This is a genomic window from Lysinibacillus sp. BSL11 (assembly GCF_052928325.1).
This window is the reverse complement of record NZ_JAVGCX010000025.1, coordinates 1-57187: the sequence shown is the minus strand read 5'-3', so window position 1 is coordinate 57187 and position 57187 is coordinate 1. Positions and strand designations below refer to the sequence as shown.

Here is a 57187-nt window from a genome sequence, read left to right as displayed (position 1 = left end):
GTCGCTGTAGCAGTTTGATTGCCACTTACTCCACTATTTGTGTTTGTTACTACTACATAGTAATACATCGTGCCTACTGTAGAGGTGGGGGCTGCATAGCTCGCATTTGTTGCTCCGCTAATTGGAGTCCCTCCACTCGGGCTATTCGTCGTGTTGCTGTACCATTGGTAGCTTAATATGCCTCCATCATTTACACTTGCCCCTACACTTAATGTTGGACTGGTAGCTCCTTGGTTCACAGCTGTTCCTACTGGCTGCGTCCCGATTGCTGGCGTCTCGGCATCTACTATTTCACCAACTGGAGACCCCCATAATTCAAACTCATAAATCATGGCTGTTAATTTATCGCCAAAAGTCGAAGAAGAATCTGTAACCTTAACTCGAAAATATTGATATGTTACCGGAGAAGAAAGTGATTTATCAATAGTTGTTGTACTCTCACTAGAATCAACTTCTATATTATTGTCAGAGAAATCGATTGGAGTAAAATCAACACCATCATCACTACCTTCTAGCTCTATATTTTTTATACTATAATATCCAATGTTTGTAATAGGGTCATAGGATGCAGATCCTATCACGACCCAACGGTTTATCGTATGCGGTGTACCTAGATCCACCATCAACCAAGCGGGATTACTCTCAGTAATTTCACCCTTACTTATATCAGAACCCCAATAAGTAATCTTATCTTCGTCAAAAGCCATATCGGCTGTTGCCCATTCTCCCTCTAAACTTGAAGCAGAATATTGCTTGCCTGACACCACATTTATATCCGTACTTGCACTTACTTCTATATCTGCAAATCCACCAAAAGATAATAAATTAAAAAACAATAACCCAACTACAAATACGGTAATAATTTTCAACCACTTTTTATTTTCCATCCAATCCTCTCCTCAAAATAAATTTATCTCCCCGATTGTAAGGATTGTTTATACAAATCAAGTATTGAAGACTTTACAGTTAAAGACTCCTCTTCGGAGATGTTCTATACTACACATCCCTCTGAAAATATAAAATTATTAAATAATGCATTTACGTTTAGAAAAAAATTAGCATTATAAAATTCTTAGTTTTCTTCCTAATTATGGTCTCATCGGATAAATTCCCTCATAACATATAATATAGTTTATAACTAGATAAGGTTGCATATTCGCAACAGGAATGCCAGAGCCTGTTACGCCAGTATTCGATGTTCCTGTTATCGTTCCATTTACGGTTCCTGTTACCGTTCCTGTTACCGTTCCTGTTGCCTGCACCGAATTAGTCTGTAGTGTTATATCAGGTGCATTTGTGCTGTATATGTTTATAGGTTGGTTAGCAGTCGTTCTTGCTACACCTAAACATGTATTTGAACCTGGCACTGATGTCGTATTCCCTGCTACCGTGGTTGCATTATTTGGTAAATTCACAGTAACCTCACAAGCTCCATTACTAATACTTCCACCACTAATTCCTGCACTAAATGTATTATTTAATGTAACAGTATGATTATGTGGTGGTATCTGACTTGTTTGCAAGGTCACATTTTCACTACCTGCCATTTGTCCAATTTGCCTATTTGTTAATCCTACACCTTTCCCCATTCCTACTGGCACCCTACCTCGTAAATCGGGTAATTTAAACGTAGTTGTAGCATTCCCTCCATATTGTGCACCTATTAATGAATAAATTGCCTGGTATTGGTTTATTGGCAATTCCTGACCTTGGCATAATAACCACCCTTTAGGAGCCCAATCTAAAGACCAAGGTAATATAGTTCCAACAAAAGCTTCCATTATTAAATTCTCCCTTCTCACTTATAAATTATTTTTCAAAATTACTATCAAATAATCTCACTAAATTCAAACACCCTTATTATCGAATATCCACTTATCTATCAACCTCCCAAATCATTAGTAAATACGGGGACGTTTCATCCATAACAACAAACCCACATCTCTCATACAACCTCTGTGCAGGATTCCCCATCAAAACATTTAATTCTATTGGCAATCTCAATTCAAGAGCTATACGTTGAAGTTCCCTCAATAGCACTGTACAGATTCCTCTCCCTCTATATTCAGGAAGTATGAAAATATCAATCAGACGTGTTACTTCTTGCTGTACCTCGGTTATTAATCTACCAATACCTACACCTTCATACATTATGATTTCATAGTTGGCATTAGGAAATTGTTGCTGATAAGAAGCTTTTTGAGCATCGTATTGCATACGTAATAAACCTTCTATTTGTTGCTCATCCAATTCTAATATGGCAAATTCATTTTTTCTTGTAGATACAAATAATGAATAAAGGGTATCTTCCTCTTCAGGTAATGCCACTCGCAATTTCACTTTATCTTTCATTTTTGCTTTGCCACTCACCTCTTTCCTGAAATTTCAAACAATATCAAGCAACACTCGCTAAAATATCCTTATTTTCTTCTTGTATAGATTCGACTTCTTGGATTTCCATTTCCAAAACTCTTGCTATCTCGGAAGGTGTATGCTTCGTAAACAACATGTACATAGCTTTTATTTTCTTTGCTTGATCCCCAGAAACTTTTAGAGTATTTGAGATTTCGGCTAAATCCGTATGGTTCTCTATCAAATACGATCCTAATAAAGTATTAGTGATTTTTTGTAACTCATTTTGATCCATAGCATTTTTGCATAATGCTTCTGCAGCTATACTCGCTGCCACTGATAAATCCATCCCTTTTTCATGCATACGTTTCATCGCATTAAATTGATCAGACCATTTGCGTAATGTATAATTTTGTTCCTTTACTAAGAAAACTAGCTCTCGATGATTTACAACAGTATCTTGTAAAAGTTCTGTCTCTTTAAATGTCATTGCAAGATCTTTAAAGAAAGCATTAACTTGACTTTGTCCACGATAAATCTCTTGTTTAGTCTTCGTTAAATCCTCTTTTGCCTTATTCGTTTCTGCTTGAATATTTTCAAAATACTCTTTCCGCAATTCTCCTTGAATAATTCCTGTAATAAGGTAGAGGACAGCGGCTATTGCACCAAGCGTACCTAGTTTCGCAACTAAGCTATCCAGCACTTTTATTTTTCCAATCCATTGATTAACTACAAATAATGTAAGCGCCACATACTTATCTAAAGCGATTTTTTTATAAGAAGGCACAACGATTGATAAAGAAATCAGTGGCAACGTATTTTTAAAGCATTTTCTCCATTCGAGGAATTCCATTAGCAAACTATTTAAATCATCTTGGATATCATGCTTTAAAATATTTAAGTCAATTGATGTTTCACTTAACTCACTTTTCAGCTCTTTTAAAAGCTTAATTGCTTGTGCCTTTCGCTCTGGGTTATCTGTACGAAATAGATTATCACCCAGCCATGCACTAATTTCTAAATCCTCGTCCAATAGCTTAGAAATGATGCTATCAATTCCCTCTTTACATTCAGCAAGCTTATCTTCTACTTCATAAATATTTTTTAGTGCGGGCTGTAATTCTTCGACATAGGTTGTTAATGTTGCTTCTGTAATCGCCATATTATCCATCCATTCTAAGATTATTTTTTAGCTAACAATTGCTATTAAATCGCTATTTGTCTCTTGAATTGTCATAACCTCGTTTACATCCATTTCCAAGACTTGTGCAATTTCATCTGGTGTATGCATTTTAAATAACATGTAGGTTGCTTTTACTTTTTTAATTCTTTCTAGGGACATATCAAGCTTTTGGGAAACTACACTATTGGGCTCTCCCATTTCAATAAGGTAGGCACCCATTAACAGTTTGCTGTAATTGTCTAATTCATTTTCATCATCTTGTTTATTTACTAGATTTGCAGCAACCACTTCTGCTGAAAATTCAATATCTAAGCCTTTATTAATCATTCGCTTCATCGAATCATATTGATCCGACCAACGTCTTAATGTGCCAGCCTGTTGTTTAACGAACGATACTAGCTCCTGATGGTTTGTATATGACTTTGTTAACAAGCCTGTTTCTTGAAAGCTCTTTGCCACATCTTCAAAAAAGGTATTTACTTGCACCTGCACATCATTGATATCCTGCCTTAGCTTTTTAACATCCTCCATTGCAGCCTTTGTTTCTTTTTGGATATTTTCAAATAACTCCATTCTTTTTTCGCCTTGAATTATTCCATCTATTAACACCACCACAACAATAAGACCTACAACACCTAACCCTAATACCTCAAATATTGGTAGTAATATGTCTTTCAATACGATAGTTAATACAAACCCTAGCATTAATCGATGAAAGGGATTAAAAGCCTGGAATTTAGGTACAGCTATGGAAAACGCAATAAATGGTAACCTATTATCAAAGTAAGTTTTCCAGTCCCCATACTCTTTTAATAAAGTATTTAATTCATCTTGAATATCATGCTTTAAAATATTTAAATCAATTTTTGCATTACTTAATTCATTGTTTAAGTCATTTAACAGTTGAATAGCTGTTTCTTTCCTTTTCGGGTTATCTGTCCGAAATAGATTGTCACCAAGCCATGCACCTAGATCAAATCCTTCATCGTTTAATTTGGATAAAATACTGTCTATATCTCCACCGGCTTTTCCAAGCTTGTCTTCTAGTTCAATTATATTTTTAATACTGGGTTGAAGTTCCTTCACATAATTGTCTAATTGGTATTCCGAAATTGGCATAGCATTTTCTCCTTTCTGTTTAGGAAATAATTAAAGAAAAAAATTCTTTATTTTCTTTATAAAAAGCTTCAATCTCCATCAATTCCAAATTCACTTGTTCAGCAACTACTACTATGCTCTCTTGGTTTAGCAATAAGTATGCTGCTACTAATAGCTTTGCATGTTGTTCAGAAAGCTTTAAATCTTGTGCTAATGTCACATAGGTCGCGCCTGTTTCAAGTAGATAAGCTCCTTGTAAAACTCTCTGGTTTTGATAGATTTGCGCTGATTCCTCTAAACTTTCGCTTAATACTTTTGCCGTTAGTTGTACAGCCTCTTGGAATTCCATATCTTTTTCAAGCATTGTATGAAGCATTTGATAATGATCGGCCCATATTTTCAACTGCTCACCCTTGCTTTTAATCTCAGCAATGAAATCAAGTTGCGTATAGGACGATTCTGACAATCTATCACTTTGATTTAAATTTGAGACGACATCGCCAAATTGTCTGTCCAATTCAATTTTAGTATCCATAATGATTGACATTAATTTAGCAGCACTGCTTTTTGCTTCATTTATTTGCTCTTTTATGTTCACATCAAAATTGTCTAGGGTTACTATTATTTCATTTACTTGACTCGATTCAATTGTTGCAGTTAGAAGGGGTAATTTTGTTACTATCTCTTTTTCAATTAAGAGGAACAGCACTATGTTGAATTGAACATTTGAAGAAAGACTTGTCTCAAAAGGGATGCTTGATACTGCAAATGGAAGTAGGGGAAGCATATCCTTTAAAGTTTGCTGTAACTCTCTGTTATTTTTTTGCAAAGTGTTTATTTCATTGACAAGTAGCTGTTTAATATGTGCCATACCAATTAAAGATTTTTGTAAATCCGATTGTAGTATTCTTACTTCTTCGAGATGTTTTTCTTTCTTTTTACTTGCTAATAAAAATCTCCTTTCTTTTTTTTGAATATAGTTTTTGATACTGCTGTCAATGTGTACAATGACACTTTCGACCTGTCCCTCTAAATTAAAAAAGTACTGAATCGTTTGCTGTAACTTTTCTTCATATGTCTGTAAAGCCGTATTTGATATTGGCACTTCACATTCACCTCTCTTTAGTTTTTAATAATGGACGGGAATCAGCTTCAAAAGACTTGATACGTTTATTGCCACCTCATTTTTAAATAGAGTTCATCAGTTGACACTACATGAAATCCTAGTCTCTCATATAGATTTCTTGCAGGATTTGTATGAAGAACTTGTAATATCACTGGTTTATTTTCTTCTCTTGCCTTTTGCTGAAGATTGCTAATGAGATAAGATCCTACTCCATTACCTTGAAAACTTGGCAAAATAGAAATATCAATTATATGTAGTCGCTCAGGTAAATCTTCTGTTAACAACCTTCCAACATATTGCTCATCTGAAGTAATAATACAATGGCTTGCATATGGGAATTGTTGTCTATATGAGGTTTGCTGTGCGCACCACTACATTTCTAAAAAGCGCTGTATTTGTTCAGCAGACCATCCCCATGAATCTATTTCTTTCCTACGAGAAGAAGCATAGACTTCGTAAAGGAATGGCTCGTCTTCTTTCGTAATAGACTTAAGCTCTACTTTCATCCTCTCGCCCCCTTCTTTTCTTGAATAGCTTAATGATTATAGAGTCATAACACATGTCTGTTATATCTCCTCCGCTTTATTTATCAAAAAATTCAGATTTTTAAAGCCCTGGTAATAACTAATACTTAATGCCCAAATAAAAAGTCTATTATTGCATTTATTTTGTGTCTTTTAGCCTTTTTTTCATTATATTATAGGTCAATAGATTTCACTATGAATTTATTCCATTTTTTAGGTTAATTTTTCTTAACCTTTTATTATGATTAGTGATACTAGTTGCTAAAGTATAGTTAATGGCTTCTTTAACTATCACTGATGTAACTTAATAGCTTCCAATCACAAACCTACTGATTGAATGTTAGTAAACAATAAGAATCTACTAGAAAGCTACCAGATTCTTATTAGTGTTGAAAAACAAAACAGTCGATCGAAAGGTAGAAATGGATTTTAATTCCAGTCTACTTGTTTTCCTGTAGGCGAGCGCCGAGCCGCTTTCACTCCATGCAGGGTTTGCCTGTCTCGCTATCCCACTGGAGTCAAGTAGCCTTCCAAGCCGACCCACAAAAGTGTTACCTTTTTAGCAAAGGTTTTCAAATAAGGTGGAGGTCTTCACTACTCTTTATGAAGAGTGTTGTCACCCATCACTTCTCTACAATGAAAAAAAGCCTATCCTTTCTCTAGTAATACAAATAATGGGCTATTTTGTTCACTACAGCTATTATGAAAGATAAGGTAAAGACACTTTTGCAGCATGGTTGATTGGAGTGGAGCAAGCGTACTCCTAAGGGATTTAGCGTCACAGTGGAGACCCTAGAGCGAACGCTAGTGAGTGAAGCATCTCATCGGACTCCTCCTGGAAAGGACGCTGGCGGAACGGAAATCAACCGCTCACCTTGCAAAGTCGCTTTTTATGCCGTTGACATCATCTTTTTTCAACAACACGAAGAATCTGCTAGAGAGCTAGCAGATTCGTTAGTTCAACTTATTAATCTAATTGGAAGCGGGAAAAAATTTTCCATACTAGCTCATTTCGATTTGAGACATTTACTTTTTGAAAAATTACCTTTAAATGATCTTGTACCGTGTAGGTTGAAATATTAAGATTATAAGCAATCTCTTTTGTAGGAATCCCTTTAATAACTTCAAATACTACTTCCTTTTCTCTGGGGGTAAGATTATAGGCCGTTATTAAGAAATTGAGCATTTCTCTTGATGATGCTTCATTTATTAATAAAGCGATTTGCTGTTCTTGTTGGCTTGTCAGCAAAAGTGATGCCCGAATAGCAATATAGCCTGTATCTTTGATAGGTACTATTAAAGAAGTATTTGAATTGTACTTGTCAGCAAGTAGTTTTGCACAGAGAGCTTGAATTGGCTTAGGAACTTGAATTTCTGCTAAACTTTCATACTTTCTTAAAATGGATAGCAATTCACAAGCTTTGGTATTACTTGAAAGAATTTTTAACCCTTTATCAAAAATAACAATGCCTTGTTCTCCTTCTACAGTTAGGATCCTCTCCTCAATAATATAATGATGGAACTTCTTTAATGATTCACCCATGATTGGCATCAGTCTTTTTATAAGCACTAGATCTTGATCTTTAAATAAAGGCTGTTCATTTTCAGCTCTTTTGAATAGTGTTAAAAAACCATAGCATTGTCCTTGATAAATTAATGCAGCTCTTACTTCATCACTAAAACCATTGGGCATTAAAACTTCTCTATAGCGAAAGCTTCGACTAGAGGAATCGCTTAACCTGCCTATGTTTTGCCCACTGTGCACTAAGAATCCATATTTATTTACATCTTCTGTCATATATTCCAAATCCATAATTTCCTGATGAATCGCCTCTATTGATTGTTCAGTGACTGCTCCTACAGAAAAAAGTGTATGTGTATCCGTTAATGTACAGCAATACGCATCAAAATTTATATGTGTCCGTAGAGCTTCGATCATCAATTGGCGATATTCAAATGAATTATTGCTGTGCTTTAAGCAATGGTCAGATTTTCGTTGCCAATATTGTGCTTCCTTCATAAACACCTACCTCCCCCCAGAAATATGGGATAGTTCTTTTTTTTCGAAAGTTTATAATTGAGAATAATTCTTAATTGAATTGTACAGAAGTTCAACAAGTAGGAATACTATTTTGAAGAAAATTTTTACTTTTTATTTTCTTGCTAGCTACTTCCGTTATTAGTGGCTGCTCAGAGAAATCGTCTCAAGCAATTGTGGGTGGTGAGAATTCAGAAGAACAGCAAGCTCTTAAAGCTACTATTCGTGCACCTAAATCGCCTGCTATTTTTCCAAGCATTCTATTGGCAGAACAACAGAAGGATACTGAATTTATTATCTGGGAAACAGTAGATACCCTTTTAGCTCAAATACAAAAAAACAAGCACAATTTAGGGTACTTCCTCTTAATATGGGAGCTAATCTATATGCAAAAAGAGTGCCATTACAACTTATAGGAGGTTTAGCACATCAAACTATTTTCATACCTATTTAAGGTGGTCCACCAGATATTTTTAGGGAATAGCCCTACACAGATACTAGGGAATTGCTCTCGAAACTTTAACGCATAAAAATAATTTTTTTGGAGGTATTTTAATGAATAGATCTATACATAGCTGGGACAGTCCTTCTGTCAACACTTATCAACAGTCCATTCGACAAAAAATCATAGGCTATAACCTTATTTATGACATGATGGTCAATATACTTCAGGATCTTACTACTGTAAATAAATTTTTAGTGGTAGGCGCTGGAGGCGGACAGGAATTACTCACATTAGGCAAATCATTTCCTTCTGCCCATTTCACAGCAGTCGATTCATCAAAGGTAATGCTGGAGCTGGCTGCTAAACAAATTGACTCGCTACCACATCGCCCTACTATTATGTGGGTTGAGAAGGATCTACTATCCTTAAGAGTAAATGAGGTCTTCGATGTAGCTAGTTGTCATTTGGTTTTACATTTCATAGAAAGCCTTGACCAAAAGAGAACAATGCTTCAAAAGATTGCGGATAGCTTAAATGAAAATGGTGTGTTATTTATTTCATCGATTAATGCTGATTTAACTTCCCCAACATTCAAACACGAGCTTCGTTATTGGCGAAGCTCCATGCTTCATAACGGAATAAGTGAGGATCATTGGCAACGCTTTGAGCAATCCTTTAGCGTCACAACCCATCCGATTACTCTTGAATTGCTTATTAATTTACTAGGAGAGGCTGGTTTTACGACAATCCTTCCCTATTTTAAAACACATATGATTGACGCTTTAGTCGCTATTAAGGGAGAAACTACTTTATGAAAAATGGGAATATCTTAATCATCGGAGGCTATGGTGAAGTAGGAGGGAAAATTGCAAAATTATTGTTGCAAAGCTCTCCTAACAGAATATGGATTGCCGGAAGAAATATAGAAAAGGCTAAGGATTTCTGCGCCCAGCACAATAACTTAGTAAGACCTCTACAATTGGATGTGTCGAAAAAAATGCACCCAGAGCAATTAGAAAATGTAGCACTGGTCATTATGTGTTTAGAGCAAAAAGATACTGCATTTGCACAGCTTTGCTTAAATAAAGGGATTATGTATATCGATATTACTGCAAGCTATACCTTCCTTAAAAAGTTAGAGGCACTACACTTACTAGCTGAACAGAATCATTCAACAGCCGTATTTAGTGTTGGTATGGCTCCAGGATTGACCAATTTAATGGCCATGCATGCTGCAAAGCAATTATCCTCCGTAGAGAAGCTGCATATTTCTATCTTACTCGGGGCAGGCGATACGCATGGCACTGCAGCAATTCTTTGGATATTGCATCAATTAAATAAACCTTTTAGTAGCTACAGCAATCAGAGAGTTGCTAATTTCACTAATAAGAGAACCGTGAAATTTAAGAAGATTGGAAAACGTAGTGTGTATCAATTTAATTTCTCTGACCAGCACACATTAACAAAGCACTTCCCTTCTATTCCTATCGTCACAAGATTAGGCTTTGATGTTGAGCCACTCAATAAATTCGTATCCTTTTTACAAAAGAGTAGAATTGCTTACTTATTAAAATTTGACCGTATCCAAATCTTGCTCGCTTCACTTATTCAAAAAATAAAAATTGGTTCTGATGTGTGTGGCATACAAATAGAAGCCATTGGGAAAAAACATCACAAAGAAGCAAGCTTTACATTAGACTTTCTTGATCGCGATGAATCACTTGTAACAGCGAAAGTTGCAACATTTATAGCTAACGAGCTCCTTAACAATAAACATCCAGAAGGAGCCTATCATATTGAGGAATTATTTACATTAGTAACCTTACAGACTCATTTTGATAGGTCCTTTCAATAAAAATGGCATTTAGCTCTCATCTAAGGGAGAAGCTAAATGCCTTTTGTTTTATTATAAAACCTTCTCTAAAAAATCCTTAGCACGCTGTGTTGATGGCGCTGAAAAAAACTGTTCTGGAGGAGCATCCTCAATGAGCTTGCCGCCATCAAGGAAAAGAATACGATCAGCAACCTCACGAGCAAAGCCCATCTCATGTGTCACAATCAACATAGTCATCCCAGAATCTGCGAGGTTTTTCATAACGGCCAATACCTCTTTAACCATTTCAGGGTCAAGTGCCGATGTAGGCTCATCAAATAATATAACTTTAGGGTCCATGGCAAGTGCTCGCGCAATGGCAACACGTTGCTTTTGTCCCCCCGATAAGCGATTTGGATATTCTTGACGCTTCTCAAACAGACCCACTTTCTTTAGTAACTCTTCTGCTTTGTTGATAGCAGTAGTCTTATCTATACCCTTCACATTGATTGGCGCATATGTTAAATTTTCAAGCACGGTTTTATGAGGGAAAAGATGAAAATGCTGAAATACCATACCTACTTCTTCACGTATTTTCATTATATTTGTCCCTTTATCTGTCAGGACATCCCCTGCAATCGTTACCTTCCCACTTGTCGGAGCTTCTAATAAATTTAAGCAACGAAGAAATGTCGATTTACCTGATCCCGAAGGTCCAATAATAGCAATTACTTCTTTTTCTTTAACTTCAGTTGATATACCCTTTAATACTTCATTCTGCCCATAAGATTTGTGTAAATCTTCAATTTTAATCACTTTTTCTCATTCCTTTCTCGATTCGTTTACCAAGGAACGTTAAAACAAGCGTCATGATGTAATAGATTACCCCTGCAAAAAGTAATGGCTCAAGATAACGGTATGTCGAACCGCCTACAATGTAGGCACGACGCATAATATCTAATGCACTGATTACTGTCACAACTGCCGTTTCTTTATTTAATGTAATAAATTCATTTACTAAGGAAGGTAAAATATTTTTTACTGCTTGCGGAATAATAATATCCTTCATCATTTTTGCATATGGAATACCCAGTGCTTGTGCAGCTTCCATTTGTCCTTTATCAACTGCATTGATACCAGCACGGATAATCTCTGAAATATATGCTCCTGAGTTTAAACCAAAAGCAATAATAGCTGTTGGAATAGGCTCAATTTGGATATCTAGTAATTGTGGTACTGCATAATAAATAATTAGTAATTGTAATACAAGAGGTGTACCGCGGAAAATCGACGTATAGAAATCAGCAAACCAACGTAAAAAATTCACTTTACCAATTTTACATAATGCTAAAAGTATACCTACGATAAAACCAATGATGGATGCACCGATTGCAATTTGAAGTGTAACACCTATCCCTTTTAAAATATAAGGAATAGAGGGTACGATAGCTGTAAAATCTAAATTCACAGCGCTCCCTCCTTTCTTTTTCATCATGATGTGGCTTTGTTTTTTGTACCGAACATAAATTTAGAAGAGGCTTAAAGCATAATAATGAAAAGCACAAGCGATAGCCCAAAAGTAGAGCTATCGCACGCAATTATTATTCAACTTTTTCTAACCATTTTTCTTCTAGCTCTTGGATTTTGCCTTCTTCAGCTAGCTCTTTTAAAGCTTTATTAATTTTATCTTTTAAATCGCTTCCTTTTGGAACAGCGATTGCTTTGAAATCTTCAGGCTGTTCTTCCACTGGAAAAGCTTCTAATTGATCATTCGTTTTTAAATAGCCTTTCGCAACGCCGCCCTCTAAAATACCTGCGTCTAAACGTTTAGACATCATATCTTGCACAATCTCAGGGATTCGCGTACGTCCTTCTACTGTTACATCAATCTTTTTCGCAATTTCATTACCTAAGTTTTCCTGGATAGATGCAGTTTGTACACCTATTTTTTTACCAGCTAAGTCAGCTTCTTTATTAATACCGCTATCCTTTTTAACAAGGATTACTTGCTCTGTTTCATTATATTTATCTGAGAAATCTACCACTTTTTCACGCTCTGGATTCGGTGTCATACCAGAAATAACGACATCAATTTTCCCTGCTTGTAGTGCTGGCACTAAACTGTTAAAGTCCATATCTTGCACTTGCATATCAACGCCTATTTTTTCTCCAACTAATTTGATTAGATCAATATCAAATCCAATAATTTCTTCGCCTTTTGCTGCATCCACATATTCAAATGGCGCATAGTCTGCTGAAGTACCAACTTTTAATACTTGCTTACCCTCTGTATCCGTAGTAGATCCTGTATCGCTTGCATTATTGTCTTTAGTCCCACATGCTGCAAGTACACCTATTACTAGTACCAGCACCATGATGAATAACTTGTTCTTCATAAACCGTAACTCCTTTTATTTATAATTTATTGTGTATGAGAATACATTTCTCGAAAATAGCTGATTGGATATTTATTCATATTGAAGAATAAAAAATCTATCTGCTAATTAAGATATACTCTTTTGAAATAATAATCAAGATAAACTAAAAAAATTTTAGCTAGATATTATATACATAATTTTCTGATAAGTCAATTTATTTTTGTTTTCATTCATTTTACAAAGTAACTTTACTATTTTCCGTTTTAGCATTATTTATTCCTCCATCGTAAAAACAACTTAACTTCAACAGTGTTCAGAGATAGTGATTATCGCCATTATTTAAGCTCGCAATATTTTGATTTCATCGCTAGTAGGAATTTTGTATTAATGCCGTAAGTTATCTTGTATAATCCAAATAAATCATTTGAAAGGGATTTTTACGATGAAAAAATTATCGTTGTTGTTCGCAATTATTATTGGCTCAGTGCTGATAGCAGGCATTACCTTTTTCTTAACTCAACCTAAGTCGCATGGGCCGCAAGCGATTGAAGGTGTGATGGATTTACGTCATCATTCATTTCACGATAATACGCCTATCAAATTAGATGGGGAGTGGGCATTTATCCCGAATCATTTAGTGGACGGTGAAGCCTTTGATTCTTATCAAAGCTATCTTGTTAATGTCCCTTCAGCTTGGACAAAATATACAATTGATGGGCAACAAATACCTGTATTTGAAAGTGGAACTTATCGTCTCAAGGTTTTAATCGATGATACTGAAGATATTCTAGGAATTAAAACGAGTAACATTCGAATGTCGAACGCATTGTATATTAACGGAAAGCGAATTGGACATAGTGGAGAGCCAGCTGAGGATAGCAGCTATATACCCCACAATACCCCATATACCGCTTATTTTTCGCCTGATAAAAAAGAACTTGAAGTGATTGTCCATGTAGCCAATTTTGATTATGCACCAGGAGGAGGAATTATTAGCTCCATTTTTTTAGGGGATCAATCTAGTATTGCAAAGCTTCGAGAGGGTGCCATATTCTACGATTTAATTACCCTAGCAGGTTTTTTAACAATGTTTATCTACTTTTTTGGCTCATATCTTTATTCAAAATTTGGTATAGAACAGCTTTACTTCTCTATATTTTGTTTTGCAAGTGGGGTCTACACCCTTACTCATGGGGAAAAGTTATTACTAGACTTTATAAATGTTCCATATGCTCCATTTCAGAAAATGCAAATGATCTCTAGTATAGCTGTAGGCCTTTTTATATTGTTGTATTTTTACCGTGCTCTAATAAACCATATGAACCGTTTAGTTGTGAAAGTGTTTTGCGCAATAGGTACCCTTCTAATGCTTGTTGCATTTTTTCCAACATCCATTAATTCACTATTTCAGAACATCAACTCATTGTATGTATTCGCAAATATTGTTTATATTTTCTATGTGCAAATTATAGCAATTTACAAACGCGCGACAGGAGTAATGTATTTAACATTAAGCTCCCTAGCCATTTTACTTTATTTTATCGTTGCAACGTTAAATACAAATATTAATCTTGAACTAAGTGCTCTACCACCATTGTTACCATTTATTTGCCTGACAATGCTTTCCCTATATATTTCTCATCGTTTTGCAGATTCTTATTTAGAAAAAGGCAAGCTAACGGAGGCACTTATACGTGTAGATAAATTAAAGGATGAGTTTCTCGCTAAAACCTCTCATGAATTCCAAACGCCCTTACATGGCATTATAGGCATTTCGCAGTCTATGCTGAAGGATGATAGTTTACCTATCTCAGCGGATGAACAAAAAGAAAAAGTATCACTTATTTTCAATATTGCAGAACGTCTATCCTATTTAGTCAATGATTTACTAGATTTTTCAAAGCTTAAGGAGAATGAATTAACATTGCGGATGACATCTGTTGATTTATATGCCATTGCACATATGACTGTAGAAGTGCTTTCCTACACGATTAGCAAGAATGTCAAAATTTATAATCATATAGAACGGGGAACCTTTGTCCAAGCTGATGAAAACCGTCTTCGCCAAATTTTATATAATTTAATTCATAACGCAGTGAAGTATACAAATGAAGGAAAAATTGATATAACTTGTTATGAGAAACAGTCATTCCTAGTGATTGAAGTTAAGGATACGGGGTGTGGGATAGCACCAGAAAATTTAAAAACCATTTTTAACCCATTCCAACAATTCAATTATTCAATCGGTGGCAGTGGATTAGGTTTACATATTACAAAGGAGCTTGTCGAGCGGCAGGGTGGAAAAATATTTGTTGATTCTATTGTCGGACAAGGTGCTACCTTTTCATTCAAATTACGAAAAGGTCAGCCGACAAATGAGGAATTACCATCAATCCCAATCCAAACATACCAGCATCCTTTCCTAACATTCCCACATATTGTTGAAAAAATAGGAAAGAAAAAAATTCTTATTGTGGATGACGATGCTGTTAATTTAAAGGTACTAATAGATATTTTGACACAAGAAAACTATTCCATTATAGCAATTGATAATGGACACCATGTATTTGAGTACCTTACACAACAACCTAGTATTGATTTATTAATTTTAGATATTATGATGCCCACTATTTCTGGCTATGAGATTTGTCAACAGGTTAGACAAAATTACACGTCTACAGAGCTACCTATTCTAATGTTGACTGCGGCTGTTCGCCCAGAGGATATGATTGCAGCCTTTCAAACTGGTGCAAATGATTTTTTACATAAACCTTTAGATGCTACCGAGCTAAAGACAAGGGTACGCAATCTTCTTTTATTGAAGGAGTCTGCAGAAACAGCAGTGAAGATGGAAACCGCGTTTTTACAGGCACAAATTAAACCGCATTTTATTTATAATGTCTTAAATTCCATTCTGTCACTAAGCTATTTAGACTTAGATAAATCACGGGCAATGATTACAGATTTTGCTACATTTTTACGTAATAGTTTTGCCTTTGAAAATGCCAACAGTCTTGTCCCTTTGGAAAAGGAGCTTAGTCTTATTGAGGCCTATGTAAATATTCATCGCACTAGATATCCTGAGCAATTAGAATTTAATATTTGCATGGATGAGCCTATCCAATGCCTTATTCCTCCTTTACTGCTTCAGCCTTTAGTAGAGAATGCCCTTCTTCATGGTTTGAAAATCAGAAAAGAGCTTAGCGAGCTACTATTAGTTATAAGGCAGGAAGAGCATATGGTGATTTTCCAACTGATAGACAACGGCATTGGTATATCTTCAGAGCTTTTAAGGCAAATTCAAAATGGTGAGAAAACAGCTAGTCAAGGCATTGGTATTTTAAACATTTCCAAAAGATTAAAAAAATTCAACAACGCTACTATCTATTTTGATAGCCACGAAAACAAAGGAACGACTGTTGAAATAAGATTTCCAATAATTACTTTATAGAGGATGTGAGCAGCTTGTTAAAAGCAGTTATTATAGATGATGAAATTTTAGCCATTCGTTTATTAGAATCCATGCTAAATGCAAGTGGCTCTATTGAGATTATTGGAACCTTCCAGAATCCAAAAGATGGTTTAGTAAATATTGATATGTTAAAACCTGATATTTTGTTTTTAGACATTGAAATGACTGAAATGACTGGTCTTGAATTCGCTTCTAAAATAGAAAATGTTTCAAGCTATATAGATATTGTCTTTGTTACAGCTTATGAAAATTATGCTTTAGAGGCCTTTAATGTACAGGCTATAGATTATATTTTAAAGCCCATTGACCACAACCGACTCTTAAAAACAATTGAGCGGCTACTTGAACGAAGGCAGCAAAAAAAGTTAATACAACCAATTGAACATACTTCTGTAAATGAAGGAACCAAAATTATTCATACATTACACTTCCATATACACTCAGGAAAAGTTTCAATTGGTGATACTGTATTAACTTTATCAACAAAGGAATTCCAAATTTTATTCTTTTTAGCACAGCATTGCAATCAAGCTTTTCCAGCTGCCGAGCTGTACCGACTTATTTGGGACGAGGATAGCTTTGGACAAACACAAGCCTTACGAGTTCATATCAGCAATTTAAGAAAAAAACTTGAAACGATTCCAGGTCATACAGCTAAAATTGTTATGGTAAGAGGCTCTGGGTATCAATTAGTTTTTCAAGAATAATTTGAAAGGGAAGTTGATTAAACCAATCAACTTCCCTTTCACTTGAATGTTATGAAATGTCCAATGTTTACTACCTTCTAGCCACTGCTCTCTCATCTCTTATGCAGGGATTTCCCCACTCTCTGTGAACAATCTATTCATCAATTTTGCAATTCTATTTTTAAAAAAGACTGTTTGCTTTAGGGCAAACAGTTCTCCTTCTATTTTATAGTATGTTCTTCAGGGAACAATTTTGACTTTAATTCATCTTCACCAGAGCCCTTGGCTAATGGAACGCGAGAACGATAGGCTGCACGACAAATTAAATGCCCTGCAACGGGTGCTGTCACAAAGACGAAAAGAATACCTAAAATGAGCCGTACACTAACAAAACCGTCATGCACCCAGAAATAGATAAACGCTCCTAACAAACAGGTTAAGACTGATAATGTAGAGCTTTTTGTAGCAGCATGTGAACGTGTATAAACATCTGGTAGGCGAATCATTCCAAATGCGCTAATAACACTCACAATGGAACCTATAAGAATAAGGATAACTGCTGCCCATTCAATCATTTGATTTACGTTCAACAATCACACCTCTTTCTATATATTTTGTAAATGCAATCGTTCCGATAAACGCTAAAATGCCTAAAATAAGTATAGCTTCTAAATATGCTTTAGTCTTCAATATAATAGAGACAATCGCAATAGCCGATAATAAATTAACCCCAATTGTATCGAGAGCTATCGCTCGATCAGGCATTGATGGACCACGGATAACACGATATAACGACAGCGCAATGGAAATACTGAAGAAAGCAAGTGCAAGAAGTAATATATTGTTAATCACTAGCGTGTCACCTCCATTATTGCTTGTTCAAATTTTCCAATTGATCGTATAACTGCATCCTTTGACTCTTCTATGTCCATAGCATGGATATAAAAGACATCTCCCTCTTCTGATACCTCCATGACGACAGAGCCAGGAGTTAATGTTAATAGTAAGGCAAGGGCTGTAATCTCCCAATCCCCCTTTAATACAGTTTTATATGTGAAAATACCAGGTGTAATATTTAACTTAGGTGTTGTGATTTGTCTTAATACACTATAGCTTGATAAAAATAGCTCCCAGTTAAACAACCATAATAACTTGATAATGGAAAAAACTCTCCGCATATAAAATTGAGTACCATAAAAGCGATGCATCGCATATAGAATGCCCATACCTACAACAAAGCCCATTAAAAATGTCGAAAATTGTGGTGTCACTTCATCTTGTAGGAGTAACCAAAGTGTTGCGATAAATAAGTTTAAAATAAACTGCATCGCCATTATTTATTCACCTCACCTTGCCATTGTTCGCCATCTAAAACTGCATCGATATAGATAGATGGTGTATAAAGAGTTTCAGCTGCATCTGTGACAAATGGTGCCATTTTTTCTGCCCCAATCCCTAATCCAAATGTGCAAACAGCCAATAATGTTAAAGGCAACAGTATACGTTTAGGTAAAGGTTTTTCATCCTCTAGGCTAATAATGGTTTCGCCAAAAAAGGAAGAAAGAAATATCCTTAACAATGAATATAAAACAATTAAACTAGAGAAAAACCCTAGACCTAATAGAACGAAATGGCCGCCTTCTATCGCACCTTGTCCAATTAAAACCTTTCCTAAAAAACCACTTAGTGGGGGTATACCAGCTAGTGAACACATTGCTATAAAGAACAACCACCCAAAAAAGGGATAGTTACGAATAAGTCCACTCATCTTATCAATTACTGTTTCCCCAGTGAGATAGATCATCATGCCAACAGCTAAAAACAACATAGCCTTAGCTATCATATCGTGCATTAAATAGTAGATAACACCTTGTAAGGCTGACTCTGTACCTACTGCTAGCCCAATTATTATAAAACCAACGCCAATTAATACATTGTAGGAGGCTATTGTTCTAACATCACGACCTGAAAGTGCACCGATACAGCCTGCTATAATTGTAATTCCAGCCATGATGCCGAGAGCTGTGTGTGTGACTTCAGGATTATTAGGGAACAGCAATGTAAAGGAACGAACAAGTGCATACATCCCTACCTTTGTTAATAAAGCAGCAAATAAAGCAGCAATGGCAGTTGGTGGTACGCTATACGAGCCTGGCAACCAGAAGAATAATAAAAGTCCAGCCTTCAAGCTAAAGACGATTAAGAAAATAAGCGCTACTGTTGTAATAAGAGGATTAGCTCCTGCCTCCATTACACGAACTGAAATATGGGCCATATTTAATGTGCCAACTGTTCCATACAGAAAAGCTAGTGCTACTAAGAAAATCCAAGAGGCTACAATATTGATAAGCACATATTTCAATGCTTCACGTAGCTGAATTTTTTCGCCACCTAAGCTGATCAGTGCGTAGGAAGCAAGCAACATCACTTCAAAACACACAAATAAGTTAAAAATATCGCCCGTCAAAAATGAGCCATTGACACCTGCTATCATCAGCAAGGTAAATGGATAAAAATACATTTTTTCATATCTTAGCTCCATTGTAAAAATTGCATATAGCGTACAAATGAGGGCTACAATATTTGCAACTAACACTAATAGTGTCGCAAATGAATCGGCTACAAATGAGATTCCAAATGGTGGTGCCCATCCACTAAAGTCAATGCGCATCACACCCTGTTCTTGAATCTCTACTAATAAAATGACGCTGATGATAATAATAAAGCTCAATGTTAATAAGCTGATGATGCGTTGTAGCGTCACATGCTCTTTTAAAAACACCAGTAAAATAGCCGTAATTACCGGTACAATTAATGGTAAAACAATCATATTACTCATCAGGCGTACCTCTCAATTCATCAAAATTCCCTGAACCATTTGTTTTGTACGCACGATACCCTAAAACGAGAACAAAAGCAGTGACAGCAAAGCTAATCACAATCGCTGTTAATATTAATGCTTGAGGTAATGCATCTGTATATGGTCCCTCTGATTCTCCTAATAATGGTACATCCCCTTTTTTTAAACCTCCCATAGTCAGAATCAGTAAGTGGGCAGCATGAGATAAAACAGCGGTGCCTAAAATAACACGTAATAACTGCTTTGAGAGGATTAAGTACGTCGCAACAGCTACTAATATACCTACTAAAACAAGTATTAAAGACTCCATTGGCTACTCATCCTCACTTATACTTAAAATAATTGTTACAACAACCCCCACCACTGTTAAAGCTACACCCGCTTCAAATATAGTGACAGTTGAAAAGCCCAATTTCCCAAAAATAGGAACATCTATATACGTATGTGCTTGTGTTAAAAATGGTACATCGAAAAACAACGAACCTATTGCAGTTCCTGTTGCAAGCAATACACCAAGAGCTGCAACCTTTTTAAAGTCGAAAGGCATCCCTTTATGAACAGTTTCAATATCATAGGCTAGATACAACAAAACAATGCCTGAGGCTAACACAAGACCACCTATAAAGCCACCACCAGGAGCATGATGCCCAGCAAAGAATAAATACACGCCGAGTGTTAAAATAATGAACACGACAGCTTTGGTGATGGTCCTTAAAATCACATCATTAATTTTCATGATCTGCTTCCTCCTTTCGTGGCTTAAGCTTTGTTAGAGCATAGACCCCTAAGCCAGCAATTAGAAGAACAACAACCTCTAGCATCGTATCAAAAGCACGGAAATCCCCTAGTATTGTATTAACGATATTGGAACCGCCAGCCAATTCATAGGCATCATTGAAGTAAGTAGCCACTGGTTCAAAGCGATCATAGTGTACTACTGCTAAACCAACAATTGTTACGGTTGCACCAACAAAAATAGAAATCAATGCTTTTGACCATTGAACCCTTTTACGTGGTAGCTCTGGCATCAAATCTGGCAAATATTTAAAACATAAAAGGAATAAAGCTGTTGTGACCGATTCAACAACTAATTGTGTTAAAGCTAGGTCTGGTGCACGGAAGATAACAAAGAAGAAGGCAATAGAATAGCCTAGTACACCATTTAGCAACATGGCTGTCACCCGACCCTTTGCGAAAATCATCCAAACAGCTGCAAAGATCATGACAAACACAAGGATTAACTCGTAGGATTCTATAGCGGAATCTTTATCAAAATTAAAGGTCATAGCATCTGACCAAACAAAATAACCAGCGATAAGTGCAACAAAAAACACATATATATAGATAAAATAATGTGTTAAATTACCTGTCATATATTTATTGGTAAGCCTCTGTGAGCCATTTTCACTCATCTCTATCATTCGATTGTAATACGTATTAAACGTATATTTTTGTGAAAATAGACGATAAAGTGGCTTCCAGCTTTTTAATGTTTTAAATAAGATAATTCCAATAATAATGACACCTACTGTCATCAATAACTCTGCATTGATGCCATGCCATGCATGAATATGTGGTGTTAACTCACTTGTAGTTGGGAATGTAGGATAAATACTAGCCATAGCAGGCTCTAAAATATAATGCCCTAATATATTAGGGAAGAAAAAGATACCAACTACCAACAAGCATAAAATAATTGGCGATATTAACATGCCAAGTGGAGCTTCGTGTGGTTTTCTATCAATCTTCTCTGGTTGTAGTTTACCCAAAAATGTACGACTAATTAAAATCAAACTATAGATAAAGGTAAAGATACTTGCCACCCATGCTATGATGGGGAAAAATAACCCTATATCAGCAATAGAGAATGCTTCTACATCACGAATAGCCAATACTGCTGCAAAAAACATTTCCTTACTTAAAAAGCCATTAAATGGTGGCAATCCTGCCATTGAGAAGCTACCAATCACTGCGATTGTAAAAGTGATAGGCATGAAAGACATTAAGCCACCTAAACGACGTATATCACGAGTACCTACTTCATGATCGACAATTCCAACCATCATGAATAAAGCTCCTTTAAAGGTCGAATGATTCACAAGGTGAAATAGCGCTGCAAAGCTTGCTTGAGTGTAAAGAATTGAGTTTTCCTCATAGCCATAATAATGACCAACAGACCCAAGGCCAAAGAGACTCATAATTAAACCAAGCTGACTCACTGTTGAAAAGGCTAATAATGCTTTTAAATCCGTCTGACGGACTGCATTAAATGAACCCCAGAATAATGTAACTAGGCCTATAACACTAACTAGCCAGAACCACACAGCCTCTCCACCAAAAACTGGTGAAAAACGAGCTACTAAAAAAATGCCTGCCTTTACCATTGTTGCGGAATGTAAGTAAGCACTAACAGGTGTTGGGGCCTCCATAGCATCAGGCAACCAAATATGGAAAGGAAATTGTGCAGATTTTGTAAAAGCCCCAAGTAAAATTAGAATAAGTGCTGGCGTAAATAAGGCATGATCTCGTATAACCTCTACATTAGCAACAATTTCACGAATACTAAATGTATGAGAAGCTACATAGAGCATTAAGAAACCTGCAAGCATTGAGAGTCCGCCAAAGACTGTAATCATCATCGCTTTTTTGGCTCCAGCTCGAGATGCCTTTCTATGATGCCAAAATGCAATTAATAGGAATGATGAAACACTTGTCAGTTCCCAAAATGTGTATAATACCATTAGGTTATCTGAAAAAACAACGCCAAGCATAGCGCCCATGAATAGTAATAAATAGCAGTAAAAGTGATGAAGAGATTCTTTCGTTGATAAATAAAAAATAGAATATAAAATGACTAAACTACCTACACCTGTAATAAGCAGACCAAAAATCATACTGAGTCCATCTAGGTAAGTTGTGAAATTTATATTAAAAGAGGGAATCCACTCATATGTATGAATAAAGGTTTTACCCTCGGCTAATTGAGGAATATAGCGAGCGAGTAAAAGAAACAAGATGAATGGAACAGATAAAACAAACCAGCCAAGATGTGTGACACGCCTTAGTCGCCTGTAAAGCAATGGAATTAGAGCAGCACAAACAAATGGCAAAAGTATCGCAATGAGAACTGTGACCAAATGAAAACCTCCTACTATCTAAATCATCTAGCAAATTTTTGTGGTGATGGGCATGTAAAGTGCTAAGACTTTAGAAATTTGTTCAAGCTAAGTAACATATTAGATGTATTCTTGAAATTTTTTAATGGAATGTGGTGGGGTGTTAAAGTGCCTAATTGTTTATAAAAACGGTTATTTTAGTTATTTAGTCACTTCTAACCCGATGCAAGCCTAAATAACTTGTGGAAAATCAGATAATTTATACAGTTACAACTCAGTTAATATCAGCATAATGAAGACACTTGACTATCTATTTAACTCACTGCATAATAGTGTGGCATATGAAAGCAAATTAGCATAGATGCACAGAATGCATAAATTAAATAATCTCTAATTATTGATTTAAGCTTAATCCTTCAAGGGTTTTCCAATACATTTTCGTTAACTTTTATACATTTTTAAGTATACAATATAAATGAGCATAATGCACTGTAACAGCATTGATTTTAGCTGTTTTAGGATAATTTTTTCAAAATCAACAGTGAAATTAACAAAATACCAACAGATAAGAGGTGTACATTTTTTATGAAGCATGTAAAAGGGCGTTTGGATGAAAGTATATTAGTTTGTGTTTACTACGGCTTAAATGGCGAACGTTTGATTCGTCGTGGTCATAAGATGGCCACAATGCTTGATTGCCCACTTTATATTCTTTCAGTCGATTCGCAACCCCTTGATGCATTTGACGCAGAGAAATCTAGTTATATAGAGCAATGGAAAAAGTTATCAGATGAGCTTGAGGTCGAAAAATTTATTTTGCAAGATAATGAAAAACGCCCCATACAAAAGGTTATTGCAGAGGTCGCAAAGAATTATAGCATTTCGCAAATTATCGTAGGGCAAAGCGCACAAAGCCGTTGGGAGGAAATCACTAAAGGCTCGTTCCTAAACGTACTGTTAAAGGAAGTTCCCTTTGTTGATTTTCATATCGTAGCTGTTCAACGCCCAACAGACGATGATGCAAATGAAACATATGAAAAAGGAGTACGTGCTTACTTAATTAAAGAACAGGAGAACTTTAAAGTAGCATTTACATGTCCTAAGTATGTATCGATTGAAGGTATATTCTTCAAAGAAATTGGCACAGATTTTGACAACGGCATCTTTAAATTTACTTACAACGATAAAATGCATGAAGTTCATATTTCAGAGGGCTATGTAATCGATCAGGAAAAATTGCCAGCAGAATTTTTAGCTCCATTAAGACAATAAAAAAAAACGCGTAGATACGCGTTTTTTTTATGAGACAGCAGCTGAAGCAGGTTTATCCTTCGGTAAGAAGAAGGCAACTAGTAATAATAAAGGTAATAATGAAACAACAATCATTGTAAAATCAATGCCTTTATGATCCATTAAAACGCCGATAACCATTGCCCCTATTGCGCCCATACCAAAAGCAAATCCTGTTGTTAAACCAGCCATTGTGCCAATTTTTGTTGGGACTAACTCTTGTGCATAGACCACCGTTACGGAGAAGCTAATCATAATCAACGTACCAATAATAACTAAAAATATCATAGCCGCCCATAATGGTACATATGGCAATGCCAAACAAAATGGCATAGGGCCAACTACAGAAAGGATGATGACATTTTTCCTACCAATACGGTCTGATAAAGAGCCTCCGAAAAAGGTACCTACTACACCAAATGCCATGAATGTGAATATTAATATTTGCCCTAGTCGAAGGCTAACCTCATAGTGATCCATTAGATAAAACACATAAAAACTTGTTATATTTGTTGTATAAAATGATCGTGCAAAAATAATTGTAAATAATAATGTTAATGCCATTCCAACTTGTTTCTTTGTTAATGGAGGCAATGTTGAAACGAGTACACGCTTTTTCTTGGTTGTACGCTCCTGCTCCAATTGTTTTTTATACCATGTAGCAATTTTACTTAATAAAATAATACCAAACGTAGCAATGACTAATATGATCGCAGCCCCACGTTGTCCAAGAATATCAAAGATGTAAGCACTTATTAATGGTGCCAGTGCTTGCCCTGAATTTCCCCCCACTTGATAAATAGACTGCGCAAGTCCTCGTTTAGATCCAGCTGCCATAAAGGAAACCCTTGATCCCTCAGGGTGAAAGATAGCTGACCCAAAGCCTATAAATAATACTGCAATAATAATAATCCAATACTGCGTTGTGAACGCTATAATAGCAATCCCTATAAATGAACTAATCATACCGATAGGTAAAGCATAAGGCATTGGTTTTTTATCACTGATATAGCCTACCGCAGGCTGCAATGCAGAAGCAAATATGTTTAATACAAAAGAAATCATTCCAATTTGTGTAAAGGTCAATCCTAATTCACTCTTAAATATCGGAAACATCGCTGGGATAACAGCTTGCATCGTATCATTGATAAGGTGAGCAACACCGATTGCAATCATAATTGGATAGATTGGATTTGTTACATTTAATTGTTTATTCATGTTGCCACCTCACTCTTATTTTGTTTAAACAGGATTGTCGCATACTATCGACCATTTTGCACAAGCTATAGTTCGACAGCTGTAAAAGGAGTTGATATATGCATGGAAAGCTTTATTCATGCTCACTTTTGGGAAATGATTCTACGCACAACACTTTCGTTTTTTGCCTTACTAATTTTGGCACGTATACTTGGGAAAAAACAACTAGGCCAGTTAACATTCTTCCACTATATTACAGGTATTACATTTGGTTCGATCGCTTCAGAAATTGCCTCTCAGGAAGAAACACCATTTTTAGATGGTTTGATTTCGCTCGTTTGGTGGAGTGCTTTAACGTATTTGATGACCGTTATTACGATTAAATCTAAAAAAGCTCGCGTTCTCGTTGATGATAAACCAACGATTGTTATTCAAAAGGGTCTTATATTAGAATCTGCATTGCAAAAAAACCGTCTTCATCTAGATGAGCTTACAATGATGCTACGTGAACAAGCCATTTTCTCCGTACAAGATGTTGAGTATGCCTTACTAGAAACGAATGGAAAGCTCAGTGTGCTACAAAAAACCTCTGAACAAGTGGCTACAAAGCAGGATGTTAAAGCAGATGTATCACCACCTACCTACCTTCCTACTGAAGTTATTTCTGATGGTCAACTTATTACTGAGAATATTGTTGAACTTGAGCTGACAGAAGACTGGGTATTAAAGAAATTGAAAAAGCAAAATGTGCATTCTGTAGAAGAAGTTTATTTTGCTCAAGTCCAAACAAATGGTTCCTTGTACATCAGCTTAAAAGATAAAGCGAGACATTCAAGCCCTTAATTGCTTGTCTAGTCTCGTTTTTTGTTAATCAATTTTGACAATATCTAAGGGCGTAATAATACCGAGTAATCTTTGATGTGGTTGACCATGCTCCGTTATTAATAATGCCTCAAAGCGTCTCCCTCTTTCGACTCCTTGTTTAAATATTTCCTCAGCCTCATAGATGGATATCGTTCTACTGACAAATTTGTAATTCACTCTATTTTTCTCATGCAATAAGATATCATGCAGTGTTGGTATTTTTTTCGGTAAATGATCGCCACCCATCTTTGACGCAAGCCAATTTGTGATTCCAACTGTTGTGATTAGCCCCTTAAACTGCTTATTATAATAAACAGGAAATTGTGTATATTTGCGCTGACGTATCACTTTTAAAACATGTCTTAAAGAATCATTTTCTTGAAAAATCAATACTCTTTTACGGAACATTTGCCCTACAAGCGTTGGCTTAGCAAGGGTAGCATCTATGTATTCAATTCGCTCTACAACATCAGTATGGGGCTCTGCAATCACATAATGTAATGATGTACGATGATGCACAATCGCATTTCGTAAGTCTGCATATGAGCGCAGATCATCTTCATATTTCTTCACCAAGACATCCTTTTTCTTCGCTTGATCAATTAGCCGATAAAAAGGCATAAAATCCTTAGCACCTACAATATCTCTCAGTCTATGATCTATTCGATTAAACGCTGTCAGGAAACGATCGGAATTTTCAGTTCCCACTTTTCATGTCCCTTCTTTCTATAGTAGTCTATATATTTTCCGAGTTATTTGACAAATTTCGAGTTACACACCCATTATATTCCTAAGTTATAGAGATTCCAAGGAAGTAGTTTTACAATCCCTCTTGAAAGTGACGTTACGTCATTTTATATAATGGCATGAAAGGAGGAGTGATTACTTTGCTTACGATTCACAATTTATCAAAACAAACTGGCATTTCTGTTCGAACATTACGTTACTATGAGGAGATCGGCTTGTTACTTCCTATAGCAAAGACTGAGGGAGGACATAGGATTTACGGAGAGAACGAGCTCAAAACGTTACAACAGATTGTATTTTTAAAGGCATTAGGCTTCAAGTTGAAAGAAATTCAGACACTTATCCATAATTCATGGAATTGGGAAGCAAGTTTAGACCATCAGTTAGCTTTTGTAGCAGAAGAGCAAAAGAAACTACAGCAGATGAAGAACACCATCCTTGGATTAAAGAATGCTTCGTCTATCGAAGGTGGGTTAACAGAATCCCTTATCCAAAAGTACATTAAGCTTTCAAATCAAGAACGAGATAATAAGCAAGCCTTCCGCCAGCAGATTTTTGCAGCTACGGAAATAGAACTTTTCCGAAAATTACCCAATTTAAATCAAAATGATCCTAATTCTTTAGAGTGGATTGGTTTATTAGGTCAATTAAAGCAGCTTCATAAGGAAAGCCCTGAAGCCGATTCCGTGCAGTTTATTATTAAACGAATGATGGAAAAGGCCAAGGTAGAATATAACGGAAATGATGAATTTTTAGAGAAGATGTGGACGATAAGAAAATCTACTTATAAATCTGAACAAATAGGATTATATCCTTTAGAGGAAGAATTTATACATTTTATAGAGCAGGCTTTTCATGTTTATGAAACAAAAAAACAGGCGTTAGGAAAGTCACAATCATGAACATAGAAATGTTGCTACTGATTGGCACCTTAGCTTTGTTAGACATGTTTAGTCCTTCTATAATTGGCGTATCCGTCTATATATTGCTTGTGGCTAAAAAAAAGCAGACCCGCCTTTTATCAACCTATTTAATGACTGTTGGGTTGTTTTACTTTAGTACTGGGATTTTTTTAATGTTAGGTCTAGGTGTCATATTCAGCCCTATTTCTAATTTACTAGATAGTTACTCAGCTCGATTAATCATGACCATTGTAGGAGGAGTTTTATTTATTGGCAGTTGGTTAGTACCAAAAAGAACGGCAAATGGATCACCTAAACCAAAATCTTTACATGTGAGCTCTATGGTAGCTTTAGGTTTCACAACTTCTATTTTAGAAGTTGCAACCGCTCTTCCTTATTTCGCGGCAATAGGTATTTTAACGAGTAATCAAATAGTGTTTTATGAATGGTTACCTTTATTGGCAGGATACAATTTAGTAATGATTGCACCAGGGATCATCCTACTATGCTTACATCTATTATTCCGCCGATTTATGAATAAACCTTTAAGAAAAATTCAAAAACTTTTTGATCAAAGAACAAGTTCGACCCTTTCTTGGATTATGTTCTTTGTGGGATTGATTTTACTTATAAATGGTAGGATGATTTAAAATAAAAAACGGTAAAAATCCATTATAAGTTGGTTTTTACCGTTTTCTCTTCAGATTTTTGTCATAGACGCATTTCTTTTCATCATCACGATACCAATGCCGATGCAGATAATTGTCAATGCTAGCGTAATGACTAAGCTCCACCAGTAATCTGATATCTCTATTGTTCCTCGAAATTTTGCAATTCCGTAGCTTGCTAGTTTCCACGGTGATATTGTCCAAAAGATTCCTATAATCATATCGATAATTTGCCCAACAAAGATCACTGTAAATGCACACGTTGTAGCAATAACTGTTTTAAAGCTGGCACTCATCATTAACGTAACAGCTATCACAAATAGCAACCAAATATAGTACGTAGAAAAGCTTACTAACAGTGCACTCACGTCCAACGTTCCATATAGAATAGTTGTATAATAGACACTTGCAGCAAACCCAGCTAAAATACTAACCAAACAAATGGTGCTCATAACAACAAATTTACTCAAAAAATATGCGCCAAATGAAATGGGCCGAGCATATAGTAATGTTGCCATACCATTAGCACGTTCCTTACTAATAGCTCCTACAAACGAAGCCATCATCACCAATAAGCCAATCGTTTGAAATTGCCCGATAGAAGCTTGAATTAAATCCAGTGGCATTAATTCTGGCATCAACATTTCAAAGCCCTCTGGTACATTCCCAACAGCATTTAAAATATCCATCATATAATAGTTTGTTAGTGGATCACTCATTCCAAGCAGAGCAAACACTAGAGGAATCCATAGAAACTTCCAACTCCTCCATGCTTCTCTAAATTCCTTTTGCAGAAGTACATTGAATCCTCTCATGCCTTTTTCGCCACCTTCATGAAAATTTCTTCCAAAGATGCTGTCTGTCGCTCTACCTTTCTAATTGTATAAGGACATTCACTTAACCGTTGAAGCAACATTTTCATCGTCGGCTCCTCATTCACGATCTCAATATACACATTACAACCTATTACATGATTAGACGGATTTGCAAAAAGCTTAGCTTCTTCTTCACTGCCAAATTCAATGACATAATTTTGCTCATCAAAACGTTGCCGTACTTCACGTAATGTTCCCTGCTCTACTAGTTTTCCATTTTGCAAGAATAATAGTTGATCTGTCATTTCTTCAGCATCATTTAAAATATGCGTTGAGTATAAAATAGTCGTCTCTTGCTGTAGTCCTTTTAATAAATCAAGTACTTCTCTACGGCCAACTGGATCTAATGCTGAAACAGGTTCGTCTAATAGCAGTAATTTAGGCTTATGCACTATTGCTTGGGAAATACCAAGTCGCTGCTTCATCCCACCTGAAAAAGAGGCTATTTTTTTATGTTGGGCATCCCCTAACCCTACAAATTCTAAGGTTTTTTGGGCTTCTAATTTAGCCTTTTTGGCTGCTACACCATTCAACTTTGCAGCCATTTCTGTAAACTCTAACGCAGTTAGCCAAGGATGAAATTGTGGATATTGTGGTAAAAAACCTATATTCGCACGTAAATCATTACCTAGCATCTTTACATTTCCAGCAGTCGGTTTCAAAAGTCCCGTTAACATAGATAAAGTGGTTGTCTTGCCAGCTCCATTCGGACCAATTAAAGCCGTAGAAGTTTTTTCCTCTAAGTTGAAATGAATAGCATCTACAACTTTGTGCTCTGCAAATTGCTTGGTCAAACCTGTAACTTGAAGTAAAGTTGTCATGACTGCTTTCTCCCCACTATAAAGTACGCAATTGACCCTAATAGATTAGCAAATAGAATGATAAACACCCAAAGAATTTTAGGGCCGTTTGTTGCATGAATTTTTCGTAAATCAATAAGTGCTACGATCATCAAAATAATTTGAATGATGATGAGCGGTGCTATAACTGCCCATGGAACTTTTGCTAATTCCTCCATCATACAGATCACCTCATTATTTGTTATACACTAACTATAACAACTTTGTTCTAATATGTATAGAACAAAGTATCTCTTACATCATAAAAAAAGATGTACCTTAATTAGTACATCTTCTCAATTATTTATAAAGTTTTTGCAAAGCATCTTCCATTTTAGGGCGTATAGTTACTACTGGACGAGCTTTTTTGACAGCTGACTGTGCTGCTTCTAACGAATCAGCCATTCCCAACTCCATTAAGATAGCAGTAGCTGCAACACCTGCACGTCCACCCCCACTTCCACAGTGAACATATACTTTCTGCCCTGTCTCAAAGGCTATAGCAACTTCTTGCGCTACTTGTTGGATGGATGATGCTACCTCACTATCTTCATCTGCTATAGGCATATGTTTATAAGAATAAGGAACTGTTTCCTGCTCTTGAAGAGATAGCCCTTGAACACGAACATCTATCACAACATCAACGGATTCTTGTGTAAATGCAGCCTCTGCATCTTTTGCACCGCCAAAGAACAGTTGATCCTTTACTAAAACATGGTAGTTTTTCTCCATATTCTCCACGCCTCACATGTTTATTTTAGTAAATGCTTAATATCCTCATAATATGGTAGAGCCGTTAAAGCACCTGCTTTTGTTGCGGCAAAAGCGCCTAATTTGTTGCCAAAGCTAGTACAACGCACTAGTTCTGCTTTTGTTGTAGGTAAACCATTATAATGGACATCACGTAGGACACCTGCCATAAATGCATCTCCCGCACCTGTAGTATCCACAGGCACTACTTTCTCAGTCGGTACATGGATAACATCACCATTAAGGACTGCATAAGTCCCGTTCTCTCCTACGGTAATTAAAATAATAGGCACTAAATAGCTATTTAATTGCTCGATACCTTCTTCTAAGCTACTTGTCTCTGTCAGGAAGAATAACTCATCATCCGTCACCTTTAAAATATCAACATCCTCGAAAAATGATGTAATCGTATCTCGACAAATTTCTTCACTGCTCCAACGTAAAGGACGGATATTTGCATCCATTGCAATAATCGCACCCTTGTCCTTAGCCATTTCTACTGCTGCTCGTGTTGTAGCAAGAGCTGTTGGATGGAACATTGTGCCTGAACACACCGTTAAAGCAGAGGCATGCTTAAAAGCTGCTTCATTTAGCTGTGATGGTTCAACTTGTAAATCGGGTGTTTCATCAACATAATCCTTAAAAATTCGCTCACATGCTTCTGTTAGATGCACATAAACACCACTTACTCGTTTTGCTGGATCAAATACGGCATAATCCAGTTTCACACCCTCTTGGGCAAGCCCATCTCTCACAAATTGCGAGCCCTCATCATCACCCGTAATTGTAATTAATGCGGAAGGCGCACCAATGCGGCTAATACCCGCTGCAACATTGACCGTTGCGCCACCCATATATTTAGTAAATGATGAGTTTGTTACATCATCAGCAATATAGTCAATAAAAGCATCTCCATAGACTAATATAAAATCCTTCTCTTGCTTTGTCATGATAGTCCTCCTGAAAGTCTAGTCATTATAGATTAACACGAAAATTGTTATTCTATAAAGGTTTTTACTTTTGGCATTTCTTTACGAGAGGATGGATAACTTGAGTCATCCCCTATCTTTGTTATACTTGCCTATAGAAAGGTAGGGATTATCAAAATGAGTATTACAATTCGACAAGCGCAACCACAAGATGCCCATGCTGTTGTGCCTTTAATTATCGACGCCATTGGCGATATTGCTAATCGGTTAACTGGTGAGCAATCAACGGAGGCTGTAATACAAGAGCTGACTGTTCTTTTTCAACAAGAAGACAATCGACATTCTTATTTAAATACTTTTGTCGCTACTGAAAGTGAACAGATTTTGGGAATTCTCGTTTATTATCACGGTCAACAAGCCGTTCATATGGATGCTAACCTTGTTAAATGGCTTGAAGCAAAAAATGCACCATCGATTGTTATTGACCAGGAAGCCCATGAAGACGAGGCTTACATTGATACAGTTTGTGTTGCACCAGCTGCACGTGGTAAAGGAATCGGAACATTGCTATTACAATTTGCCGAAGAGCTGACAAAGCAGCGTGGTTATACAAAATTATCATTAAATGTTGAAACCCAAAAAGAAGAAGCTCGCCGTCTTTATGAACGACTAGGCTTTGTTATTACGGAGCCTTGGTCAATTATTGATGAGCCATTTCACCATATGGTTAAACAGTTTTAGGAAGTGAATAACTAATATATGAAAAACAATTTGATTTACCCTCTTTTGATTGTTATTGCATCTAGTAGTTACGGGATCTTGTCGACTATTGTCAAAGTAGCTATGCAGCATGGCTTTACATCAGCAGAGGCTGTATCAAGCCAATATATTATTGGCTTTTTACTCGTAATATCCATCTTTATTTTTACTGACAGAAAATTACCAAGACCGTCCAAGAAGGGTTTACTTATTTTAATATGTGCGGGAATTTTTACAGGGACAACAGGTATCGTGTACGGAGAATCTTTAAAGTATCTTCCTGCTTCTCTTGCAGTAGTCATGTTATTCCAATTTACATGGATTGGTCTACTGATTGATTGTGCCCTCCATAAAAGATTACCAAGTAGACCTGAAGTTATTTCAATCGTCATCTTATTTATCGGAACGATTCTAGCTGCAGGTGTATTAAATGTAGATTTAAGTGACATTCCTATTCAAGGATGGCTATTCGGTTTTACAGCAGCCGTTACTTTTGCATGTTTTATTCAATTTAATTCTCGACCTGTCGAGGGCGTGACTACCACATCAAGGGTATTAATCGTTTCCTCTATAGCCCTTATTATGATCAGTATTTTCCTAAGCCCCGAGGTTATTTGGAACGGTAAACTATTCATGCAAGGCCTGTGGAAATATGGACTAGCACTAGGTCTTTTCGGTATCATTTTACCGATTTATCTATTTTCGATTGCTATCCCTAAAGTCGGTGGTGCGCTTGCTTCTATTTTAAGCGCCATTGAATTACCAGTGGCTGTTACTGTTTCCGTTATTGTTTTGCATGAACCTTTAACTGCTGTACAAATTATCGGGATTGTACTGGTGATTGCTGGCATGATGCTGCCAACTATTGTTGCACAACGTCAACAAAAGGATAGCCTATTAGAAGCACATTTATAAAACGACAAAAAACTCCTTAAAAATGGAATGATTCCTTTTTAAGGAGTTTTTTTGAACTTTAATGAAATGCCATTGCTTACCATTATGCACTTCGCTATGATGAATGCAAATGTAATTTTTTAATAATTCTAACATTAATGTTCCCCTTCGGTATTATACTGCAATATGCAAGTAACTTACTTTAAGAAAGGGGAAGTTGATGAAAAAAGCCTATATTCTTGGTTTTTTCCTTATGTTAATGCTTGTCGTTTTAGCTGCTTGTAATGGCAAAGATCAGCAAAATTCTACAAATGATGCAGCAAATAATGACGAGGCATCGAATGGTACACAAACAGAAGTAGCAACAACATCGCCTTCAGGCAAGCTAGTAATTTACACTGGACGTGACGAAGAAATGGTACAAAATGTGATCGATCAGTTTAATGAAAAATATCCAGACATTGAATTAGAATTTCTAACAATGGGTGCTCAACAGATTTTAGAACGTCTTCGTGGAGAGAAAGCCAATCCTCAAGCAGATTTTTGGTGGGGCGGAACGCAATCCGCACTCATTGTTGGCGCCAATGAAGACTTACTACATGCTTGGCAGCCGAGCTTTATTGACGCTATTGATACCGCACACAAAGATGTAGATGGACGTTGGTTCGGCGAGATGCTGTTACCTGAAGTAATTATGATTAATAGTGATTTACTAACAAAACAAACTGGTCCACAGGACTGGGATGACTTATTAGATCCTAAATGGAAGGATCTAATTTTAATCAGAGGTGTACTGGCGTCAGGTACAATGCGTACGATTTATTCTTCCATGATTGTACGACAAGGTGCGGATTCACCTGATAAAGGATACGAGTGGTTACTACAATTAGATGCCAATACAAAGGAATACACACAAGACCCTAATGCTTTGTATTTAAAACTAACACGTCAAGAAGGCAGTGTCTCCCTATGGAATCTACAAGATATTTTGTTAAAAAAATATACGACAGATTATCCTTTTGATTATATTTATCCTAAAAGTGGTGCACCTATTTTAGTAGACGGTGTAGCAGTTGTAAACAATGCGAAGAACCTAGAAAATGCGAAAATTTTTGTAGAGTTTTTATTTGAAAAAGAGATGGTAACACAATTAGCTAATGATTATTATCAAATTCCTACACGTTCAGATATCGACAAAGGCTCCATGCCAGAATGGTATCAGGAATTAGATTTAAAAACATTTGATATTGATTGGCAGCTAATGTCTGACAAAGAAGCAGAATGGATGGAATACTGGGATAACAATATTAAAGGGCGCGGTAAATAGTAGAACGGGTAAAAATTCGGCTTATACAGCGAATTTTTACCTTCCTGTATCATCTAGATTCTTTGTTAGAGAGGAGCTAATGATTGAGAAGTGTCAGAATCGAAAATGTCTCGAAGCAATTTGGTCAAGTGTATAGCGTGAAGGACTTAAATCTTGAAATAAAAGCTGGTGAATTTTTTACCTTTCTGGGTCCTAGCGGCTGTGGCAAAACAACCACTTTAAGGATGCTTGCAGGCTTTTATTACCCTACTAAAGGCAAAATTCTTTTTGATGATCGAGATGTCACTCGACTTCAGCCCAATAAGCGCAATATCGGCATGGTATTCCAAAATTATGCCCTTTTCCCCCATATGACGGTTGATGAGAATATTGCATTTGGTTTACAAGTTCGAAAATTTTCAAAAGCTGAGATTCAGCACAAGGTGGATCGAATTAGGGGTCAAGTACATCTTGCTGCTTACGGCAACAGAAAAATAAATGAGCTATCTGGTGGGCAACAGCAGCGTGTTGCTTTAGCTAGGGCACTCGTGATAGAGCCAGATATTTTATTGCTTGATGAACCTCTATCCAATCTAGATGCAAAATTGCGTGAGGAAACACGTATTGAAATCAAACGAATCCAATCTGAGCTTGGAGTCACAACGATATACGTTACTCACGATCAAATGGAAGCCATGTCTATGTCGGATCGAATTATGGTTATGGAAAATGGCTATATCAAACAAATTGGTACTCCTCAGGAAATTTATCATCAACCCAAGGATCGTTTTGTGGCAAATTTTATTGGTGAAACTAATTTAATTGAATGCTCAATCCAAGCTATTGATGGGGAAAATGTACAAGTACGAACAGTGAATGGACATAATTTAATTGGGCGAAAGCAACAAAGCTCTCCCTCTTTAACGCATATGATTGGAGACAAAGTATTTATTTCTATTCGTCCAGAATCGATTCAACTTGGTACTGGTGAAAACACATTAACAGGAAAAATTACATTTGTTGAATTCACAGGTATTAGCGTTAATTACATTGTAGATTTTACTGCGTTCTCACTTAAAGTAATGCTTATTAATTCTTATGACCAAATCAAAAAGATCGGTGAAGATATTACAATCCATATGGCACAAGATTCACTGTACTTTTTAGGGGAATAGGAGGAAGCCAATATGGGGAAACAGTCTGAAAGTACGTGGACGCGAATTTTGCATGCCAATTGGTTTGTCTATGTTTTAATATCGCCATTATTTTTAGTGTTATTCGCCTATGTGGTTTATCCCTTCTATCAAACTTTCATCCAAAGCTTTGCTGGTGATGAAGCATTCTTTCACTATAAGAAATTTTTTGATATAGCTAGTCCAGCAAATTTAGAGGCCTTGTGGACCAGTATTTGTATTTCATTTATCAGCGTTATTTGCTGTGCACTTGTTGGGGTAACAATGGCCTTTTTACTAGAACGCTATAATTTCCCTGGGAGACGGATATTGTCTGTTTTAGTTTTGGTTCCAATGGCACTTCCTCCTCTAGTAGGTGTTTTGTCCTTTTCATTTTTATATGGCGATAGCGGGATTTTCCCACGAATTTTTCAGCATCTATTTGGGTTGGATCACGTTCCTTTTGCCTTGAAGGGAATATGGGGCGTCATCGTTGTTCATACATTCACAATGTATACGTACTTCTATTTGACTGCCTCTGCTGCTATTAAAGGGCTTGATCCTGCTCTTGAAGAGGCAGCTACTAGTCTGGGTGCAGGGCGTATTCGCGTATGGACAAAGGTTATTTTACCGATGCTCACACCTTCTATTGTCGCCTCATCCTTATTGGTGTTTATGATTTCTATGGCTTCTTATACTGCACCTTTGATGTTTGGTGTGGAGCGTACTATGACGATGCAAATTTATTTATCACGTACAAATGGGAATCTTGAGATGGCGGCAACACAGTCGATGATATTATCTTTTGTGTCTATCACTTTTTTAATCATTATGCGTTGGTATCAAAATCGCAGAAATTATCAAAATCTGAGTAAGGGAATTAGTGTTCATCGTTCAGAGGTATCCTCAAAAAAGGTAAAAATTATAGCAACCATTGCTTCTTTTGTTGGCACATTAATATTGATACTGCCTATTTTAGTGTTGATATTGATCTCTTTTTCTGTGGATGGAGCTTGGAAAACGCAAATTCTCCCGACCGATTATACAATCGATCATTATATTGCCCTTTTTACCGATGAACGCACATGGCGACCTATTTGGAACTCCATTCAAATGGGTGTCATTGCAACACTGGGCAATATCATCTTTGGAGTCGCGGCAGCTTATGCTATGGTGCGCTTAAATTTTAAAGGGAAAACTTTGCTCGATATTTTGATAATGGTACCTTGGGCTTTGCCAGGAACAGTTGTTGCTGTTAATTTAATTGCAGCCTTTAGTACAGAAAGTATCTTTAGTTTTAATCAAGTATTGATCGGGACATTTTGGATTTTGCCATTAGCCTACTTTATTCGACATTTACCACTTGTTTTTCGATCAACATCCGCCTCTCTTGTACAGCTAGATCAATCAATTGAAGAGGCATCACGTGGCTTAGGGGCCAACTGGTGGTATACATTTAGACGTATTGTCGTGCCTTTAACATTCACCGGGATTTTAGCAGGGACACTCTTAGCCCTCGTGCAAAGCTTTGGTGAATTTGTTGCATCCATTCTAATTTACAGTACATCCACTATTCCATTGTCTGTAGCGATATTCCAAAAATTATATGCATTTAAATTTGGGACCGCCTGTGCTTATGGTGTCTTACAAATTTGTTTAATTTTAGTTGTCCTTATTATTTCTGAAAAACTATCAAAAGGCAGTGCTGGTACAGCCATCTAACTGCCAATCTATTAGGGGGCCTTGACAATGTTTGAAGATTTTCGCAATAAAACACAGCTGGAAGATGGGATGATATTCCCTTCTAACATCTATCGAAAAATCGTTTTACAGCCAGCTTATGATGAGGCAAAGAAAAATTTTTTAACAATTATGCTACAAATCAATATTGCTCATTTAAAAATGTTAGAAGAACAAGGACTTGTAAAAAAAGATGAAGCAAAGCAAATTGGGATAGCTCTAAAAAAAATTGACTTAAATTATTATCGTTTAGAGGATTACAGTCCCCAATATGAGGATTTATTTTTCCGCATTGAAAATAAATTAATAGAGCTTGCTGGTGATGTTGCTGGAAATCTTCACATTGGTAGAAGCCGAAATGATATGGGTATCGCCATCTATCGAATGACATTAAGAAAAAAATTATTATTATTAATGCGCGAGTTACTAACATTACGTGATGATTTAATCGCTGCTGCAGAGGAACATATCGATACCATTATGATTGGCTACACACATACACAGCAGGCCCAGCCTACAACCTTCGCCCATTATTTAAAGGCCGTCATCGACCAGCTAGAGCGTGATTTTGAACGAATGCAGCATGTCTATAAAACGGTCAATCGTAGCAGTATGGGAGCCGCTGCCTTAACAACGACAGGCTTTAATATTAGTAGAGAACGTATGCGTGACCTACTTGCCTTTGATGATATTATCGAAAATGCATGGGATGCAGTTGCAGGAGCAGATTATATAGCCGAGGCTGCAAGTATTGTACAACTTGCTGCACTCAATCTTGGCCGTACTTCTCAAGATTTTTTATTATGGGCTACTCAGGAGTTTAATGCGTTTACACTCGCAAGTCCATATGTGCAAATAAGCTCTATTATGCCTCAAAAGCGTAATCCTGTTTCTATAGAACATACACGCTCATTACTATCTGCAGTTGTAGGAGATGCAAGTACAGTATTACAGATGGTACATAATACACCTTTTGGAGATATCGTAGACACTGAGGATGATATGCAGCCTTATTTATGGCGTGCCATTGACCGCTTAATTGGTATTTACAAGTTGTTTGGTTCGCTTGTTGTTACAATGGATGTCAATAAGAAGAAGTTAAAAAGTCGCGCTGAAAATAGCTTTGCGAATGTCACTGAGCTAGCTGATACATTAGTCCGTTCAGAGGGAATTTCCTTCCGTCAAGCACATAGTATTGTTAGTAAATGTATTAAGGTTCTACTTGCTCATGGAGAGGAATCATTAGCTAGTCTTACATGGGGACTTGCTAATACACAATCGAAATTGATCACGGGCAAGGAATTAACTATTTCAGAAGAGGATTTTTATAAGACGTTAAGGCCAGAATCCTTTGTTGGTGTGCGAACATTACTAGGTGGTCCCGCTCCAGCCACTATGAAGGCTGCTCTTGAACGTTCCAAACTGAACGCCCATGATTTTTATGAATGGATTCGCTTAAAGGAAAGTTCCATTATTGAAGCAGAAAAAGAACTAACAGCCTTTCTAGAGGAATGGAATCAATGAAGCAATGGTTATTAATTATTGATGGTGGGGCGACAAAAACAGCATGTGCAGTTGTTCATGCTGAATCTGGTGACATTGAGTATTCTACATCCGCTAAAGGCTCTAATTATCAAGCCATTGGTGTTGAATCGGCTACGGCAATATTACAAGAGCTTTTAGCAAATGTTGAAAGATTTTTGCGAAAGTATCCTAATTCTCAAATTGCTGTAGCTACCTTTGCTTTAGCTGGCATTGATTCTCCGAAGGATCATGCAGCCGTCGTGACTATTGTTCAAAATGCTCTTAAGATCACACAGCTACAAATAGACACAATGATTATTGAAAATGATGCAGAGGCCACACTATTAGGTGTGACTGCTGGACAGGCAGGTGCACTGCTCATTGCTGGAACAGGAGCTATTGCCTATGCCTTTGATGGGCAGCGGATTGTACGTGCAGGGGGCTGGGGACATCGGGCTGGCGATGAGGGAAGTGGGTATTGGTTAGGACAGGAAGTCGTAAGAGCTATATTTAAAATGGAGGATGGTCGTGGGAAACCAACAATCTTAAAGGAAGCTGTCTATCAGTCTTTAGGTATACAAGATGTTACAGAGCTTGCCGAATGGCTATTCCAACCTTCCTATACAAATGCACAACTGGCCAAGATAGGCTCTTTTGTGGCAAGAGCAGTCGAGCAAGAAGATGCTTGTGCCATCGCAATATCTCAACAAGCTGCCCATGAACTAGTCCTTCTAGCAAGCGCTGTATTGAAAAATATTGACTATCAGAATGAACCATTTACTTTTTATTGTAATGGTGGTGCCATCAAGCATAATCCACTCATTTTAAAGATCTTTACAGAGGAAATAACCTTCATGTATCCTCAAGTGGACATTACCCTTTGTCAGCACCAGCCTATTACTTATTTAATTGAACGAACAAAAAGGGCATATGACTGTTTATAAGTCATTGCCCTTTTCTTGCTTTTAAAGTGCCAGTCTCTTCAATTCTTTCGTCGTAAAATAGAGATAGCCATCCTTTATAAATAAATCCTTCGAATCCTCCCTATTTAGTACCTCTTCTCCACTACCATCTGGACGAATCTTTGTTAAATACGCCCCTCGGGAATAATTACTAAAGTAGAGCCAACCATCCGAATAAACGATATATTGCGCCCGGGAATTTGTGACACGTTTCGTCTTACCAGTTTTCATATCTAGTACATATAGCTTATTGTCATCTGCAATATTACTATAAAACAATTGGTCTCCAACCTGTGCTGGGAAGTCTATATCATGATAATAACTATACAGTGTGCTTGTTGCTTTTGGATAGTCTTCAGCAATCCACGAGTGATCCTTCGCCATTGTACGGTCATCTACTAAAAAGTATTGGTAGCGTATTGCACCCTTACGATCAGGTACTGGATCATTCCATGTCGTATCGAGATGATACCACTGTCCATCCAACTTGACTAGATTCCACGCATGTCCCTCTTGACCTACATAGCCCACAATATATTTTGTTTCAATACCCAATTTTTGAAGCATAGAGTGAGCAAGTAAAGCATAGCCCTGGCATACTCCCCCGTGCTCAGCAAGAACGGTATAAGCGCTGTGTGGGCTAGAGTTCGTTTGTTCTGTATAGGAAGTATTGGCAACAATATAGTCATTGACAGCTCGTACCTTTTCTACATCCGTCATAGATTTTTTACTAATCCTAGCAATAATTTCTTGAACATTCATCTCTACATATGCCGCCTGCTCTGGCGTCATTAAATAGCTCTGTTCTCCAAAAATAGTTGCTTTATTTCGCCCATATTCATATCGAATTGAATGTTTACTTACATGGCCGTAAATATAGTCATCGCGTTTGATAGCATTGTTATAGGCCTCTTCTACAATTTGTTCAATTCTCTGTGTATTCCCTTTATATTGAATTTCAAACTTTGGTGAAAAGCTATTATAATACGCATACATCGCATCAGCCAGTTCCTTGGCATTTGTCACGACTAACTTTGTTTCAGGTTTCTGAATAGGTGGAGCTGTAGGGGCTACCTCCACTTCATGTACATCTTCTATAGGTAGGGCTGTTTCTATTGAGGCATTATCTGAAAGTCTTGCAGTAACATCTACGATCTTCTCCTTTGTTGAAAGTAGCATCGTTTCTATTTCATCATTATTTGTCCAATCGACCACCTGCTGAATAACTGCCTTACCAGCTGTATAAATAGGATCAATAAAAATAATAATAATGGCAATTATAGCTAATTTCTTCCACAAACTCCTCACCTCCAACCGTCTTCCTTACATTATATACAAAAAAAGCACAAAGAACTCACTTAAGGGTCCATTTGTGCTTGTTAATATTTGTTTGTTGACTTAATTAATTTTAAGTTTATGTTCTTTTGTTTGGACATTATACAGTAAATAATTGTCACTAACCTTTAAATTTGTTACTGGCTGCTTCACTAACACCTCAGCTTTTAACGTTTTTAAATCTAGCTTTGTCAAATACCCACCGTTACTGTAATCACTATAATATAGGTTTTGATTAGTCCCTGTAATATACAATGACCGTTTATCTAATACCTTTGACTTACTACCACTAGTCATATCAAGCTTATACAGTTTATCGTTATCTGCAGTATTACTAAAATAAACAATATTATTTAACTGATGTGCGAAATGGACATTAAGCATATAACTGTATTTAGTGCTTGTAGCAGTAGGATAATTTCCTTTAATCCAAGTATGGTCTTTGCTAATTTGATTGTCCGACACTAAAAAATAGTCATAGGACGCCGCACCAACGCGATTTGGCAAAGGATCGTTCCACGTTGTATCCAAATGATACCATTCCCCATCAACCTTTACTAAATTCCAAGCATGTGCCTCATTCCCATTTACAAAGCCTACAACATATTTTGTCTCTATCCCAGATTGCTCTAACATAGCATGTGCTGCCAATGCATAACCTTGGCATACAGCTTGTCCTTCAAAAAACAAAGCATAAGCACTATGTGGACTTGCCTTAGTTTTAGTTCCATACATAGTATTGGATACAATATAATCGTTAATAGCTTTTACTTTTTGAAAATCTGTCATAGAAGGTTTGATAATATTTTTCAGAATTAGATTAATCTTTTTTTGTACAGCTGCTTCTTGAGTTTGACTTGTCAGGTACTTCATTTTATACGTTACATTCCCTAGAGAATCTGCGGAAACCATGGTACTTTCTATATGTCCACTTGCATAAACGGCTTGTTGCTTAGCTTTTTCAAGTGCGTCCATCATTTCTTTTTTTAGGTCGCCTATTTTGCCTGTATACTTAATTTTTATATCGGTCTCAAAGTTTTGTATTTGCTTTGCAAGTTCTTCTGTTAATTGATCCCAACTTGCTACTGTTGAGTTAGCTACCATAGGATAAATTGGGGAGGTATTTTCTGTTTGTTTTGCATAGACCGCAGTTGGACTTAACATCAATAAAGCCGCACCACATAACAATAATTTTTTCATCACTCATCACCTTCCCTTTGATTCTTTCTTTACTATTTAGCATAGCAAATAATGTACCTACTAAGCTATCATACAAGTTCACTAACTAAGACTTTTAACTAAAAATATATTAAATTTTATATAATATAAAATACCTACTAATAAAATATAATTAGCGAATATAACTATTTTTTTGCAAAATAATAAAACTCACCTAATTAATAGTGAGTTTTATTTCGATTTAGATTCTGTAATTGTTCAGGCGTTTAGTAAATTATCTACTTTTCACCACTAAATTAACTGCTTCCTGAATGGCTTCGTTCATTTTTTCACCATCCCCTTCAGCATTCTGTACACATTCCAATAGGTTCGTACTAACAATAACCCCAACTGTACGGTCTACAGCAGAGCGTACTGCTGATAATTGTGTAATGACTGCCTTACAGTCTTTTTCCTCTTCCATCATTTTCAAAATGCCACGTAGCTGTCCTTCCATCCGTTTCACACGATTTTTCACTTGATCTGAATATTCCATATACATTGCTCCTTCTCTTATACTCGCTACGCTCTAATGAGTGATCGTTATTCTTTATCCTAGCTCATTATTTTAAATTTAAACCTAGCCATTACTATTCCTTGGTTTTAGATAATTGATGAGCATTCTCGTAATAATGGTACCAGCGTTTGTTATTTCATCGTACTGAATTATTGAATTCTTCTTTATACGTAATTGCCCAATTTCTACCTCGAAAACTGGACACTTTCTTTTAAGTGCAGCAATCAACATGTTTGTATCATAATCATAGCGTTCACCTTTTACTTTCATTAACCAAGGCAACTCATTGATGGAAATATAACGTAAACCTGTTTGTGTATCCATTAATTTCTTATGATACAGTATCTCGAAAAATAAGCTTGTTGCACGATTTCCCCAGTAAGAAAGAAATGTACTATCAGTTGAACGAAAGTTACGCACACCTAGCACAATCCCTTCAGAAAACACCTTTGTCATGGTTAAAACAAGCTTAACATCTTGTAAAGTATGTTGCCCATGAGCCCCAACTGTAAGGATACCATGGCACCTTGCTTGTTGTTCTCGTATATATGCAAAGGCGGTCTTAAGTGCGCCACCCTTACCAATATTGCAATCATGCTGTAGTACTTGGCAGCGTTCAATTTTATCTAGGTTTTCAAAAATATCTTTATATTTTTGATCACTCCCATCATTGACAATGATGATTTGTGTAATAGTCGTTGCTAATAATTGATGTACATAGGTAATGAGTGATTGTTGTGGATTATATGCTGGTATAATAGCTGCAATATTTTTCATTTCGATCCCCCACCTAAAGGCTGACAGGTTCTCCGTAGCTACGAATCTCCCTTATATCAAATAGTATCATGTAACACCAACAATTCAACTGATCAATCCCATTAAAACATATCAATAATATCGATTTTTCTCCGATATATGAACAAAGAGATGAAGAGGCGCTTTGTAAAAAGGGTTAAAAGTAAAATGTTTGCAATAAAAGCCGAGGTAATTAACTGAAAGAGGTGAGTACTTTCGTCATGCATTATGAAAATCTTGAAGAACAATGTCAAAAATTAAGACAGCTGTCCTTCACAACATTATCCAAAAATTTACAGGATGCTAGTTTGCTCGCCATTTCAACCCCAGCAGAATCCTTACAGAAGTCACTTCTTGTATTAGAGGAAATTTTATATGAGATTTATCGATTGGAAATGCATACCGAACCTAAACTCAAAAATGTCCGAATGCTATTAAATAATCGAAGTTTTGTGGCGCAAATTCATCCTCGTCGAATTTATTTATTGATGAATCTAATTCATAAAATGACAAGCCATACTAGTAATGACATTGTAGAAGCCAAAGCAGCTAAAATTGTTTTAGACTATCTTAGCGATATTGTTGAATGGTTTATGAAGCGCTATGATCGTAGTTTCAAATCGAACCGCCTGTCTTCTCATGTCACAGAACTTCCTTCTATATTTGATAAAAATATACTTCAGCATGAGCAGTCACGAGAGGCTTACGAACATGCTGTCAAATGGTTTGAAGTAGCTGCCCAGAATGGAGATGCAAGTGCTCAATATAACTTAGGTGCTCTTTACAATCATGGGCGAGGTGTAGAAAAGGACTATAGGCTTGCAAAAATGTGGTATGAACGAGCTGCCGCACAAAATGACGCAAATGCTCACTATAGCCTCGGTGTACTTTATCATCTAGGCCAAGGTGTTATACAGGATTATCTAGAGGCTGCACGTCATTACCAAATAGCTGCTGATTTAGAGAATGCTGACGCCCAATACAATTTAGGTGTACTCTATAATCAAGGCTTAGGCCTATCTCAAAATTTTAATGAAGCTGCCAAGTGGTATACCTTAGCAGCCAATCAAGGGAATACAAGTGCCCAAAACAATCTAGGCTTTCTTTATCATAATGGCACGGGTGTGGAGCAAAGCTATGATAAGGCCGTCGCTTATTTCAAAATGGCTGCCTTAACTGGAGATGCAAGTGCTCAATACAATCTCGGTTATATGCATCTTAAAGGGCGTGGTATTCCCCAAAACCAAGAAGAAGCAGCAAAATGGTTTCATATGGCTGCTTTACAGGACCATGTGAACGCAGAGTTTCAACTGGCCATGCTCTATAATACTGGGCAAGGAATGACGAAGGATCATATAGAAGCTTTAAAATGGTTCAAGCTAGCGGCACATAAAGGACATTTAAATGCTCAATACTGTCTTGGCCTGCTGTATGAAAAAGAACAGAATCTTGTGTCAGCAGAAAAGTGGCTACTGCAAGCTGCTGACAATGGCCATATCAGCGCTGGCTTCGAGCTTGGGCGTCTATATGCATATCAGCTTCAAGACCCAGCCAAGGCAATGTCATATTTTAGGACAGCCGCTGAAAAGGGTTATGCAGATGCACAGTATGAGCTTGGCCTATTACTGACATCTGGCACTGGTGTTCCTATAAATTATAAGGAGGCCGTTAAATGGTGGCGAGCAGCAACCGATCAATCACATATTCAAGCTGAATATCAATTAGGCCTACTTTATGAACAGGGATTAGGGGTAGCCTTAAATCTTGAGGAGGCACGCAGATGTTATCGACTAGCAGCCACTCAAGGCCATGCAGGTGCGCAGTATCAACTGGGCAATTTATTTGATAAAGGTAAAGGCGTAGAACAGGATTACACAGAGGCAGCTAAATGGATTGAACAGGCTGCATCACAAGGACATATGAAGGCACAATACCAATTAGCCCAAATGCACATTCATGGACAGGGCGTACCAAAGGACTTTGCAAAGGCCGCCCAGCTTTATCGACTATCTGCTAATCAAGGGCATCAAAAAGCCCAATTCCAGCTTGGTATGCTCTACAAAAAAGGGCATGGTGTTGCACAAGACTATCAAGAGGCGACAAGATGGCTGAAAAAGTCACTGGAAGAAATTAAATAAATATTAAAAAACCTACCGCATCACATAAGACACGGTAGGTTTTATTAATGACTGCTATTATCCTTTTGTTGTTGAATCATAAATGTTACAACAATAAATAAAGCAAAGCTAATTAATAGCGTAGTTCCTCCTACAATAAAGAAGACTAATGTAAAAGTGCTACCAAAATTAAATGGATTTATATTGTAAAACCACATGCCTAACGTTAAGCCCAGAACACCCACAATAGCTGTCCAACCATGAATGGTTACTAATTTTTGTGATTTCACTTTGAAGGCTTTATAAAAAATACCCCAGGCAAACATACTAAGCCAGCCAACAAGTAAAATATGTGCATGTATCGGTCTATATTCATAACTACCTGATCCCGACATATGTGAACCTAAATACGTGCCGATTAAAGCAAAAATTGCCGCTAATCGAATAAGGCGTATGCTCCACTTTTGTTCCATACGATAACTCCCCCCTAGTCGTGTTTCAACTAAGTAGCAGTTTATCTTGTGAACATGAACTTTACATGAACTCCTTATGACAAAATTGGTAGATGGATATAAACCTTTGTGCCCGCATGCACCGTACTTTGCATCTGAATGGTCCCTCCATGTAGCTCAACAATTTGTTTGACAATCGCTAAGCCTAGTCCGGTCCCTTGCTTGGTTCTAGACGCATCGGCACGATAAAAACGGTCATATACTTTTGCTAACTGATCCTCAGTCATTCCTATCCCACTGTCCTCCACAAGAATTTCAACTAAGGCAGATCTTTTTTGTAAATGTAGATGTATTTGCCCACCCTCTACATTATATTTAATGGCATTTGTCAGTAAATTATCCCATACGTTTTGTAAAAGCCCTGCATCGCCATCAAAAATAATTTGCTCAAGCTTATATGATATTTGAAGTTGTGACTCTTCCATTTGCCAACGATACTTTCGTACAGTTTCCTTTAGCTGTTCATCTAAACGATAAGACTCACGTTTTACAATTATTGTCGATTGGTCAAGGGAGGTTAATAATAATAACTGTTTGGTTAATGTAGATAGGCGTTTTGTTTCTAGTTCAATGATTGCTGCATATTCCTGTCTTTCCTGTTCAGTAAGGGAAGGATTTTTCAGTAAATCTACATACCCTTGAATATTTAATAAAGGTGATTGAAAATCATGTGATACATTACTAATAAATTCCTTTCTTGTACGATCAGTTTCCTGTAATCTCTCGGTCATCCTATTAAAGCTTGATGCTAATTGACCAATTTCATCTGCACGATCAATATCTAGAACTGTATCAAATTTTTCATGCGCTAGCTGTTGAGTGGCTGCTGTTAACTTTGTAATGGGGCGAATTAATGCTTTAGCAAATAGTAGCATGGCAAGTAGGCTCAGTATTGTCATAACCAACATTAATCCTGCAAGTATTGTATGCACCTCAGAAAACAATAAACGAATATCAGGTCTTATGAATAATGCATAGGACTTGCTTCCATAGGTAAATGGCACACCAATTGTATTATTCAGTTCATTAGCAAAAAATCCTGTTACAAAGGTTTCTTTAGGAAAATCTCGCATACCATGATAGGTTTCCCCATTTAAAACACGCTCTACCACAGACGTTGACAATGTTTTATCACGATATGGACCGCCAAAAAATTGCCCCTCCTCACCAGTTGTCACATAAATTTGATAGCCGATTTCACCCAATGTTGTCAGATAGCTATTTAAATCCTCTGGTTTGTCTGTCTCAATATAATGCACAATATCCTGTGCTATGCTAACGTTCTTTGCATCATTTTTTTCTTTTATAACTTGATGGTAATAGGTATTTGTTGCCAAAAAGCCCATACATAAGCTTCCGATCATTACCAGCATTGTTGTTACAACAAATTTACTATATAAGGTTTTCATGTTGCTTCCTCTAGCTTATAGCCAACACCTCTTACTGTTGTAATTTCAACAGCCGTGTCATATCGGTTTAATCTTTCACGAATCCGCTTCACATGCGTATTTAACGTTTGCTCATCTCCATCATAGTCATAGCCCCATACTTGTTCCATAATATAGCTACGAGTAAACACTTGATGGGGACGTGATGCTAACAAAGCCAGTAATTCAAATTCCTTTAAAGGTAATATAAGTGTATTTTCCCCTATTACAACCTCAAAGCTTCGTCGGTCAATTACTAGTTTACCTACTTGGATGGTTACTTGGTTTTTTTTATCAAATCTCCTCAATATCGCAGCTATACGAAATAATAATTCCTTTGGTTCAAAGGGCTTTATAACATAATCGTCAGATCCTGCTAAAAAGCCACGTTCTTTATCCTCTAGCTCACCTTTTGCTGTTAATAATAAAACAGGAATATCATAATCTTGAGTTAAATACTCTGTCAGTGTAAAACCATCCATTCCTGGCATCATCACATCGACAACAGCTAAATCAGGCAGACTCCCTTCGAGTAAGGCTAGTGCCTGCTTTGCATTTTCAGCAAGTAGCACTTGGTAGCCTTCCTTTGTAAGATAAATATTGACTAGCTGTAAAATATGAACATCATCATCGACAACAAGGATCTTCACCTGCCCACCTCCAGTTAATAAGAAAAAAACCGATCATATAGAACAAATTTTTTCATCATAAATTACTATTATTTTATAATGAAAATATAGAAATCAACAGCAATAAGAGAAAAGGTAATCCAATAACAATATAGCCTCTAGGATTGGCAAGGTTCATGGTCCATCCTACCCCAAAGCGTTTCTCCACAAAAACGGATGGGTCTTGTCGATTCATATAAATTAAGCCGCCCTTCCAATAACGATCCTCATCCACATCCATTACTTGGGAATCTATATTTGCTTCATAGCGTACTTTATGTTTATACTTTTTCACCACATATATCAGTAATGAACCCAGCAAAACAACTAAGAACAAAATAAATACTGGTAATAGCTTATAGCCTACTGTCATAGAAGGATAGATGTTGCTTAATTGTAAAATTGTTAATAAAGCTGTTAATGCAGAACTTATCAGTAGTATTTGCCAACTCATGTATTTTCGTGTTTTTAGCTGATCCTCCAACGATTCCTCTTTGCGATTTACAGCTAATTTAATTGCAGAACGTTTAATGGAGTCGGTAATTCCCCACATCATACACTGCATCATTAGCATTACCAGTGGCAGTGAAATAGCTGTAAAATAGGTCTTGTTTCTCCAGGCATCCGCTTCGCCACTCGGCCCCCAATGTACTGCTATATCATTTGGCATGAGATCGTAATGAAGGTATGTGTAAATGATCAAAAATACCGATATTCCTAATGGAACAGCAAAAAAAGACCAAGGAAGCATTTCATCACGGCTTCTTGCAGTTAAATCCACTGCCCGTACTTGTTTAATATTTGCGCCCCACTGCTCTTGTTTTTTCAACTTCGATACCTTTTGATGATTTATCCAATACAACGCCATACTTACTGCAAGCATACTAAACAAACAGCTTAATAAAACAATACTTTGAATAGATTCAGAAGGAGCAAATTGATTGTAACTTATAATCATGATGATTAGAAAAACTATCCCTGTTCCCCCTACGAACTGCACATACTGTTTTTTCAACTGAGCTAAGATGGGATGCTTAATATTTTGATCAGGCACTGTGACTCCAAAAACGACTGTCTCTCGTACAATATAGGGAACGACTATTTGCAAAGCTAATGTCATGATGTAAATGGTTATAAAAACGCCAAGTAGCATTTTGCTACACTCCCTCTGCTGGAATTTGCAAATCGGCAAAAACTTTTTTCATCATGTGCTCAATTTGTTCAGCTGTTGCGCCGAGCACCATTCCTTCTGCCACAACAGGTTTCAAATTCTTTTCGATTTGTCGCAGTTGCTCAGGTGATAAAGCTCTCTCCTCTGCTGAACTTATAATAGCTCCAGATTTTGGCCGAATGGTAATAATCCCTTTTGCCTCTAATTCATGATAACTTTTATTAACAGTATGCATATTAACACCTAAATCGGCAGCTAAACTTCGCACAGACGGTAAAGTATCACCTGGCTTCATTTCTCCTTTAGCAATTCCTTCGATAATTTGACGTGTTACCTGCTCATAAATAGGTACGTCTGATTGAAATTCTATTTGAATAAACATGTTTATCAGCTCCACATTTGTTATATAACTAATATAACAAATTTCTCTCCACCTTGCATGAGATTGAAATTTTTAAATAGGGGTATTTTTTATGGTTTCAATAAATCTTTGCACAAGTAAATTCTGCTTCTCATTATTCCTTGTACAAATTGCAATTTTATGTTTAATGGCATGTATATCCTTCACATAAACTCTCGCCAATTGCCCACTCTTTACATACTCTCTAACAGCAAGAGAAGAAATAAAATTTGCACCATAGCCCGCCATGACTGAGCGAATGGTTTCATGAATGCCATTAAATTGGAGTGCGATATTGGGTGGTTTCACTTGGTAGGTTTGACATAATGAGAAAAGATGCTCCCTCATTTTAAAATGCTTTCAAAATTCACATGTTGCGCATCTATAATGACACGACACCCACTATCCGTCTTTCTGATTTGTTTCTGGAAAGGATAAATAGCTCTTAGATTGCTCCATATACTTAAAAGCTGTTGAAATTGTATTTAATCCTACCTCTAATTTGTTACTCAAATGCTCTCGGCTTACTTTGATAATGCCATTGTATGTAAAATCATAAATCAATTTTTCTAGCACCCTATGTACTTTCTCACCAGGATAAATACCTTGTGCTGCTAAAGTTTCTTCTAGCTGCTGCAGGCGTTCTTCTTTGAGTTGCCGATCTCCTTTTTGATTGCCGTATGTAATAAATGTTTAGACTGCTTGGTTTGGTGTAGTTTTTAGTTTATTTTTCATGATAGTTGCTCCTTTTTTGAAGCAAAAAAGCGTTTTACATCGCTGTAGTAACGATGCAAAACGCTTTCGATGACGGAAACTTTTTAATAAATTTACGCCTTTGGCGAATAACCGTTCAATGATCTCGATGCCTTCTTTAGTGTTTCGAGCCAATCGATCCAATCTGGTTACAACAAGCCTGTCACCTTCATTTAATTTAGACAGCAGCTCATTTAATTGTGGTCGGTCTGTTTTCGTTCCTGTGAATTTCTCTTTATAAATAACAGTCGCTCCTTCACTCTCCAACGCTTGAAGCTGAACCTCTAATTCCTGTGATACAGTCGATACCCTTGCATAACCGTAAATCATAGAAAAATACCTCATTTCTGCACTACATTTATCGACCTAAGTTATGACACCTTTTTACACCTTGATATTACTGCATCAACACACTGGTGTAAAAACTATTAAGTTTTGGCACTGTATAAATAAAAAAGACCACCTCGTATGAGATGGATACATCATTCTATCTATTCAATTAAAGCACCACGTTTGTTGAACAAGGAATTTTGTTTACCCTTCAACAATTGCAAGATATTTTTTGATTTCTCCTTCAGATTCAACAATTAAAATATCTCCTCGTTCTTTGGTAGAAAAAATCTTTGTACCAACAGGAAGTTTATTCGACATCTCATCTCTAAAATCTGTATTAGCATCATTTTTTGTTTTTATTTCACCGATTTGAACATCTTTTGTTAAAGACAATTCTTCAACCCAATCAATATTAGTTTTGTAGATAACTCCATCATACTGAAAAATATCAGCATCAGAATCTAATGTTAAAACTTCTTCGGCATCTATACTGTCAATTGATACTGTTGTAGTTCCCCCTTGAATATTGCATCCTGTAATCATGAATAAAGCTAATGCGATCAAACCATAGAATAATTTTTTTATTTTCAATTTACCCACCTCTTTTATATAGACACCTATTGTCTACCAAAAGTTACATATTCAACTAAATATCTTCGTTAGTTGAACAAGAATCCGTTCCACAACTCTTTAAGTTTTGATATCAAGGCTGATGGGAAAGTATGGGTATTCACCCCATACATTAGAATTTAAATCCATAAATAACTTTTATACCATTTAAATCATCAGTTTGGGGAGTTGTCATTTTAGTTCTATCTCTGCTGCTATCCATAAGACGGCTTTGTACTAGCCGTAGTAAATTAGCATAGAAAAACCGCGTAACTAAAAAAACAGTTACGCGGATGTACTATATAAAAGATGCCTTACTGCTCCCCATCTAAGCTAGTAAGACATCTTTACCCCTTAAAATCTCTTAACTTTTATTTATAGACCCCTTTTAATTCAATCGTGCTCATCTCTTTAAACGGGGGAACAGACCCCGTCACGTTATGTTAGTGGAATAGGCTGGATTGTACCCGAGTGCAATCCTTAGATAGTTATTAGGAAAGTTTGATATGTTGGATAGTAGACTTGTATTTTACGCTAATTTTTCATACCCTGGAAGTGTCAAGAATTCCGCAAATTCATCTTGTTCAATTAAGGATTTAAACAGTTCAGCAGCTTCTTCATAGCGACCACTGTTATAAGCTTGTTCCCCAACAGCCTCTTTAATTTTCACAAGTTCTTCTTCCAATATTTCTAAAACAAATGCTAGTGTAATACCGCGTCCATCATCTAAGATTCCTTTGGGATGACGGATCCATTGCCATACTTGTGTACGAGAGATTTCTGCTGTTGCAGCATCCTCCATCAAGTTATTAATTGGTGCAGCTCCGTTACCTCGAAGCCATGAAGCAATATATTGTACACCCACACTACAGTTAATACGTAGACCTTCAATTGTAATTGTTCCTTCTGGTACAGCTACTAAATCTTCGGCTGATACTTGTACATCCTCACGCTTTTTATGAATTTGATTAGGCGTTGTCATAATAGCATCAAATTGCTCCATCGCTGTTGCAACCATACCAGGATGTGCTACCCATGTACCGTCATGCCCCTCTGTTGCCTCACGACGTTTATCTTCTGCCACCTTTGCAAATGCCACTGCATTCGCCTCATCATCATTTTTAACTGGAATTTGAGCTGCCATTCCGCCCATTGCTGGTGCATTTCGCTTGTGACATGTTTGAATACATAAAGATGTATAGGCTTTCATAAAAGGTACTGTCATCGTTACTTGCCCACGGTCTGGCAAAATAACATCAGCTTGATTGCGTAGACGTTTAATGTAGCTGAAAATATAATCCCAACGACCACAATTCAAACCAGCTGAATGTTCACGTAGCTCATATAAAATTTCATCCATCTCAAATGCAGCTAAAATCGTTTCGATTAATACAGTAGCTTTTATTGTCCCCTGTGGAATACCAATATAATCTTGAGCAAACACAAAGACATCATTCCATAGTCGAGCCTCTAAATGACTTTCAAGCTTTGGTAGATAGAAATATGGCCCTGTACCTTGTGCAAGTGCGTTTTTGGCATTGTGGAATAGATATAAACCGAAGTCAAAGAAACTGCCTGAAATCGGCTCTCCATCCACCAGGACATGCTTCTCAAGCAAGTGTAGACCTCGTGGACGAACTAATAGCACTGCTGTCTCATCATTTAATTTATATGTTTTACCATTGGATACTTGTGTAAACTCAATGGTCTTATTAATAGCATCACGCATATTAATTTGACCGCCAATCATATTTTCCCATGTCGGAGAAGATGCATCTTCAAAGCATGCCATGAACATTTTTGCTCCAGAATTTAACGCATTAATAACCATTTTCCGATCAACAGGCCCTGTAATTTCAACACGGCGATCTTGCAAGTCGTTTGGAAGTGGTGCGATTACCCAATCACCTTCACGAATATGCTTTGTCTCTGGTAGGAAATCCAGCTTCTCTCCCGCATCAAGTCGTTTTTGGCGTTCTTGTCGAGCCTCCAACAGCTCCTTGCGGCGAGCATCAAATTTTTCGTGCAGAGCAAGAACAAATTCAAGAGCTTCAGGTGTCAAAATTTCATTAGTTTGCTCATTTTGTTCTCCAACAATTTTAAGCTTACCTGTCGTTGCTTGTTCCATTAGCTGTTTACCCACCTTTGTCATTTTAGTTTCGTCATCCTCCGCTTTAGGAGGAGCGGAGGAGACTATTCTATGATTATGAATTTAGGAAAACACGTATTTAAACTACGACTTATACAAACTGTTCTGTTTCAGTAGAACCAGCCATTGCTGTTGTAGAAGAAGTACCACCAGAGATAACCTGAGAGATTTCATCAAAGTATCCAGTACCTACTTCGCGTTGGTGACGTGTAGCTGTATAGCCTTTAGACTCAGAAGCAAATTCTGCTTGTTGTAGCTTAGAATATGCAGCCATACCATTATCTTTATAGTCATGAGCAAGCTCGAACATAGAGTGGTTTAGTGCATGGAAACCTGCTAAAGTAACGAATTGGAATTTATAACCTAACTTACCAAGTTCACGTTGATACTCTGCAATTTCTTCTTCTGAAAGATTTGCCTTCCAGTTGAATGAAGGTGAGCAGTTGTACGCAAGCATTTTACCTGGGAACTCAGCATGAATAGCTTCAGCAAATTCTCTAGCTTCTTCAAGTGATGGTTTAGAAGTTTCACACCAAATTAAATCTGCATATGGAGCGTAAGCTAAACCACGAGCAATTGCCTGTTTGATTCCAGCTTTTGTACGGAAGAAGCCTTCAGGTGTGCGTTCACCAGTGATGAACTCTGCATCACGTGGATCAATATCTGATGTAACCATATCAGCAGCATCAGCATCTGTACGTGCAATTAAAATTGTATCTACACCCATAACATCTGTTGCTAAACGTGCAGCTACTAAGTTACGAACAGCATTTTGTGTTGGAAGTAATACTTTACCTCCAAGGTGTCCACATTTCTTTTCAGAAGCTAATTGATCTTCTAAGTGAACACCAGCTGCTCCTGCTTCAATCATACCTTTTACAAGCTCGAATACGTTTAGAGGCCCACCAAAACCTGCTTCTGCGTCTGCTACGATTGGCGCGAACCAATCAAATTGATCAACACGTCCTTCAGCATGATCAATTTGATCTGCACGTTGAAGCGCTTGATTAATTCGTTTTACTACTGCTGGTACAGAGTTAGCTGGATATAATGATTGGTCAGGATACATTTGACCAGACAGGTTTGCATCAGCAGCTACTTGCCAGCCTGATAGATAGATAGCCTTTAAGCCAGCTTTTACTTGTTGTACTGCCTGATTCCCCGTTAATGCCCCCAATGCATTGATGAACGGTTCCTCATGTAATGAATTCCAAAGTCGAGTAGCACCTTTTTGCGCTAGTGTTTGTTCAATTACTACTGTTCCCTGTAATTTAACAACTTCTTCAGCTGAATATGTGCGTTCAATACCAGCCCAACGTGGGTTTTCAGCCCATTGTTTTTCTAAAGTTTCGATTCTTTCTTGACGAGTTGACATATTGAAATTCCACCTTCCCCTTTGTGTACAATATACTCTGTTAAAAAACTTTTAATTATCTGTTCCATAACAGGTTTATTTGTTGTAAATTAATATATAACAGACTATTTGAATTTTCATTATTTTTCGATAAAAGATCAAATTTTAAGGATAAAACTACCTTTTTTGACGATGAAATTTGGAAGACTGTTTACAAACAAGGGGGATATTCACAATGAACAATGAGTTAAATTCTTTCGTAAAAGATATTTCACAACAATATATTTTTATGTTGAAAGACTGGATACCTGCTGATTCATCCATTGCGATTGCTGTTGAAAATTCTTATGTTTATTTTCACTCTGGTCACCAAAGTATTCATTTAGAGATAGGTCAACAAGTCTTACCTGGGAGTATTGCGGACCAAGTATTACAGACTCAAAAAAGAACAGATGCTATATTAGATAATTCCCTATTCGATACGCCATATTACGGCATTGGTTATCCTATATACATTCAAAATAAGCCTGCTGCTCTCGTCATTGTCCTACCGTCATCATTTACAGCAAAAAGAGCAGAACCATTTCAATTTTTAACTGGAAAGCAAGAGGAGGAATGGAATCCTGTAGCAATTAATAAAATATCTCATATTGAAAGCCTACAGAAAAAAACATGGTTTTATGTAGAGGGTGATCAGTATAAAACGAGCATTACACTCAAAGAACTTCAATTACGATTACCATCATATTTTATTCGTATCCATAGATCTTACATTGTAAATATACACTTCATAAAAAAAATGGCACGTGATTTAACATCAAATTTTATTGTCACTTTAATTGATGGAAGTGAGTTGCCAGTGAGTCAATCTTATCTAACTGATCTTCGGAGTGCTCTTGAATTTTAAGTATATAGGGCTGTCTTTTTCGGGGGACAGCCTAATTTAAACTATCTTCTTAATTTGTGTACAATAAAAAAGACCAGAGAATTTATTCTCTGATCTTTCATTTGCCTAGCGACGTCCTACTCTCACAGGGGGAAGCCCCCAACTACCATCGGCGCTAAAGAGCTTAACTTCCGTGTTCGGTATGGGAACGGGTGTGACCTCTTTGCCATCATCACTAGACTTTGTATTTAATTGAAAGATTTGTTCTTTCAAAACTGGATAAACGATACATTGAATGTTTCAAACGTTTTGGTTAAGTCCTCGATCGATTAGTATTCGTCAGCTCCATGTGTCACCACACTTCCACCTCGAACCTATCTACCTCATCGTCTTTGAGGGATCTTACTTACTTGCGTAATGGGAAATCTCATCTT

General features: G+C 36.8%; 56 protein-coding genes, 2 rRNA genes and 2 pseudogenes. 17 read left to right on the top strand and 43 right to left on the bottom strand.

The features are described 5' to 3' along the window. The 9 genes and pseudogenes from RCJ95_RS22425 to RCJ95_RS22385 form a co-directional block, all read right to left on the bottom strand. Positions 1 to 887 (bottom strand): discoidin domain-containing protein (locus RCJ95_RS22425; protein ID WP_446722805.1); only part of this gene is annotated, 887 nt, incomplete at its 3' end. 201 nt (positions 888 to 1088) lie between these two features. Beyond that, the gene (locus tag RCJ95_RS22420) at positions 1089 to 1781 is read right to left on the bottom strand and encodes a phage tail protein (RefSeq protein ID WP_446722804.1); all 693 of its coding nucleotides are present in this window, start codon (positions 1779 to 1781) and stop codon (positions 1089 to 1091) included. 94 nt (positions 1782 to 1875) lie between these two features. Then, complete coding sequence (locus RCJ95_RS22415) at positions 1876 to 2352, bottom strand: GNAT family N-acetyltransferase (protein ID WP_446722803.1); 477 nt, start codon at positions 2350 to 2352, stop codon at positions 1876 to 1878. Positions 2353 to 2395: 43 nt separating this feature from the next. Next, positions 2396 to 3514, bottom strand: coding sequence for a hypothetical protein (locus RCJ95_RS22410; RefSeq protein WP_446722802.1), 1119 nt, complete (start codon positions 3512 to 3514; stop codon positions 2396 to 2398). A gap of 27 nt (positions 3515 to 3541) precedes the next feature. Continuing rightward, positions 3542 to 4654 carry a hypothetical protein gene (locus tag RCJ95_RS22405; RefSeq protein WP_274771210.1) on the bottom strand — a complete coding sequence of 371 codons (1113 nt, stop codon included), beginning with the start codon at positions 4652 to 4654 and terminating at the stop codon, positions 3542 to 3544. A gap of 19 nt (positions 4655 to 4673) precedes the next feature. After that, positions 4674 to 5738: a hypothetical protein gene (locus tag RCJ95_RS22400; RefSeq protein WP_446722801.1), complete on the bottom strand. Its 1065-nt coding sequence runs from the start codon at positions 5736 to 5738 to the stop codon at positions 4674 to 4676. A 65-nt stretch (positions 5739 to 5803) separates the two neighbouring features. Further along, positions 5804 to 6103 (bottom strand): annotated as a pseudogene (locus RCJ95_RS22395) (GNAT family N-acetyltransferase); the annotation flags it as partial. A gap of 27 nt (positions 6104 to 6130) precedes the next feature. After that, positions 6131 to 6265, bottom strand: coding sequence for a hypothetical protein (locus RCJ95_RS22390; RefSeq protein WP_446722800.1), 135 nt, complete (start codon positions 6263 to 6265; stop codon positions 6131 to 6133). Positions 6266 to 7250: 985 nt separating this feature from the next. Then, positions 7251 to 8303 (bottom strand): helix-turn-helix transcriptional regulator, encoded by a 1053-nt coding sequence (locus RCJ95_RS22385; protein WP_446722799.1) that lies wholly within the window; start codon positions 8301 to 8303, stop codon positions 7251 to 7253. Between the two features lie 573 nt (positions 8304 to 8876). On the opposite strand from RCJ95_RS22385, the gene RCJ95_RS22380 reads away from it, so the two are divergent. Continuing rightward, positions 8877 to 9581 (top strand): class I SAM-dependent methyltransferase, encoded by a 705-nt coding sequence (locus tag RCJ95_RS22380; protein WP_337976448.1) that lies wholly within the window; start codon positions 8877 to 8879, stop codon positions 9579 to 9581. Further along, a complete protein-coding gene (locus RCJ95_RS22375) occupies positions 9578 to 10621 on the top strand; it encodes a saccharopine dehydrogenase NADP-binding domain-containing protein (RefSeq protein ID WP_446722798.1) in 1044 nt (347 codons plus the stop codon). The genes RCJ95_RS22380 and RCJ95_RS22375 overlap by 4 nt, the downstream gene beginning before the upstream one ends. 51 nt (positions 10622 to 10672) lie before the next feature. Here RCJ95_RS22375 and RCJ95_RS22370 read toward each other — a convergent pair whose 3' ends face one another. The 3 genes from RCJ95_RS22370 to RCJ95_RS22360 form a co-directional block, all read right to left on the bottom strand. Further along, positions 10673 to 11395 (bottom strand): amino acid ABC transporter ATP-binding protein, encoded by a 723-nt coding sequence (locus RCJ95_RS22370; protein ID WP_257520936.1) that lies wholly within the window; start codon positions 11393 to 11395, stop codon positions 10673 to 10675. Then, positions 11388 to 12047, bottom strand: a complete 660-nt coding sequence (locus RCJ95_RS22365) for an amino acid ABC transporter permease (RefSeq protein ID WP_036075291.1) — start codon at positions 12045 to 12047, stop codon at positions 11388 to 11390. Before RCJ95_RS22365 ends, RCJ95_RS22370 begins: the two co-directional genes overlap by 8 nt. 133 nt (positions 12048 to 12180) lie before the next feature. Beyond that, complete coding sequence (locus tag RCJ95_RS22360; RefSeq protein WP_257520935.1) at positions 12181 to 12975, bottom strand: transporter substrate-binding domain-containing protein; 795 nt, start codon at positions 12973 to 12975, stop codon at positions 12181 to 12183. Between the two features lie 424 nt (positions 12976 to 13399). Here RCJ95_RS22360 and RCJ95_RS22355 point away from each other — a divergent pair, with 424 nt between their 5' ends. Continuing rightward, entirely contained in the window at positions 13400 to 16408 is a 3009-nt protein-coding gene (locus RCJ95_RS22355) for an ATP-binding protein (protein ID WP_257520934.1), read from the top strand. A gap of 14 nt (positions 16409 to 16422) precedes the next feature. After that, entirely contained in the window at positions 16423 to 17136 is a 714-nt protein-coding gene (locus RCJ95_RS22350) for a DNA-binding response regulator (protein ID WP_274771198.1), read from the top strand. Positions 17137 to 17336: 200 nt separating this feature from the next. On the opposite strand, the gene RCJ95_RS22345 is transcribed toward RCJ95_RS22350, so the two are convergent. The 7 genes from RCJ95_RS22345 to RCJ95_RS22315 are packed head-to-tail and all read right to left on the bottom strand — an operon-like array spanning position 17337 to position 23112. Next, the gene (locus RCJ95_RS22345; protein ID WP_004233152.1) at positions 17337 to 17705 is read right to left on the bottom strand and encodes a Na+/H+ antiporter subunit G; all 369 of its coding nucleotides are present in this window, start codon (positions 17703 to 17705) and stop codon (positions 17337 to 17339) included. Beyond that, positions 17683 to 17967, bottom strand: a complete 285-nt coding sequence (locus RCJ95_RS22340) for a Na(+)/H(+) antiporter subunit F1 (RefSeq protein WP_004233151.1) — start codon at positions 17965 to 17967, stop codon at positions 17683 to 17685. Before RCJ95_RS22340 ends, RCJ95_RS22345 begins: the two co-directional genes overlap by 23 nt. Continuing rightward, the gene (locus tag RCJ95_RS22335) at positions 17967 to 18449 is read right to left on the bottom strand and encodes a Na+/H+ antiporter subunit E (RefSeq protein WP_257520932.1); all 483 of its coding nucleotides are present in this window, start codon (positions 18447 to 18449) and stop codon (positions 17967 to 17969) included. The genes RCJ95_RS22340 and RCJ95_RS22335 overlap by 1 nt, the downstream gene beginning before the upstream one ends. Further along, positions 18449 to 19954 (bottom strand): Na+/H+ antiporter subunit D, encoded by a 1506-nt coding sequence (locus RCJ95_RS22330; RefSeq protein ID WP_446722797.1) that lies wholly within the window; start codon positions 19952 to 19954, stop codon positions 18449 to 18451. Before RCJ95_RS22330 ends, RCJ95_RS22335 begins: the two co-directional genes overlap by 1 nt. After that, entirely contained in the window at positions 19947 to 20285 is a 339-nt protein-coding gene (locus RCJ95_RS22325; protein WP_004233143.1) for a Na(+)/H(+) antiporter subunit C, read from the bottom strand. Before RCJ95_RS22325 ends, RCJ95_RS22330 begins: the two co-directional genes overlap by 8 nt. A gap of 3 nt (positions 20286 to 20288) precedes the next feature. Continuing rightward, the gene (locus tag RCJ95_RS22320; RefSeq protein WP_257520930.1) at positions 20289 to 20711 is read right to left on the bottom strand and encodes a Na(+)/H(+) antiporter subunit B; all 423 of its coding nucleotides are present in this window, start codon (positions 20709 to 20711) and stop codon (positions 20289 to 20291) included. After that, positions 20701 to 23112 (bottom strand): Na+/H+ antiporter subunit A, encoded by a 2412-nt coding sequence (locus RCJ95_RS22315; protein WP_446722796.1) that lies wholly within the window; start codon positions 23110 to 23112, stop codon positions 20701 to 20703. The genes RCJ95_RS22320 and RCJ95_RS22315 overlap by 11 nt, the downstream gene beginning before the upstream one ends. A 564-nt stretch (positions 23113 to 23676) precedes the next feature. Between RCJ95_RS22315 and RCJ95_RS22310 the strand changes: the two genes are divergently transcribed. Beyond that, a complete protein-coding gene (locus RCJ95_RS22310; protein ID WP_036075307.1) occupies positions 23677 to 24363 on the top strand; it encodes a histidine kinase in 687 nt (228 codons plus the stop codon). Between the two features lie 27 nt (positions 24364 to 24390). Here the strand turns inward: RCJ95_RS22310 and RCJ95_RS22305 are convergent, their stop codons facing one another. Then, complete coding sequence (locus tag RCJ95_RS22305; protein WP_274771189.1) at positions 24391 to 25599, bottom strand: MFS transporter; 1209 nt, start codon at positions 25597 to 25599, stop codon at positions 24391 to 24393. Positions 25600 to 25701: 102 nt separating this feature from the next. Here RCJ95_RS22305 and RCJ95_RS22300 point away from each other — a divergent pair, with 102 nt between their 5' ends. Continuing rightward, positions 25702 to 26421, top strand: coding sequence for a YetF domain-containing protein (locus RCJ95_RS22300; protein WP_202342701.1), 720 nt, complete (start codon positions 25702 to 25704; stop codon positions 26419 to 26421). A 24-nt stretch (positions 26422 to 26445) separates the two neighbouring features. Here RCJ95_RS22300 and RCJ95_RS22295 read toward each other — a convergent pair whose 3' ends face one another. Beyond that, positions 26446 to 27150: a CBS domain-containing protein gene (locus RCJ95_RS22295; RefSeq protein WP_221681335.1), complete on the bottom strand. Its 705-nt coding sequence runs from the start codon at positions 27148 to 27150 to the stop codon at positions 26446 to 26448. Positions 27151 to 27320: 170 nt separating this feature from the next. On the opposite strand from RCJ95_RS22295, the gene RCJ95_RS22290 reads away from it, so the two are divergent. Further along, positions 27321 to 28091 carry a MerR family transcriptional regulator gene (locus RCJ95_RS22290; protein ID WP_446722795.1) on the top strand — a complete coding sequence of 257 codons (771 nt, stop codon included), beginning with the start codon at positions 27321 to 27323 and terminating at the stop codon, positions 28089 to 28091. Next, positions 28088 to 28741, top strand: coding sequence for a GAP family protein (locus RCJ95_RS22285; RefSeq protein WP_257520926.1), 654 nt, complete (start codon positions 28088 to 28090; stop codon positions 28739 to 28741). The genes RCJ95_RS22290 and RCJ95_RS22285 overlap by 4 nt, the downstream gene beginning before the upstream one ends. Before the next feature lie 50 nt (positions 28742 to 28791). Here RCJ95_RS22285 and RCJ95_RS22280 read toward each other — a convergent pair whose 3' ends face one another. From RCJ95_RS22280 to RCJ95_RS22260, 5 genes are all read right to left on the bottom strand, one after another. Next, positions 28792 to 29574 carry an ABC transporter permease gene (locus RCJ95_RS22280; RefSeq protein ID WP_446722794.1) on the bottom strand — a complete coding sequence of 261 codons (783 nt, stop codon included), beginning with the start codon at positions 29572 to 29574 and terminating at the stop codon, positions 28792 to 28794. After that, positions 29571 to 30455, bottom strand: a complete 885-nt coding sequence (locus RCJ95_RS22275; protein WP_221681331.1) for an ABC transporter ATP-binding protein — start codon at positions 30453 to 30455, stop codon at positions 29571 to 29573. Before RCJ95_RS22275 ends, RCJ95_RS22280 begins: the two co-directional genes overlap by 4 nt. Next, positions 30452 to 30655, bottom strand: coding sequence for a PLDc N-terminal domain-containing protein (locus tag RCJ95_RS22270; protein ID WP_446722793.1), 204 nt, complete (start codon positions 30653 to 30655; stop codon positions 30452 to 30454). Before RCJ95_RS22270 ends, RCJ95_RS22275 begins: the two co-directional genes overlap by 4 nt. Before the next feature lie 118 nt (positions 30656 to 30773). Beyond that, positions 30774 to 31205: a protein-tyrosine phosphatase family protein gene (locus tag RCJ95_RS22265; RefSeq protein ID WP_312129267.1), complete on the bottom strand. Its 432-nt coding sequence runs from the start codon at positions 31203 to 31205 to the stop codon at positions 30774 to 30776. A 20-nt stretch (positions 31206 to 31225) separates the two neighbouring features. Further along, a complete protein-coding gene (locus tag RCJ95_RS22260; RefSeq protein ID WP_221681329.1) occupies positions 31226 to 32173 on the bottom strand; it encodes a carbohydrate kinase family protein in 948 nt (315 codons plus the stop codon). Positions 32174 to 32329: 156 nt separating this feature from the next. On the opposite strand from RCJ95_RS22260, the gene RCJ95_RS22255 reads away from it, so the two are divergent. From RCJ95_RS22255 to RCJ95_RS22225, 7 genes are all read left to right on the top strand, one after another. Continuing rightward, on the top strand, positions 32330 to 32893 hold the full coding sequence (locus RCJ95_RS22255) for a GNAT family N-acetyltransferase (protein ID WP_202342698.1): 564 nt from the start codon (positions 32330 to 32332) through the stop codon (positions 32891 to 32893). A gap of 18 nt (positions 32894 to 32911) precedes the next feature. Beyond that, positions 32912 to 33826, top strand: a complete 915-nt coding sequence (locus RCJ95_RS22250) for an EamA family transporter (protein WP_221681327.1) — start codon at positions 32912 to 32914, stop codon at positions 33824 to 33826. 199 nt (positions 33827 to 34025) lie between these two features. Next, complete coding sequence (locus RCJ95_RS22245; RefSeq protein ID WP_446722792.1) at positions 34026 to 35132, top strand: extracellular solute-binding protein; 1107 nt, start codon at positions 34026 to 34028, stop codon at positions 35130 to 35132. A gap of 83 nt (positions 35133 to 35215) precedes the next feature. Continuing rightward, on the top strand, positions 35216 to 36286 hold the full coding sequence (locus RCJ95_RS22240) for an ABC transporter ATP-binding protein (RefSeq protein ID WP_009371494.1): 1071 nt from the start codon (positions 35216 to 35218) through the stop codon (positions 36284 to 36286). Between the two features lie 12 nt (positions 36287 to 36298). Then, positions 36299 to 38005, top strand: a complete 1707-nt coding sequence (locus RCJ95_RS22235) for an ABC transporter permease (RefSeq protein ID WP_257520922.1) — start codon at positions 36299 to 36301, stop codon at positions 38003 to 38005. Positions 38006 to 38032: 27 nt separating this feature from the next. Continuing rightward, positions 38033 to 39547 (top strand): argininosuccinate lyase, encoded by a 1515-nt coding sequence (gene argH, locus RCJ95_RS22230; RefSeq protein WP_221681324.1) that lies wholly within the window; start codon positions 38033 to 38035, stop codon positions 39545 to 39547. Further along, a complete protein-coding gene (locus tag RCJ95_RS22225) occupies positions 39544 to 40491 on the top strand; it encodes an N-acetylglucosamine kinase (protein ID WP_257520921.1) in 948 nt (315 codons plus the stop codon). Before argH ends, RCJ95_RS22225 begins: the two co-directional genes overlap by 4 nt. A 21-nt stretch (positions 40492 to 40512) precedes the next feature. Here the strand turns inward: RCJ95_RS22225 and RCJ95_RS22220 are convergent, their stop codons facing one another. The 4 genes from RCJ95_RS22220 to RCJ95_RS22205 form a co-directional block, all read right to left on the bottom strand. After that, entirely contained in the window at positions 40513 to 41817 is a 1305-nt protein-coding gene (locus tag RCJ95_RS22220) for a transglutaminase domain-containing protein (protein ID WP_446722791.1), read from the bottom strand. Positions 41818 to 41907: 90 nt separating this feature from the next. Next, positions 41908 to 43044 (bottom strand): transglutaminase domain-containing protein, encoded by a 1137-nt coding sequence (locus tag RCJ95_RS22215; protein ID WP_221681321.1) that lies wholly within the window; start codon positions 43042 to 43044, stop codon positions 41908 to 41910. 253 nt (positions 43045 to 43297) lie between these two features. Then, positions 43298 to 43558 (bottom strand): metal-sensitive transcriptional regulator, encoded by a 261-nt coding sequence (locus RCJ95_RS22210; protein WP_004233098.1) that lies wholly within the window; start codon positions 43556 to 43558, stop codon positions 43298 to 43300. A gap of 84 nt (positions 43559 to 43642) precedes the next feature. Further along, entirely contained in the window at positions 43643 to 44356 is a 714-nt protein-coding gene (locus RCJ95_RS22205; protein WP_004233095.1) for a glycosyltransferase family 2 protein, read from the bottom strand. Positions 44357 to 44595: 239 nt separating this feature from the next. Between RCJ95_RS22205 and RCJ95_RS22200 the strand changes: the two genes are divergently transcribed. Then, positions 44596 to 46512, top strand: coding sequence for an SEL1-like repeat protein (locus RCJ95_RS22200; protein ID WP_221681320.1), 1917 nt, complete (start codon positions 44596 to 44598; stop codon positions 46510 to 46512). Between the two features lie 44 nt (positions 46513 to 46556). Here the strand turns inward: RCJ95_RS22200 and RCJ95_RS22195 are convergent, their stop codons facing one another. From RCJ95_RS22195 to aceA, 11 genes and pseudogenes are all read right to left on the bottom strand, one after another. Further along, positions 46557 to 46964 (bottom strand): hypothetical protein, encoded by a 408-nt coding sequence (locus RCJ95_RS22195; RefSeq protein ID WP_221681319.1) that lies wholly within the window; start codon positions 46962 to 46964, stop codon positions 46557 to 46559. 74 nt (positions 46965 to 47038) lie between these two features. Beyond that, positions 47039 to 48412 carry a HAMP domain-containing sensor histidine kinase gene (locus RCJ95_RS22190; protein ID WP_221681318.1) on the bottom strand — a complete coding sequence of 458 codons (1374 nt, stop codon included), beginning with the start codon at positions 48410 to 48412 and terminating at the stop codon, positions 47039 to 47041. Then, a complete protein-coding gene (locus RCJ95_RS22185) occupies positions 48409 to 49080 on the bottom strand; it encodes a response regulator transcription factor (RefSeq protein WP_221681317.1) in 672 nt (223 codons plus the stop codon). Before RCJ95_RS22185 ends, RCJ95_RS22190 begins: the two co-directional genes overlap by 4 nt. A 73-nt stretch (positions 49081 to 49153) precedes the next feature. Next, on the bottom strand, positions 49154 to 50251 hold the full coding sequence (locus RCJ95_RS22180) for a DUF1648 domain-containing protein (protein ID WP_221681316.1): 1098 nt from the start codon (positions 50249 to 50251) through the stop codon (positions 49154 to 49156). Positions 50252 to 50255: 4 nt separating this feature from the next. Next, positions 50256 to 50651, bottom strand: a complete 396-nt coding sequence (locus tag RCJ95_RS22175) for a GntR family transcriptional regulator (protein WP_221681315.1) — start codon at positions 50649 to 50651, stop codon at positions 50256 to 50258. Positions 50652 to 50723: 72 nt separating this feature from the next. After that, the gene (locus RCJ95_RS22170) at positions 50724 to 51017 is read right to left on the bottom strand and encodes a LysR substrate-binding domain-containing protein (protein ID WP_312129278.1); all 294 of its coding nucleotides are present in this window, start codon (positions 51015 to 51017) and stop codon (positions 50724 to 50726) included. Between the two features lie 54 nt (positions 51018 to 51071). Continuing rightward, complete coding sequence (locus tag RCJ95_RS22165) at positions 51072 to 51233, bottom strand: hypothetical protein (RefSeq protein ID WP_231595767.1); 162 nt, start codon at positions 51231 to 51233, stop codon at positions 51072 to 51074. Between the two features lie 258 nt (positions 51234 to 51491). Continuing rightward, positions 51492 to 51752, bottom strand: a pseudogene (locus RCJ95_RS22160) (recombinase family protein); the annotation flags it as partial. 204 nt (positions 51753 to 51956) lie between these two features. Then, positions 51957 to 52355, bottom strand: a complete 399-nt coding sequence (locus RCJ95_RS22155; RefSeq protein WP_231595766.1) for a hypothetical protein — start codon at positions 52353 to 52355, stop codon at positions 51957 to 51959. A 538-nt stretch (positions 52356 to 52893) separates the two neighbouring features. Next, positions 52894 to 54492 carry a malate synthase A gene (gene aceB / locus RCJ95_RS22150; RefSeq protein ID WP_039885193.1) on the bottom strand — a complete coding sequence of 533 codons (1599 nt, stop codon included), beginning with the start codon at positions 54490 to 54492 and terminating at the stop codon, positions 52894 to 52896. A 112-nt stretch (positions 54493 to 54604) separates the two neighbouring features. Beyond that, positions 54605 to 55888 (bottom strand): isocitrate lyase, encoded by a 1284-nt coding sequence (gene aceA / locus RCJ95_RS22145; protein WP_221681309.1) that lies wholly within the window; start codon positions 55886 to 55888, stop codon positions 54605 to 54607. 214 nt (positions 55889 to 56102) lie between these two features. On the opposite strand from aceA, the gene RCJ95_RS22140 reads away from it, so the two are divergent. Next, positions 56103 to 56774 carry a LytTR family DNA-binding domain-containing protein gene (locus RCJ95_RS22140; RefSeq protein ID WP_221681308.1) on the top strand — a complete coding sequence of 224 codons (672 nt, stop codon included), beginning with the start codon at positions 56103 to 56105 and terminating at the stop codon, positions 56772 to 56774. 103 nt (positions 56775 to 56877) lie between these two features. Here the strand turns inward: RCJ95_RS22140 and rrf are convergent. Further along, positions 56878 to 56993: ribosomal RNA gene (rrf, locus tag RCJ95_RS22135) — 5S ribosomal RNA — on the bottom strand. 69 nt (positions 56994 to 57062) lie between these two features. Then, positions 57063 to 57187: ribosomal RNA gene (locus tag RCJ95_RS22130) — 23S ribosomal RNA — on the bottom strand; the annotation flags it as partial.

Excerpts from the sequence above, each read along its gene's own strand:
- RCJ95_RS22320 (WP_257520930.1), bottom strand. The coding sequence starts at position 20,711 with ATGAAAATTAATGATGTGATTTTAAGGACCATCACCAAAGCTGTCGTG.
- RCJ95_RS22310 (WP_036075307.1), top strand. The coding sequence starts at position 23,677 with ATGAAGCATGTAAAAGGGCGTTTGGATGAAAGTATATTAGTTTGTGTT.
- RCJ95_RS22200 (WP_221681320.1), top strand. The coding sequence starts at position 44,596 with ATGCATTATGAAAATCTTGAAGAACAATGTCAAAAATTAAGACAGCTG.
- RCJ95_RS22215 (WP_221681321.1), bottom strand. The coding sequence starts at position 43,044 with ATGAAAAAATTATTGTTATGTGGTGCGGCTTTATTGATGTTAAGTCCA.
- RCJ95_RS22280 (WP_446722794.1), bottom strand. The coding sequence starts at position 29,574 with ATGAGAGGATTCAATGTACTTCTGCAAAAGGAATTTAGAGAAGCATGG.
- RCJ95_RS22175 (WP_221681315.1), bottom strand. The coding sequence starts at position 50,651 with ATGTTTATTCAAATAGAATTTCAATCAGACGTACCTATTTATGAGCAG.
- RCJ95_RS22170 (WP_312129278.1), bottom strand. The coding sequence starts at position 51,017 with ATGAGGGAGCATCTTTTCTCATTATGTCAAACCTACCAAGTGAAACCA.
- RCJ95_RS22205 (WP_004233095.1), bottom strand. The coding sequence starts at position 44,356 with ATGAAAAATATTGCAGCTATTATACCAGCATATAATCCACAACAATCA.
- RCJ95_RS22255 (WP_202342698.1), top strand. The coding sequence starts at position 32,330 with ATGAGTATTACAATTCGACAAGCGCAACCACAAGATGCCCATGCTGTT.
- RCJ95_RS22405 (WP_274771210.1), bottom strand. The coding sequence starts at position 4,654 with ATGCCAATTTCGGAATACCAATTAGACAATTATGTGAAGGAACTTCAA.
- RCJ95_RS22360 (WP_257520935.1), bottom strand. The coding sequence starts at position 12,975 with ATGAAGAACAAGTTATTCATCATGGTGCTGGTACTAGTAATAGGTGTA.
- RCJ95_RS22285 (WP_257520926.1), top strand. The coding sequence starts at position 28,088 with ATGAACATAGAAATGTTGCTACTGATTGGCACCTTAGCTTTGTTAGAC.
- RCJ95_RS22335 (WP_257520932.1), bottom strand. The coding sequence starts at position 18,449 with ATGGCGATGCAGTTTATTTTAAACTTATTTATCGCAACACTTTGGTTA.
- RCJ95_RS22245 (WP_446722792.1), top strand. The coding sequence starts at position 34,026 with ATGAAAAAAGCCTATATTCTTGGTTTTTTCCTTATGTTAATGCTTGTC.
- RCJ95_RS22265 (WP_312129267.1), bottom strand. The coding sequence starts at position 31,205 with ATGGAGAAAAACTACCATGTTTTAGTAAAGGATCAACTGTTCTTTGGC.
- RCJ95_RS22180 (WP_221681316.1), bottom strand. The coding sequence starts at position 50,251 with ATGCTACTTGGCGTTTTTATAACCATTTACATCATGACATTAGCTTTG.
- RCJ95_RS22270 (WP_446722793.1), bottom strand. The coding sequence starts at position 30,655 with ATGATGGAGGAATTAGCAAAAGTTCCATGGGCAGTTATAGCACCGCTC.
- RCJ95_RS22305 (WP_274771189.1), bottom strand. The coding sequence starts at position 25,599 with ATGAATAAACAATTAAATGTAACAAATCCAATCTATCCAATTATGATT.
- RCJ95_RS22225 (WP_257520921.1), top strand. The coding sequence starts at position 39,544 with ATGAAGCAATGGTTATTAATTATTGATGGTGGGGCGACAAAAACAGCA.
- aceA (WP_221681309.1), bottom strand. The coding sequence starts at position 55,888 with ATGTCAACTCGTCAAGAAAGAATCGAAACTTTAGAAAAACAATGGGCT.
- RCJ95_RS22355 (WP_257520934.1), top strand. The coding sequence starts at position 13,400 with ATGAAAAAATTATCGTTGTTGTTCGCAATTATTATTGGCTCAGTGCTG.
- RCJ95_RS22235 (WP_257520922.1), top strand. The coding sequence starts at position 36,299 with ATGGGGAAACAGTCTGAAAGTACGTGGACGCGAATTTTGCATGCCAAT.
- argH (WP_221681324.1), top strand. The coding sequence starts at position 38,033 with ATGTTTGAAGATTTTCGCAATAAAACACAGCTGGAAGATGGGATGATA.
- RCJ95_RS22410 (WP_446722802.1), bottom strand. The coding sequence starts at position 3,514 with ATGGCGATTACAGAAGCAACATTAACAACCTATGTCGAAGAATTACAG.
- RCJ95_RS22415 (WP_446722803.1), bottom strand. The coding sequence starts at position 2,352 with ATGAAAGATAAAGTGAAATTGCGAGTGGCATTACCTGAAGAGGAAGAT.
- RCJ95_RS22300 (WP_202342701.1), top strand. The coding sequence starts at position 25,702 with ATGGAAAGCTTTATTCATGCTCACTTTTGGGAAATGATTCTACGCACA.
- RCJ95_RS22330 (WP_446722797.1), bottom strand. The coding sequence starts at position 19,954 with ATGAGTAATATGATTGTTTTACCATTAATTGTACCGGTAATTACGGCT.
- RCJ95_RS22190 (WP_221681318.1), bottom strand. The coding sequence starts at position 48,412 with ATGAAAACCTTATATAGTAAATTTGTTGTAACAACAATGCTGGTAATG.
- RCJ95_RS22250 (WP_221681327.1), top strand. The coding sequence starts at position 32,912 with ATGAAAAACAATTTGATTTACCCTCTTTTGATTGTTATTGCATCTAGT.
- RCJ95_RS22375 (WP_446722798.1), top strand. The coding sequence starts at position 9,578 with ATGAAAAATGGGAATATCTTAATCATCGGAGGCTATGGTGAAGTAGGA.
- RCJ95_RS22260 (WP_221681329.1), bottom strand. The coding sequence starts at position 32,173 with ATGACAAAGCAAGAGAAGGATTTTATATTAGTCTATGGAGATGCTTTT.
- aceB (WP_039885193.1), bottom strand. The coding sequence starts at position 54,492 with ATGGAACAAGCAACGACAGGTAAGCTTAAAATTGTTGGAGAACAAAAT.
- RCJ95_RS22390 (WP_446722800.1), bottom strand. The coding sequence starts at position 6,265 with ATGAAAGTAGAGCTTAAGTCTATTACGAAAGAAGACGAGCCATTCCTT.
- RCJ95_RS22380 (WP_337976448.1), top strand. The coding sequence starts at position 8,877 with ATGAATAGATCTATACATAGCTGGGACAGTCCTTCTGTCAACACTTAT.
- RCJ95_RS22195 (WP_221681319.1), bottom strand. The coding sequence starts at position 46,964 with ATGGAACAAAAGTGGAGCATACGCCTTATTCGATTAGCGGCAATTTTT.
- RCJ95_RS22140 (WP_221681308.1), top strand. The coding sequence starts at position 56,103 with ATGAACAATGAGTTAAATTCTTTCGTAAAAGATATTTCACAACAATAT.
- RCJ95_RS22210 (WP_004233098.1), bottom strand. The coding sequence starts at position 43,558 with ATGGAATATTCAGATCAAGTGAAAAATCGTGTGAAACGGATGGAAGGA.
- RCJ95_RS22420 (WP_446722804.1), bottom strand. The coding sequence starts at position 1,781 with ATGGAAGCTTTTGTTGGAACTATATTACCTTGGTCTTTAGATTGGGCT.
- RCJ95_RS22325 (WP_004233143.1), bottom strand. The coding sequence starts at position 20,285 with ATGGAGTCTTTAATACTTGTTTTAGTAGGTATATTAGTAGCTGTTGCG.
- RCJ95_RS22275 (WP_221681331.1), bottom strand. The coding sequence starts at position 30,455 with ATGACAACTTTACTTCAAGTTACAGGTTTGACCAAGCAATTTGCAGAG.
- RCJ95_RS22385 (WP_446722799.1), bottom strand. The coding sequence starts at position 8,303 with ATGAAGGAAGCACAATATTGGCAACGAAAATCTGACCATTGCTTAAAG.